The 57,671-nt window shown below is 68.1% G+C and carries 46 protein-coding genes, 3 pseudogenes and 1 riboswitch (1 of these 50 only partly in view); of the genes and pseudogenes, 25 read left to right on the top strand and 24 right to left on the bottom strand.

Annotated features, from left to right (window positions below; genetic code table 11):
- Together ACWA15_RS09545 and ACWA15_RS09540 are read right to left on the bottom strand one after the other, a co-directional pair.
- Window positions 1-1,012 carry the 5' end (the start) of a DUF6493 family protein gene (locus tag ACWA15_RS09545; protein WP_464054837.1) on the bottom strand. Its footprint begins 1,373 nt before the window's first position, so the window shows 1,012 of its 2,385 coding nt (coding positions 1-1,012); it begins with the start codon at window positions 1,010-1,012; the stop codon falls past the left edge of the window.
- The gene (locus tag ACWA15_RS09540; protein ID WP_464054836.1) at window positions 1,009-2,427 is read right to left on the bottom strand and encodes an SWIM zinc finger family protein; all 1,419 of its coding nucleotides are present in this window, start codon (window positions 2,425-2,427) and stop codon (window positions 1,009-1,011) included. The genes ACWA15_RS09545 and ACWA15_RS09540 overlap by 4 nt, the downstream gene beginning before the upstream one ends.
- A 316-nt stretch (window positions 2,428-2,743) precedes the next feature.
- A riboswitch (cyclic di-AMP (ydaO/yuaA leader) is annotated at window positions 2,744-2,916 on the top strand.
- Between ACWA15_RS09540 and ACWA15_RS09535 the strand changes: the two genes are divergently transcribed.
- The 3 genes from ACWA15_RS09535 to ACWA15_RS09525 all read left to right on the top strand — a co-directional run bounded on the left by ACWA15_RS09535 (window position 2,915) and on the right by ACWA15_RS09525 (window position 6,568).
- Window positions 2,915-3,727, top strand: a complete 813-nt coding sequence (locus ACWA15_RS09535) for a C40 family peptidase (protein ID WP_464054835.1) — start codon at window positions 2,915-2,917, stop codon at window positions 3,725-3,727. Its footprint overlaps the riboswitch before it by 2 nt.
- A gap of 269 nt (window positions 3,728-3,996) precedes the next feature.
- Window positions 3,997-5,433, top strand: a complete 1,437-nt coding sequence (locus ACWA15_RS09530) for a multicopper oxidase family protein (protein WP_464054834.1) — start codon at window positions 3,997-3,999, stop codon at window positions 5,431-5,433.
- Between the two features lie 145 nt (window positions 5,434-5,578).
- A complete protein-coding gene (locus ACWA15_RS09525) occupies window positions 5,579-6,568 on the top strand; it encodes a serine hydrolase domain-containing protein (protein ID WP_464054832.1) in 990 nt (329 codons plus the stop codon).
- A gap of 20 nt (window positions 6,569-6,588) precedes the next feature.
- On the opposite strand, the gene ACWA15_RS09520 is transcribed toward ACWA15_RS09525, so the two are convergent.
- The gene (locus ACWA15_RS09520; protein ID WP_464054831.1) at window positions 6,589-7,398 is read right to left on the bottom strand and encodes an alpha/beta fold hydrolase; all 810 of its coding nucleotides are present in this window, start codon (window positions 7,396-7,398) and stop codon (window positions 6,589-6,591) included.
- 156 nt (window positions 7,399-7,554) lie between these two features.
- Between ACWA15_RS09520 and ACWA15_RS09515 the strand changes: the two genes are divergently transcribed.
- The 3 genes from ACWA15_RS09515 (at window position 7,555) to ACWA15_RS09505 (ending at window position 12,499) form a co-directional block, all read left to right on the top strand.
- The gene (locus ACWA15_RS09515; protein WP_464054829.1) at window positions 7,555-10,221 is read left to right on the top strand and encodes a cation-translocating P-type ATPase; all 2,667 of its coding nucleotides are present in this window, start codon (window positions 7,555-7,557) and stop codon (window positions 10,219-10,221) included.
- Between the two features lie 126 nt (window positions 10,222-10,347).
- Entirely contained in the window at window positions 10,348-11,346 is a 999-nt protein-coding gene (locus ACWA15_RS09510) for an FUSC family protein (RefSeq protein ID WP_464054827.1), read from the top strand.
- 214 nt (window positions 11,347-11,560) lie between these two features.
- A complete protein-coding gene (locus ACWA15_RS09505) occupies window positions 11,561-12,499 on the top strand; it encodes an SDR family oxidoreductase (protein ID WP_464054826.1) in 939 nt (312 codons plus the stop codon).
- 33 nt (window positions 12,500-12,532) lie between these two features.
- Here ACWA15_RS09505 and ACWA15_RS09500 read toward each other — a convergent pair whose 3' ends face one another.
- Window positions 12,533-14,101, bottom strand: coding sequence for a CYTH and CHAD domain-containing protein (locus ACWA15_RS09500; protein ID WP_464054825.1), 1,569 nt, complete (start codon window positions 14,099-14,101; stop codon window positions 12,533-12,535).
- A gap of 62 nt (window positions 14,102-14,163) precedes the next feature.
- On the opposite strand from ACWA15_RS09500, the gene ACWA15_RS09495 reads away from it, so the two are divergent.
- Complete coding sequence (locus ACWA15_RS09495) at window positions 14,164-15,237, top strand: DNA polymerase IV (protein WP_464054824.1); 1,074 nt, start codon at window positions 14,164-14,166, stop codon at window positions 15,235-15,237.
- Window positions 15,238-15,285: 48 nt separating this feature from the next.
- On the opposite strand, the gene ACWA15_RS09490 is transcribed toward ACWA15_RS09495, so the two are convergent.
- Window positions 15,286-16,674: an ATP-binding protein gene (locus tag ACWA15_RS09490; protein ID WP_464054822.1), complete on the bottom strand. Its 1,389-nt coding sequence runs from the start codon at window positions 16,672-16,674 to the stop codon at window positions 15,286-15,288.
- 25 nt (window positions 16,675-16,699) lie between these two features.
- Window positions 16,700-17,380, bottom strand: coding sequence for a response regulator transcription factor (locus ACWA15_RS09485; protein ID WP_464054821.1), 681 nt, complete (start codon window positions 17,378-17,380; stop codon window positions 16,700-16,702).
- 111 nt (window positions 17,381-17,491) lie between these two features.
- Here ACWA15_RS09485 and ACWA15_RS09480 point away from each other — a divergent pair, with 111 nt between their 5' ends.
- From ACWA15_RS09480 to ACWA15_RS09445, 8 genes are all read left to right on the top strand, one after another.
- Complete coding sequence (locus ACWA15_RS09480; protein ID WP_464054820.1) at window positions 17,492-17,824, top strand: hypothetical protein; 333 nt, start codon at window positions 17,492-17,494, stop codon at window positions 17,822-17,824.
- Window positions 17,825-17,954: 130 nt separating this feature from the next.
- The gene (locus ACWA15_RS09475) at window positions 17,955-18,107 is read left to right on the top strand and encodes a hypothetical protein (RefSeq protein ID WP_464054818.1); all 153 of its coding nucleotides are present in this window, start codon (window positions 17,955-17,957) and stop codon (window positions 18,105-18,107) included.
- A gap of 1 nt (window position 18,108) precedes the next feature.
- Window positions 18,109-19,074 carry an FAD:protein FMN transferase gene (locus ACWA15_RS09470; RefSeq protein ID WP_464054816.1) on the top strand — a complete coding sequence of 322 codons (966 nt, stop codon included), beginning with the start codon at window positions 18,109-18,111 and terminating at the stop codon, window positions 19,072-19,074.
- On the top strand, window positions 19,071-20,588 hold the full coding sequence (locus ACWA15_RS09465; RefSeq protein WP_464054814.1) for a 2Fe-2S iron-sulfur cluster-binding protein: 1,518 nt from the start codon (window positions 19,071-19,073) through the stop codon (window positions 20,586-20,588). Before ACWA15_RS09470 ends, ACWA15_RS09465 begins: the two co-directional genes overlap by 4 nt.
- A 194-nt stretch (window positions 20,589-20,782) precedes the next feature.
- Entirely contained in the window at window positions 20,783-21,511 is a 729-nt protein-coding gene (locus tag ACWA15_RS09460) for a response regulator (protein WP_464054813.1), read from the top strand.
- The gene (locus ACWA15_RS09455; protein WP_464054812.1) at window positions 21,508-22,629 is read left to right on the top strand and encodes a sensor histidine kinase; all 1,122 of its coding nucleotides are present in this window, start codon (window positions 21,508-21,510) and stop codon (window positions 22,627-22,629) included. The genes ACWA15_RS09460 and ACWA15_RS09455 overlap by 4 nt, the downstream gene beginning before the upstream one ends.
- 121 nt (window positions 22,630-22,750) lie before the next feature.
- On the top strand, window positions 22,751-23,131 hold the full coding sequence (locus ACWA15_RS09450; RefSeq protein ID WP_464054811.1) for a hypothetical protein: 381 nt from the start codon (window positions 22,751-22,753) through the stop codon (window positions 23,129-23,131).
- Between the two features lie 37 nt (window positions 23,132-23,168).
- Window positions 23,169-24,608 (top strand): 4Fe-4S binding protein, encoded by a 1,440-nt coding sequence (locus tag ACWA15_RS09445; protein WP_464054809.1) that lies wholly within the window; start codon window positions 23,169-23,171, stop codon window positions 24,606-24,608.
- Between the two features lie 38 nt (window positions 24,609-24,646).
- On the opposite strand, the pseudogene ACWA15_RS09440 reads toward ACWA15_RS09445, so the two are convergent.
- Together ACWA15_RS09440 and ACWA15_RS09435 are read right to left on the bottom strand one after the other, a co-directional pair.
- Window positions 24,647-26,715 (bottom strand): annotated as a pseudogene (locus tag ACWA15_RS09440) (heavy metal translocating P-type ATPase).
- A gap of 127 nt (window positions 26,716-26,842) precedes the next feature.
- Window positions 26,843-27,451, bottom strand: coding sequence for a DUF305 domain-containing protein (locus ACWA15_RS09435; protein WP_464054808.1), 609 nt, complete (start codon window positions 27,449-27,451; stop codon window positions 26,843-26,845).
- Window positions 27,452-28,132: 681 nt separating this feature from the next.
- Here ACWA15_RS09435 and ACWA15_RS09430 point away from each other — a divergent pair.
- The 5 genes from ACWA15_RS09430 (at window position 28,133) to ACWA15_RS09410 (ending at window position 31,780) form a co-directional block, all read left to right on the top strand.
- Complete coding sequence (locus ACWA15_RS09430; protein WP_464054806.1) at window positions 28,133-29,323, top strand: YncE family protein; 1,191 nt, start codon at window positions 28,133-28,135, stop codon at window positions 29,321-29,323.
- 130 nt (window positions 29,324-29,453) lie between these two features.
- Entirely contained in the window at window positions 29,454-29,531 is a 78-nt protein-coding gene (locus ACWA15_RS09425) for an antitoxin VbhA family protein (RefSeq protein WP_464059472.1), read from the top strand.
- Between the two features lie 117 nt (window positions 29,532-29,648).
- On the top strand, window positions 29,649-30,914 hold the full coding sequence (locus ACWA15_RS09420) for an MFS transporter (protein WP_464054805.1): 1,266 nt from the start codon (window positions 29,649-29,651) through the stop codon (window positions 30,912-30,914).
- Window positions 30,911-31,255, top strand: coding sequence for an ArsR/SmtB family transcription factor (locus tag ACWA15_RS09415; protein ID WP_464054803.1), 345 nt, complete (start codon window positions 30,911-30,913; stop codon window positions 31,253-31,255). Before ACWA15_RS09420 ends, ACWA15_RS09415 begins: the two co-directional genes overlap by 4 nt.
- Window positions 31,256-31,324: 69 nt before the next feature.
- Window positions 31,325-31,780: a hypothetical protein gene (locus tag ACWA15_RS09410; RefSeq protein ID WP_464054802.1), complete on the top strand. Its 456-nt coding sequence runs from the start codon at window positions 31,325-31,327 to the stop codon at window positions 31,778-31,780.
- A 1,240-nt stretch (window positions 31,781-33,020) separates the two neighbouring features.
- Here ACWA15_RS09410 and ACWA15_RS09405 read toward each other — a convergent pair.
- Together ACWA15_RS09405 and ACWA15_RS09400 are read right to left on the bottom strand one after the other, a co-directional pair.
- Window positions 33,021-33,404 (bottom strand): hypothetical protein, encoded by a 384-nt coding sequence (locus tag ACWA15_RS09405; RefSeq protein WP_464054800.1) that lies wholly within the window; start codon window positions 33,402-33,404, stop codon window positions 33,021-33,023.
- 360 nt (window positions 33,405-33,764) lie between these two features.
- Complete coding sequence (locus ACWA15_RS09400) at window positions 33,765-34,136, bottom strand: hypothetical protein (RefSeq protein ID WP_464054798.1); 372 nt, start codon at window positions 34,134-34,136, stop codon at window positions 33,765-33,767.
- Between the two features lie 569 nt (window positions 34,137-34,705).
- Between ACWA15_RS09400 and ACWA15_RS09395 the strand changes: the two genes are divergently transcribed.
- Window positions 34,706-35,242, top strand: a complete 537-nt coding sequence (locus ACWA15_RS09395) for a hypothetical protein (RefSeq protein WP_464054797.1) — start codon at window positions 34,706-34,708, stop codon at window positions 35,240-35,242.
- Window positions 35,243-35,573: 331 nt separating this feature from the next.
- Here the strand turns inward: ACWA15_RS09395 and ACWA15_RS09390 are convergent, their stop codons facing one another.
- From ACWA15_RS09390 to sqr, 3 genes are read right to left on the bottom strand one after another with little or no spacing between them, the layout of a single operon-like run.
- Window positions 35,574-36,155: a DsrE/DsrF/DrsH-like family protein gene (locus tag ACWA15_RS09390; protein ID WP_464054795.1), complete on the bottom strand. Its 582-nt coding sequence runs from the start codon at window positions 36,153-36,155 to the stop codon at window positions 35,574-35,576.
- Window positions 36,156-36,166: 11 nt separating this feature from the next.
- The gene (locus ACWA15_RS09385) at window positions 36,167-36,481 is read right to left on the bottom strand and encodes a TusE/DsrC/DsvC family sulfur relay protein (RefSeq protein WP_464059471.1); all 315 of its coding nucleotides are present in this window, start codon (window positions 36,479-36,481) and stop codon (window positions 36,167-36,169) included.
- Window positions 36,482-36,486: 5 nt separating this feature from the next.
- Window positions 36,487-37,734 carry a type III sulfide quinone reductase, selenoprotein subtype gene (gene sqr / locus ACWA15_RS09380; protein ID WP_464054794.1) on the bottom strand — a complete coding sequence of 416 codons (1,248 nt, stop codon included), beginning with the start codon at window positions 37,732-37,734 and terminating at the stop codon, window positions 36,487-36,489.
- Here sqr and ACWA15_RS09375 point away from each other — a divergent pair.
- Together ACWA15_RS09375 and ACWA15_RS09370 are read left to right on the top strand one after the other, a co-directional pair.
- Complete coding sequence (locus ACWA15_RS09375) at window positions 37,643-38,305, top strand: transposase (RefSeq protein WP_464054793.1); 663 nt, start codon at window positions 37,643-37,645, stop codon at window positions 38,303-38,305. The two genes, sqr and ACWA15_RS09375, sit on opposite strands and share 92 nt — an antisense overlap.
- Before the next feature lie 20 nt (window positions 38,306-38,325).
- Window positions 38,326-38,553, top strand: a pseudogene (locus ACWA15_RS09370) (transposase); the annotation flags it as partial.
- A gap of 199 nt (window positions 38,554-38,752) precedes the next feature.
- Here the strand turns inward: ACWA15_RS09370 and ACWA15_RS09365 are convergent.
- The gene (locus ACWA15_RS09365) at window positions 38,753-39,013 is read right to left on the bottom strand and encodes a hypothetical protein (protein WP_464054792.1); all 261 of its coding nucleotides are present in this window, start codon (window positions 39,011-39,013) and stop codon (window positions 38,753-38,755) included.
- Between the two features lie 279 nt (window positions 39,014-39,292).
- A pseudogene (locus ACWA15_RS09360) lies at window positions 39,293-40,135 on the bottom strand (IS3 family transposase); the annotation flags it as partial.
- Between the two features lie 127 nt (window positions 40,136-40,262).
- Between ACWA15_RS09360 and ACWA15_RS09355 the strand changes: the two are divergent.
- On the top strand, window positions 40,263-40,514 hold the full coding sequence (locus ACWA15_RS09355; protein WP_464054790.1) for a hypothetical protein: 252 nt from the start codon (window positions 40,263-40,265) through the stop codon (window positions 40,512-40,514).
- Here the strand turns inward: ACWA15_RS09355 and ACWA15_RS09350 are convergent.
- The 8 genes from ACWA15_RS09350 to ACWA15_RS09315 form a co-directional block, all read right to left on the bottom strand.
- The gene (locus ACWA15_RS09350; protein ID WP_464054789.1) at window positions 40,498-41,109 is read right to left on the bottom strand and encodes a hypothetical protein; all 612 of its coding nucleotides are present in this window, start codon (window positions 41,107-41,109) and stop codon (window positions 40,498-40,500) included. The genes ACWA15_RS09355 and ACWA15_RS09350 overlap by 17 nt on opposite strands.
- 4 nt (window positions 41,110-41,113) lie before the next feature.
- Window positions 41,114-41,968, bottom strand: a complete 855-nt coding sequence (locus ACWA15_RS09345) for a hypothetical protein (protein WP_464054788.1) — start codon at window positions 41,966-41,968, stop codon at window positions 41,114-41,116.
- Window positions 41,961-43,232 (bottom strand): RHS repeat-associated core domain-containing protein, encoded by a 1,272-nt coding sequence (locus ACWA15_RS09340; protein ID WP_464054787.1) that lies wholly within the window; start codon window positions 43,230-43,232, stop codon window positions 41,961-41,963. Before ACWA15_RS09340 ends, ACWA15_RS09345 begins: the two co-directional genes overlap by 8 nt.
- 183 nt (window positions 43,233-43,415) lie before the next feature.
- Window positions 43,416-44,578, bottom strand: a protein-coding gene (locus ACWA15_RS09335) for an IS3 family transposase (RefSeq protein WP_464054785.1) whose coding sequence is annotated in 2 segments (ribosomal slippage) — window positions 43,416-44,297 and window positions 44,300-44,578 — 1,161 coding nt in all. Because the reading frame shifts where the segments join, the coding sequence is not laid out codon by codon here.
- Between the two features lie 50 nt (window positions 44,579-44,628).
- A complete protein-coding gene (locus tag ACWA15_RS09330) occupies window positions 44,629-49,314 on the bottom strand; it encodes a DUF6531 domain-containing protein (RefSeq protein ID WP_464054784.1) in 4,686 nt (1,561 codons plus the stop codon).
- Window positions 49,311-50,006, bottom strand: coding sequence for a hypothetical protein (locus ACWA15_RS09325; RefSeq protein ID WP_464054783.1), 696 nt, complete (start codon window positions 50,004-50,006; stop codon window positions 49,311-49,313). Before ACWA15_RS09325 ends, ACWA15_RS09330 begins: the two co-directional genes overlap by 4 nt.
- 20 nt (window positions 50,007-50,026) lie before the next feature.
- Window positions 50,027-50,782, bottom strand: coding sequence for a hypothetical protein (locus ACWA15_RS09320; protein ID WP_464054781.1), 756 nt, complete (start codon window positions 50,780-50,782; stop codon window positions 50,027-50,029).
- 409 nt (window positions 50,783-51,191) lie between these two features.
- Complete coding sequence (locus ACWA15_RS09315; RefSeq protein WP_464054780.1) at window positions 51,192-51,635, bottom strand: BTAD domain-containing putative transcriptional regulator; 444 nt, start codon at window positions 51,633-51,635, stop codon at window positions 51,192-51,194.
- A gap of 396 nt (window positions 51,636-52,031) precedes the next feature.
- Between ACWA15_RS09315 and ACWA15_RS09310 the strand changes: the two genes are divergently transcribed.
- Window positions 52,032-53,270: a tyrosine-type recombinase/integrase gene (locus tag ACWA15_RS09310; protein ID WP_464054779.1), complete on the top strand. Its 1,239-nt coding sequence runs from the start codon at window positions 52,032-52,034 to the stop codon at window positions 53,268-53,270.
- Window positions 53,271-53,457: 187 nt separating this feature from the next.
- On the opposite strand, the gene ACWA15_RS09305 is transcribed toward ACWA15_RS09310, so the two are convergent.
- Entirely contained in the window at window positions 53,458-56,799 is a 3,342-nt protein-coding gene (locus ACWA15_RS09305; protein ID WP_464054778.1) for a type ISP restriction/modification enzyme, read from the bottom strand.
- Between the last annotated feature and the right edge of the window lie 872 nt (window positions 56,800-57,671).

Raw genomic sequence — 57,671 nt, 5'->3', positions numbered from 1 at the left:
GGTGCGCGGATTCCGCCTCGGGACGGGCGAGATCGGGGAGACCGTCAGGCGCGTCGACGACCGGGGTGCCGGGAAGCATCTCTGCGGCGACGGCCGGGGCAAGGAGGTCACTCGCACGCCGGGCCCGGTCGTCGCGGCCGAGCGCCACCAGCGCGCCCACGGCGACCCGCTGCACGTCGGGGTGCGCGTTGGCCATCCCCAGCGCGATCGCCTCAGCCGCAGCGCCCGGATCGGTCACCCGGGCCGTGGCGAGTGCAGAGAGGATGCGCACAGTCGTCGTCGCCGAGCCCTTAGCACCGGTCAGGGCCGGCCCGCAGGACCCGACGAAGGCGTCGGCGTCGAGCAGACCCGCCGAGTGGATCGCGGCGAGAGTCTTGACCGCGAGCGACACGCTCGCCGTGACCGTGGACCCGAGGGTCATGAGCAGCAGGTCCTGATCGGCTGCCGCCTCCTCGGGCGTCGGGGCGAGCGCGGCGTAGACGCGGGAGAACCAGCCTGCCCGGTAGGAGGAGAAGTCGCGGTTGAGCGCCTCGAGGCACGAGCGCAGCACCCGGGCCCGATCGAGGGTTCCGTCGGCGGCGAAGGCGACGACCGTCTCGTGCCAGTTGCCGTCCCCGAACCGGTTGATGTTGGTGAGCGAGACCTCCCCGCCGCCCTCGACCTCGAAGACCCGCCAGAAGACCTGCTCACGCAGCTCGTGGTCGTGGCGCAGCAGGTACGCCAGGACGTCATCCATCCGCCACCCCCTGAGCCCCCCGACGAGGGCCAGCACGTAGTCGTCGGAGTGCTCGACCTCGAGCCCACCGAACAGCTCGCTGAGCCGGATGGGCAGGAAGCCCGGAGCCTGCCTCCAGACCGTCGCGAGACGGCGCAGCCCCTCGGGTGAGGCGTCCATCTCTCCCCGGTCCTCGACCGTGAGCATCTCCCCGTAGATCGCCTCCAGGGTTGCGCCGGCCTCGATGAGACCCGGGAGAGCATCGTAGAAGCTGCGGAGATGGGGGTGTCCGGTCATCGACCCGGTCCTTCCGTGCCCCTGCTGGCAGCGCTGATGCGGGCGGCGAGGACGTGCTTGCAGGGGCCGCGGGTGCCGCGGTGCTTGGCGTACCAGAGGCACGTGCACCGGTCCCCCGGTCCGGGGGCGTCGGCCAGGTGCACGTCGTAGTCGGTGCCGCCCGAGCGCACCCGGACGACTCCGGCGCCGGCCGTCGTCACGCCGCCGGCCGCGACGAGCGCGCGCGCGTCGGCCAGGCGCGGGTGCGCAGCCGTGAGGGCGTCTGCGCGGACAGGCAGCGGGCGGTGGAAGTAGGCACCCGACCCGAGGTCGTAGCCGACCTGGCCGGACGAGGCGAGCAGGCTGAGCGCACCCCGCACCCTTGCACTGCTGAGCGCTGCGTCACGGGCCAGCTGCACGACGTCGATCCGCGGATCGAAGCTGAGCAGCGCCGAGACGAGGTCGGCGTCGTCGGACACCTCGGCCCCCGACAGTGCGTGCAGCACGGCGCCCTCGCCGGAGAACCCCCGGGACTTCTCGGGGCTCAGGCCGATGGTGAGCCTGGCGCCAGGAAGGTCGAGCACCCACACGCTCGCCGACGGCGCCGACGCGGCGTCGGTGTCCTGGCCGTAGGCCCGCAGCGTCGTCGCATGGCGCAGCAGCGGCTCGAGGACGCGCAGCCGTTCGGGGCCCGCCACGCAGACAGCGCCACGGCTCGGCCCGGAGGCGAGCCGCAGTGACCGCGCCGTGCGGGTGGCCCACATGACCGTCCTGGTCGACGAGGTGCGAGGGAGGGTCTGGACGAACCGGCGGACGGCCGCGTCGTCGAGCACATGGCGCAGCGCGAGCCCGGCGCTGATCACCTGTGTCTCGGCGAAGCCTGTGAGCCACCGCTGCGGAAGAGGCACCTTCTCTTCGACGATCTGCGTGTCGAGAGTCGACACACGCAGCGCGTCGGCCCCGACGGACAGATGCAGCGGCTGCGAGCCGAGGACCCGGGCGAGGGCCTGTCGCAGCGGCGGGTTGACGTCGACGTTGGTCACACCAGCGGCGGAGAACTCCGTGTCGAGCGTCGCAGCGTCGACGTCGAGGCGGGCGTAGACACCACAGCAGGGGCTGAACGACTCGAAGCGCAGCCCCTCGGGGCTCGAGGTGACCACGGGATCAGCTGCCCGCAGGACCGCGGCGAGGGTGTTCGGCGGAACGTAGAAGCGGGTGCGTGCGACACGGGCGACGACAAGCAGCGCCTGGGCGACGACGTCCGGGTGCTCGACGAAGCCCGCGAAGAAGGAGGGGTTCGTGGCCTCACCCCTCGCCGTCCTCCCGCCGCTCGTGGCGAGGGCGAGATGGTCCCCCGCGTCGTCGGCCGTCAGGGTCGAGGAGGTGCGGTAGACGTACTCGAGCTCTGCGGGTGCGTAGAGTGCTCCGGCGGTCACGGTGGGAGCCTAGCGGAGCATGTCCTCGCCCGAGCGGACTGGTGTGTCCGACGTCACACACCCGCGCGCGCGACCTGGTCGCCGGATGTGCGCTCGCAGATGCGCACCGGTGACCTGCACTCGGATGCGCCACGCACACGTGGTCCACGCTTCCCTCCCATTCCCCCGACACCGTCGTCACCCGGCGGTCACCTCAACCACCACGCTCCACCCTGATCGGCCGTGATCTTTCCGTGACATACCGAGGGCAGGTGTTGTACGTTCGACGGGCTCCACAGAGGCGACAGGCCAGTGAAGCGCTCGAGCGGCACGTCTAGCCCTGCCACCGCCCGAGGTTCCCGAGTACTCGTTGGCAGGGACGGGGGACCCAGATGTGGGCGCTGGATGCAGCGTCCTTGGGGTGAAGTCGCATGGCTCACGGGTCATGCGGCCGGGTGTTCTCCTACCCGAACCCGACAGCTAACCTCGCAGGCGTCATGGAGAGAACATGACCACCACCTCTGCCCGCCACCGCGCGGCCAGGCGCCCCATCACGCCCCTCACCTCGTTCCTGCTCAGCACCTCCTCAGGGGCCACCAGCCTCCGCCGCCGCACAGTGGTCGCCGCGGCCTCATCCGGACTTCTCGTCTCGATGCTCGTCGCAGCCCCCGCCTCCGCAGCCCCCGTCGCCTCCTCGGCGCCGAGCGCCGTGGACGTCGACGCCCTCACCGCCCAGGCCCAGGAAGCACTGGAGGTGGCCCCCGCCGTCACCGTCGCCGCGGACGCCTCGTGGACCGTCGAGCTCACCGCCGTCGCGGTCACGCCCGCCCCCGAGCCGGAGCCGGAACCTGAGCCGGAGCCCGAGCCGGAGCGGTCCGCACCCGCCGCGTCACGGTCGGTCGAGCGCACGTCGACCCGGTCTGTCGCGAGCGAGACTGCGGCTGCACCGGCCGAAGCCCCCGCCACGGCACCGGCCCCCGCCGCAGCCTCCGGGAGCGCCATCATCGATGCGGCCAGCCGGTACGTCGGCGTGCCCTATGTCTGGGGCGGAACCACCCCCAGCGGATTCGACTGCTCCGGCTTCACCTCCTACGTCTACGCCCAGGTCGGCATCTCCATCCCCCGCACCTCCGGGGCCCAGCGAGCAGCCGGAACCGTGGTCTCGCGAGACCAGGCACAGCCCGGAGACCTCATCTTCTCCCCCGGCCACATCGGGATCTACGCGGGCGGCAACACGATGATCGACGCACCCAAGCCCGGGGCGACCATCCAGTTCCGCGACATCTGGCAGTCGAACCCGACGTTCGTCCGCATGGGCTGACGACGGGACCGTGCACCACAAGGAGGCCGCGGCCGTCTGGACTCCAGACGGCCGCGGCCTTCTGGTGTCCCCGCGGGTCTACGCTCGAGGGACACCCCTGCGGGAGGAACTGCGGAATCAGGTCGGGCCGCAGGCGGTCGGACAGGAGCGTGGGACATGGGCACCGACTACGGAATGGACGGCGGCACGGGGTGGGAGCGGTTCTTCGCTCTGGTCGCGATCGCCGCGATCGCCGCGATCGTGCGGCTCGTCATCCAGGCCGGGTAGCCGTGGAACCGATCAGCCGCCGCCAGGCCATCCAGCTCGGGGTGCTGGGCGTGGCCGGGGTCGTCGTCGGCGCCGTCGGGCTCCTCCAGACCCGCACCCCCGCTCCCCCGCAGACCGGCGGACCGGCCTTCGCCGAACCGGCCGTCTTGAGCAGCCGCAACCAGACCCTCCACGTCGAGCTGGAGGCGGCCGAGCGCGAGGTCACCCTGGCCGGGAGACGCGTCACGACCCTGACCTTCAACGGGACGGTGCCCGGGCCGACCCTGCACCTGCACCCTGGCGACCGGCTGCAGATCACCCTGGTCAACCACCTCACCACCCCGACGAACCTGCACGTCCACGGGCTGCACGTGTCCCCCCAGGGTGCGAGCGACAACCCGTTCGTCAGCATCGCCCCGGGCGAGAGGTTCGACTACGACATCCACATCCCGCTCGACCACCCCACGGGGACGTTCTGGTACCACCCGCACCTGCACGGATCGGTCGCGGACCAGGTCTTCGCCGGCCTGTACGGTGCGATCGTCATCACCGGTGAGGCCGAGCCCCGGAGCGCACGCGAACGCCTCCTCATCGTCTCCGACATCACCCTCGACCGATCCGGGCATGTCCTCCCTCCGTCCCGGGCTGCGGTGATGATGGGCCGCGAGGGCGAGCTCGTGCTCGTCAACGGCCAGCTCGACCCGCAGCTGTCGGCACGACCGGGCGAGCGCGAACGGTGGCGGGTGGTGAACGCCTGCACCTCGCGCTTCCTCCGCCTCGACCTGCCAGGACACCAGCTCCAGCTCCTCGGCCTCGACGCAGACGCCGAGGTCCGCCCGCGCGACGTCGACCAGGTTCTGCTCGCGCCGGGGAACCGCGCGGACCTCCTCGTCACCGCGAGCGCCGGCACCAGCGCGTTGCGCACCGTGGCCTACGACCGCGGCTCGCCCGGGATGGGCATGATGGGTGGCTCGTCGCCGTCGTCGGACCCGATCACGCTCGCGACCCTGTCCGTCACCGGCAGCGCGGTCTCGCCCGCACCTGACCTGCCCGATCGACCGCGTCCCCCCGATCTGCGCGGCGGGGAGCCGGCCCAGCGGCGAGAGCTCACCCTCAGCGCAGGGATGGGAATGGGCATGCGGTTCACCATCGACGGCAAGGAGTTCGACCACCAGCGCACGGACCAGGCGGTCCTCGCCGGCGCCGTGGAGGAATGGACCATCCACAACTCCGCGCCGATGGACCACCCCTTCCACCTGCACGTCTGGCCGATGCAGGTGGTCGAGCAGGACGGCGCCCCGCTCACCGAGCCCACCTGGCGCGACGTCGTCAACGTCCCGGCCGGCGGCCGGACCGTCGTGCGCATCGCCTTCGGCGACTTCACCGGGCGCACCGTCTACCACTGTCACATCCTCGACCACGAGGACGCCGGGATGATGGGTGTCGTCGAGGTCACCTGAGGGCACCTGAAGGCACGGCAGGATGCGCCGGAAGGTGGACATCGCCTCTATCACCCCTGGGAGCGCTTCGCTACAGTTGGGGCATGCGTGTACACCTGACGGTCCTTGTCCACGAGGCGCCCTCGCGGCCGGCCGGGTCGCAGCCGTGACCGCCGAGACCAGCGACGCCGCGCTCGCCGCTCGCCTGGACGAGCGGCGGGGCAGAGGGCGCCACGTGATCGCCGCGGCCACCGTGGCGTCCGGCGAGCTCGCGACGGCAACCCTCGGCGCCGATGCCGCTGCGGACTTCGAGATCGGGTCGATCTCGAAGGGCCTCACCGGCCTGCTCTACGTCGACGCCCTCGAGCGGGGCGAGGTCACGGCGTCGTCGACGCTCGGCGACTTCCTGCCCCTGGACCCGTGCCCGGCGGCCACGGTCACATTGAGCGACGTGAGCACCCACACCTCCGGCCTCCCACGGCTCCCGAAGGGCGCCGTGACGCTGCCCGTGATGCGCGACCTGTGGCTCCACGGAACGAACCCGTACGGGGAGGACCTGCCGCAGCTGCTCGCCCAGGCGGCACAGGTGAAGCTCGGCAAGCCACGGTCGGCTTACTCCAACCTCGGCTTCGAGCTGCTCGGGCACGCGGTCGCCGCCGCGGCAGGCACCACCTACCAGGAGCTGGTGGCGGAGCGGCTCGCCCGGCCGCTCTCCCTCGCGAGCGTCTATGCGCCGCGCTCCGCCGACGACCTGCGCCCCACCGCCCTCCTCGGCACGAGCCGGCTCGGCCGACCACAGCAGCCGTGGACCGGTGAGGCCCTCGCACCCGCCGGCGGCATCCGCGCCTCGATCGAGGACATGGGCCGGCTCACCCTCGCCCTCCTCGACGGGACGGCGCCGGGTATCGCCGCGCTGGACCCCGTCGCGAAGGTCGCGGGTGTGGTGCGCATCGGGGCGGCATGGCTCACCCTTGAGCGGCGCGGGCGCCAGGTGACCTGGCACAACGGCGGCACCGGTGGATTCCGCTCATGGATCGGGATCGACCGCGCCGCGGGGACGGGGGTCGTGGTGCTCTCCGCGACCGCACGGTCCGTCGACCGCATGGGGATGTCGATACTCACCGAGCTCACCGAGCGCACCGAGGCCGCGCGCTGATCGGACTCTGTCCGACCTGTTCACTCGCTGTCGAGAAAGCGGAGCACCTCGGTGGTCGTCGTGCGGCCGGTCTGGGTGCCGGCGTGTCCCCTGGTGGGATAGAGCAGGAGCCGCCCGCTCGGGAGCCCGGATGCCGTCTCGCGGAACACGTCCGCGCCGTAGAAGCGGTCCTTCGCGCCACCGACGACCAGGGTCGGTGTCGTGATCCCCCGGAGCTGGTCGGTGAGGTCGAAGGCGTCCTCGGCCTCGATCATCGCCAGCATGTCGGAGAACCCGTCCTCGCTCTTCAGCGAGAGCCCGAGCATCCAGCCGAGCCTCGCCAGCAGCCACCCGCTGAGCTCACCGGCCGCCAGCATGGACATCATCAGGGCGTTCGCCTGCCGGGTACGGCCCTGGCGAAGCAGACGGGCATAGCTGCGCTGGGCGGCGCGGCCCGACTCGCCCAACCGGCATGCCGAGGACAAGAGCACCAGTCGGCGCACGGCCCCGGGATGGTCGGCGGCAAGCTGCAGTGCGACGGATCCTCCGGTCGACGACCCGACGACGTCCACGGGTCCCGCGAACCGGCCGCCCAGCGCTGCGGCGTAGTCGCGGGCGATGTCGGTCATCGTGGTGCCCGGCGCCAGTCCCTCCTTGCGCTGGACCCACCACACCTCACGGTGGCGCGCGAACGGCGTCAGCTGGCTGGCCTGGAACCGGAGGTCCATCCCGTGCGGCGGGCGGTGGTGTGTCGTCAGCCCGGGCAGGTAGATCAAGGGGCGCCCTGCTCCGACCCGGAAGTAGGCGAGACCGTCACCGAGCCGGCCCTGGTCGACGACCTTCGAACTCATCGCAGTGTCCCCTGTCGCTCATGAACGCGAGAGTGCTTCCTGACAGCCGTGGTCGCAGTCAGGCTAGATCCCCGACGCCGGTCACGCACCGCGGCGGGCGCAGGACGGGACCTTCGGCACTGTCGCCCACCGGACCCGCGGCGGTCCCCTGAGAGCATGGGTAACCCTCAGGACCCTCCGGGCTCGGCCCGCAGCCTGCGCCGGGACGTCGGAGCGCCGGGACTGACCAGCGAGCAGGCCGCCCGGGCCCTCGCGGAGCACGGTCCGAACCTCCTCCCCCAGATCAAGGGCCCGTCGGCGCCGCGACGCCTCCTCACCCAGCTGACCAGCGTCTTCGCTGTCGTGCTGTGGTGCGCGGCCGTGCTGGCCGGGCTCGCTGGCATCCCCGAGCTCGCGATCGCCATCGCCGTCGTGATCGTCGTCAACGCGGTCTTCGCCTTCCTCCAGGAGGCACGGGCGGGTCGGGCGGCCGCTCGTCTCCGTGAGCTCCTGCCGACCCAGATCATCGTGCGCCGTGACGGACGCGAGATGACCGTGCCCGCACGGGACGTCGTCGTCGGCGATCTGCTGTGCCTGCGCGCGGGTGACCGGGTGCCCGCGGACTGCGTGGTCCTGGGTCCGTCGCCGTTGCTCGTGGACATGTCGTTGGTGACCGGAGAGAGCGAGCCGGTCACCCGAGCCGCAGACTCCGACGTCGTCGCCGGTTCGTTCGTCGTGGAGGGCGACTCGGACGCCCGCGTCGCCGCGACCGGCGCGGACACCGCGCTCGCCCAGATCTCGCACCTCACCGCGGAGGAGCCCGAGCCCGTCACCCCCCTCGCCCGCGAGCTGCACCGCGCGGTGCGCACCATCGCGCTCGGGGCGCTGGGCGCCGGCGTGTGCTTCGCCCTCGTCTCGGTGGCCCTGGGCACCGCCCTGGAGGACGCCTACGTCCTCGGGATCGGCGTCGTCGTGGCCCTGGTCCCTGAGGGGCTGCTGCCGACGGTCACGCTGGCGCTGGCCTGGGGCGCCGAGCGCATGGCAGGCAGGCAGGTCCTGGTCCGTCATCTCGAGGCGGTCGAGACCCTCGGTTCGGTCACCATCATCTGCACGGACAAGACAGGCACTCTCACGCAGAACGAGATGACCGTTGTCCGGGCCTGGACCCCGGTCGGGGCCGCGACGTGCTCCGCGGCCGGCTACGCGCCCGACGGCCGCGTCAAGTGCTCGCCCGGGTCGCGGGCGGCGGTTCTCACCGCGGTCAGGTCGGCGACGGCGACCTCGACCGGCTTCGCGGAGCTCGCAGAGGGACGGTGGCGGGCCCATGGGGACCGGATCGACGTCGCGGTCGACGTGCTCGCGCGACGCCTCGGCGTCGACGTGGACCAGGACCGCACCGCACGTCAGAACGCCGTCCGCTACCCCTTCGACGCCCGACGGCGGCGCACGTCGGCCTGGGTCGAGGGTCGTGTCTACGTCAAGGGAGCCCCGGAGGCCGTCCTGGCGCTGTGCACGGACTCGGGGGCGACGCTCCGCGCGGCTCATGCCGAGGCCGAGCGAGGCGCGAACGCGGGGCTGCGCGTCCTGGCCGTCGCGTCCCGGGCCGCCGCGGCGCGCCCTGGCGGACCGGCCGACGCCGAGACCGGCCTGACCCTTGAGGGCATCCTCGGGCTCCAGGACCCACCGCGCGAGGACGCCAGGCAGGCGCTCGAGGCGTGCCGGCGAGCGGGCATCAGGGTCGCGATGCTCACCGGAGACCATCCGCAGACGGCGAGGACCATCGCGGACCAGGTCGGCCTGCGTGGGCCCACCGACCCGGTCCTGCTCGGAGCCGACCTTCCCCACGACGAGAGCGCGCTCGCCGCCCTGTTCGACCGGTCCGGTGTGGTCGTGGCCCGGGTGTCCCCCGAGGAGAAGCTGCGTGTGGCCCGTGCGCTGCGCGCCCGGGGCGAGGTCGTCGCGATGACGGGCGACGGCGTCAACGACGCACCGGCTCTCCACGAGGCAGACATCGGCATCTCGATGGGGATCTCCGGGACGGACGTCGCACGCGAGGCCGCTGACGTCGTCCTGCTCGACGACAGGTTCGCCTCGATCGTCGAGGGCATCGAGCAGGGGCGGGCGACGTTCGTCAACATCCGTCGCTTCATCACCTACCACCTCACCGACAACGTGGCCGAGCTCATGCCGTTCGTCGTCTGGGCGCTCAGCGGCGGCCAGTTCCCGCTCGCGCTGGGCATCTTGCAGATCCTCGCGATCGACATCGGGACCGACACCGTGACCGCGGTCGCGCTCGGGGCGGAACCGCCCGCACGCCACCTGCTCACCGACCCGCCCGCAGCAGGGCGGCTGCTGGATCGCGGGGTCGCGCGCCGCGCGTTCGGGCTCCTCGGCCCGGTGTCCGCGCTGGGAGCCATGACCGCCTTCACCGTCTACCTCTGGGCCCACGGGTGGTCCTACCCCGACCCGGTCCCCGCGCACCTTCTCGCCGCGGCGTCGGGCGCAGCGTTCTTGAGCGTGGTGCTCTCACAGGCGGCGAACGCCTTCGCGTGCCGCAGCTCGACCCGCTGGCCCGGCGCGCTCGGCTGGACGACCAACCGGTTGCTCGTCGTCGCGATCCCAATCTCGCTCGCGGTCTCGCTCGCCTTGCTCCTCGTCCCGGCTCTGGCCCAGCTCCTGGGCCAGGCGGCCCCGGGGCCGCTGGGCTGGCTGCTCGCCGTCGCCTCCGCGGTCGTCCTGCTGGCCGTGGACCGCGCCGACAAGGCCTGGCGTGCCCGACGCCGTGCCGCGGCTGGGGAGGCGGCCACCGGACTCCTCCCGGAGGGGGATCTGGGAGAGGGCTAGGTCCCAGACCGGAGGGACTCGTCCTTCCATGGTGGACACTCGACGGACAGGAGGTGACGGATGTCAGAGCATCACTCAGCGGGAGCGCGCCTGCTCCAGTGGGCGTCCAGCAGCGTCGGATTCGCCATGGGCCTTCGTGCAGCGGTGGCCTCCGTCCTGGCGTGGTCGGTGGCGGCTCAGCTGGGCGGAGTTGCGGACGAGTACCTCTACTACGCACCGTTCGGGGCAGTCGTCGCCGTCTCCACGACGGTGATGAGCTCGGTCAAGACGTCGGCCGAGGTCTTCCTCGCGATCGCCCTCGGAGCGGCCGTCGCCGTCGGGGTTCAGGAGCTGGACCTGCCCAGCCCGGCTGGCGTCGGGACCGTCGTGCTGATCGGCACCCTCGTGTCCCGGCTTCGCTGGCTGGGGGCCAGCGGCTCGTGGGTGCCGATCGCAGGTTTGTTCGTGCTCATCCTCGGGCAAGGGCAGGAGGAGGCGTTCGTGCTGGGCTACCTCGGGCTCACCACCCTCGGCGCGGTGGTGGGCACGGCCGTCAACATGGTGTTCCCCCCGTTGCTCCTGGACCAGACCGAGCGAGCGCAAGACGCGCTACGCCGAGCGCTCGTGGGGCAGCTCGAGCAGCTCGCCAGCGACGTGGAGGGAGGCGCCCTCCCGGATCCGGCGGATGCCGGCGCGGTCACTGGGGAGCTGCTCGGGCGCGGCCGGGCGGTGGAGGACCTGGTGGGCCAGGCCCTCGAAGGGCCACCGGTCAACTGGAGGGTGCGCCGGTGGCAGGAGCAGGCCGACCACCTCCGCGAACAGGGTGCAGCCCTGGTCGGTCTCGCGCTGCTGGTCGGGGAGCTTGCCCATACCCTCCGACGGCGGGACGGACCAGACGACGAGGTGGACACGTTGTTCAGGACGGACCTGCACGTGCCGGCGGCCGAGGCGCTGCGGGCCACGGCTCTCGCACTGTCCGCCGAGACCGAACGACCTCAGGAGGCCGTCGCGGCGGCACATCGACGGATCGACGACCTGGCCGACGCCGTACGCCGCACGCGCGAGGAGCAGGGGGATGACCTGTTCGTCGCCGGCGCTCTGGTGCTGGGACTCCGCAGCACCCTGTCGACCGCGCAAGGGGACTAGTCCACGGCCCTGGTACCTGGGTGGGCCCCGCCCGGACGCCCGCACCGGCCTGCTGGACGACCACGGAGGACCAGATGCCCGAGCGAGATCCTGGCCCCAGTGTCAAGACTAGAGAACCGTATGAGGTGCCGGCAGTTCCCGGATGCGCGGCCCGAGAGCTGCAGGCACAGTGGAAGAACCCGCCACACACGACCCCCATGACCAGGAGGCCAACATGACGTCGACCCACGCAGACGACGCAGCCATCACCGAGGCGAGCCGCGCGGACCAGCTCGTCTTCCAGGATCCCGTCTCCCGCTACCCGGCCATCGAGCCGCCCGAGCAGCGCCAGGACGAGCCTGGCCTCGATGCCGACCTGCTCCCCCACGCCGACCTCGGCGAGCATTCCTACCGCGGGACCGGGCGCCTCACCGGCCGCAAGGCCCTCATCACCGGGGGCGACTCCGGCATCGGGGCGGCGGTGGCGATCGCCTTCGCCCGGGAGGGGGCCGACGTCGCGATCTCCTACCTGCCCGCCGAGGAGGAGGACGCCGCCAGGATCATCGCGCTCATCGAGGCCGAAGGGCGCACGGCCGTGCCGCTGCCCGGCGATCTCGCCGACGACACCTTCTCCGCGCACCTGGTCCAGCGCGCCGCCGACGGGCTCGGTGGCCTCGACGTCCTCGTCAACAACGCAGGCAAGCAGATCGCTGTGGAGGCGATCGAGGACCTCACCGACGAGCAGGTGGCCCAGACGTTCAAGGTCAACATCCAGGTGATGTTCCGGCTCAGCCGAGACGCCGTGGGACACATGCCACCGGGATCGACGATCATCAACACGACGTCGATCCAGGCCTACGAGCCGTCCCCGACCCTCCTCGACTACGCCTCGACCAAGGCAGCGATCAACAACTTCACCAAGGGGCTCGCGCAGCAGCTCGCAGCGAAGGGCATCCGGGTGAACGCGGTCGCCCCGGGCCCGATCTGGACCCCACTCCAGCCCTCCGACGGGCAGCTGCCCGAGGACCTCCCCGAGTTCGGTCAGCAGACCCCGCTGGGGCGCGCCGGCCAGCCGACCGAGCTCGCCCCCGCCTACGTCTTTCTCGCCTCGAGCGAGTCCAGCTACGTGCTCGGGGAGACGCTCAACGTCAACGGGGGAACGCCGTCGCCGTGACGCAACGGAGTGGTGATGGCAGATCGCGTCTCCTCAGTGCAGCCACCGGCGCAGGCGCTTCTTGTTCGCCTTGGCCCAGACCGTCGGCAACCGCTCTTCGACATCGCGGGCCCGGACCTCCTCCAGGGCGTGCAGCCGGCCGTAGCTGAACGCGGCGATCGGGTCAGCGGTGCTCTCGGCGAGCTGGCGCAGTCGCTGACGCAGGACGACGGAGTCCTGGTGCTGCCCGAGGAGCTCCTGCACGCTCTCCATCGCGGCGGCGAACGCCCCGGCGTCGGGACCGAACACGTCGGCGGCAAGCTCAGCCGCGTAGCGGGTGCGCTTGGCGGCCTTGCGTGCGTCGTGGAGGAGTTCGTCTCGCCGCACCGGCTCGGTCGCCGCCCCGGCACGCGTCACGAGCCGCCGGACGCGAGCGTACTCCTTCGCCACGCCGCGCTGGAGCGACCTCCCAGCCGGTCGGCCGCCACGCTCGGTGGTCGGTGGAGCGTGCACGAACGCCTCGAGGTCGTCGAGCAGCCGGTCGTACCGCTCCCCCTCGAGCTGGAGAAGTGCTGCCTCGCGCGCTGCTGCGTGCGCGGATCGCAGCTGCGCGTCGGCCTCGGCGGCGACCGGCGAGAGCGCGGAGTGCGTGTCCTCACCCTGCAGGACGCCGAGGACCCGATCGTGCATGACCTCGGCGTCACGGACCGCGCCCAGGACTCCCGCGAGCCACTTGAGCTCCCCGCACAGCGGCCCAACATCGTCCGACACGAAGGACGGACGAAAGGTCGTCAGGGCGCTGCGCAGGCGACGGCTCGCCACGCGCATCATGTGCACGCTCCCGGTCGCGTCGATCCGGACGGGGAGGTCCTGCGCACGGAGCTGCTCTAGCTGGTCACCGATGTAGGCCAGGGCGACCTGGCTCGTCGGGGACTTCGCCGAGGGATGCTTGACCTTCGTGCGACGGTCCGGCTCGGCGTCGTCGTCGAGCTCGAGGACGCGGGCAAGCTTGGAGGAGTGCGGCGCCGGGGCCACTCGGTGCGCGCGCAGTCCGGCGGCGACCGCAGCCAGGAGCGCGCTGTCCCCATCCAGTGCCTCGATCTCGATCTCGCGCCACGCGACCTCCGGGCCGGTCGCCTCATCGGACCCGTCACGGGGAAGGACGCGTCGGGCGACGACCCGGTCGTCGGCGAGCTCGAGCAGACCGTGGTCGGCCGCGTCCAACAGCCGGTGCACCGCCCTGTGCGTCGTGATCTGCGCGACGGGGACGAGCGGCCGCCCCTTGGTGCGGACCCGCACGAGGCGCTGCAGCGCCCCGGGGACCGTGCTGCCCGCACGCCCTGCTGGCAGGCGGATCTCCGAACGCTCCGACCCGCTCGCCGGGACCTTGAGGTGCCAGCCGGCGTCCGTGCCGCCCACGCGTCGACGCAATGTCAGCCCGTGGCGCGCCAGGACCAGGTCTGCGGTGTCGAAGTACGTGGCGCGCAGCACGTGCTGCGTGGGCTCGGCCAGGATCAACGGCTCGCCGTCGTTCCTGGGTCCGGCAAGCTCGGTCAGGCTGGGAACCTCGTAGCCGTCCTCGACGGAGAACTTCATCTCGACCTCTCGGTACACCTCAGCCATTCCCCAGTTCTATCGCAGAAACTGCTGATGCCGTCGCTGGACGGTGAGAACACACTGGAGGAGTGAGCGGAGACCAGTGGGTTCTGCACGTCGATCTCGACCAGTTCATCGCGGCGGTCGAGGTGCTGCGGCGCCCTGACCTTGCGGGCCTGCCGATCATCGTCGGTGGCCGAGGCGACCCCACCGAGCGGGCCGTGGTGTCCACCGCGTCCTACGAAGCCCGTGCGTTCGGTGTGGGTTCGGGTATGCCCCTGCGCATCGCGGCCCGGAAGGTGCCCGACGCCGTGATCCTGCCCGTCGACCACGAGGCCTACCTCGCGGCGTCGGACACGGTGATGGCGACCCTGCGTGCCCAGCCGGGCGCCGTCGTGCAGGTCCTCGGCTGGGACGAGGCGTTTGTCGGCACGCAGACACAGGACCCGGAAGGCTACGCCCGGCAGCTGCAGGCCGCCGTCCTGGAACACACCCAGCTGCACTGCAGCGTGGGCATCGGGGATACCCTCGTCCGCGCCAAGAACGCCACCGATCTCGGCAAACCGGCGGGCGTCTTCCGGCTCACCGCCGCCAACTGGCTCGACGTGATGGGCAGTCGGCCCACCAAGGACCTGTGGGGCATCGGACCGAAGATCTCGGGCCGGCTGGCCACCCTCGGGATCTCCACGGTCGCGGAGCTCGCCGCAGCTGATCCCCAGGACCTGGTCCCGGAGTTCGGTCCCAAGATGGGTCCCTGGTACGCGGAGCTCGGACGCGGGGACGGGGCCACCGTCGTGGACGACACCCCGTGGGTCGCCCGCGGGCACAGCCGGGAGACCACCTACCAGGCCGACCTGACCGAGCAGGCCCAGGTACGCGACGCCGTGCGAGAGCTGACAGCGAGCGTCCTGGAGGATGTGGTGGCGGAAGGACGACCCGTGGTGGGGCTGACGCTCAAGGTTCGGTACGCGCCGTTCACGACGAAGACCCATGCGAGGAAGATCCCCGAGACCTTCGACCGGGACGAGATCCTCGCTCGGGCTCTGGACCTCGCCGGCGCCGTCGAACCCGGCCGTCCGATCCGGCTGCTCGGCATCCGAGCCGACATGGCGATGCCCGACGACGCCCGCAAGGGACACACGCCCACGCGCGGTGGGTGGTGACTTCAGGGGAGCTCATGGCTACGTTGGTGCGCGCCGGAGCTGCGCGCGTCAGCGGGGTGGAGCAGGCAGGGTGAGGGATGCGTCGATCCCGCCGCCGGGGCGAGACTCGAGATGGGCGGACCCGCCGCTCGCCCGGGCGAGCTGAGCCACGATGGCGAGGCCGAGACCACTGCCCTCACCGTGAGAGGAGCCACGCCAGAACCGGTCGAACGCTCGCTGGCGCTGCTCGGCCGAGAGGCCGGGCCCCTCGTCGAGCACGTTCACGACTACCCGAGCGCCTGACTCGACGTGGACGATGATCGCTGATCCCGCGGAGCTCACCTCGAGAGCATTGTCCAGATAGTTGTCGATGATCTGCTCGAGGGCTGTCTCGACCGCCAGCGCCGGTGCGTGGGCCGGGCCCGCGTACCGGATGACAACACCGGCTTCCTGTGCGAGCGGCAGCCATTGCTCGACGCGCTCCCGTGCGATCACGGCCACATCGTGCACGCCGACCGCGGCGGATGTCGCCTCTGCGCGGCTCAGGGTGAGCAGTCCTTCGATGAGGGAGCCCAGACGGTCGAGCTCGGCGTCGGCGGCCCTGAGCCGGTCGGCCGCTGCCTCGGGATCAGAGTCGATGAGCTGACGGGCGCCGTCGAGCCGCAGCCGCAGCGCCGTGAGCGGCGTGCGCAGCTGGTGGGAGGCGTCGGACGCGAACGAGCGTTGCAGTCCGATGAGCGTCGCGAGACGCTCGGCCATGACGTTGAACGAGTGCGCGAGGGAGCGCACCTCCGGCACGCCGGCCCTCTCCTCGGCCCTGGCGGCGAGGTCTCCTCTCGCGAGCCGCTCGGTGGCCGACTGGAGCAGCCGCAGCCGGCGCGTCACCCCAGACGCGAAGACGAACGCGACCAGGCCCGCCAGCACGACCGTGATGGCGGCCACCGCCCCGAGCCCCCTGACCTGTCTCACCGCGGCATCCGTCACCTCCTGAGCCGGGTAGCTCAGCCGTACCGCACCCAGCACGTCCTCGCCGCTGACGACGGGAACGGCCACATAGAGCAGTCTCAGTCCGAGCGTCGCAGAGTCGCGCTCACCCGAGGCGATCCGTCCGGCGAGCGCAGCCTCGAACTCGGGCCGGTTCGCGTACGAGGCGCCGACGCGCGTCTGGTCGGCATCGCTGGTCGCGACCGCGACGCCCTCGGCGTCGACCACGACGACCCGCGCTCCGCTCGTCGCGCTGTACTCGGCGACGACGTCGGTCGCCGTCGGATCGCTCGCCGCAGTGCCCGCCTCAAGCAGATCCTCGAGCCGACCGGCAAGGACGAACGCATCGCGTTCGAGCGTCGTGACCATGCGCTCGCGCTCGACACCGGTGAGGTAGAACGCGAACGGGATATTCTGCACAGCGAGCACCAGCAGCGTGAAGCCGGTCATGGCGAAGATGAGCCGAAGCCTCATGCCGGCCGTCCGTCGCCTGGCGCGATCACTGCGGCTCACCGAACCGGAAGCCCACCCCGCGCACGGCATCGATCCAGGCGGGATCGCCCAGCTTCTTCCGGATCGCAGCCACGTGGGCGTCGAGGGTCTTGGTCGTCCCGTACCAGCTCGTGCCCCACACGTCCCGCAGGATGTCGCCGCGCCGCATGACGGCTCCGGGATCCTCGGTCAGGTACTCGAGCAGCTCGAACTCCTTGGCCGTCAGATGCACGGGTTCGCCGCCGAGGCTCACCCTGCGGCTCCGGGGGTCGACCGTGAGCGGGCCGAACGTGCGAGCGGTCGTCGCCGCGGTCACGGCTGACTCGCCGTGCGACGCGCGGCGGGTGACGGCTCGGATGCGTGCTGCGAGCTCGCGGAACCCGAACGGCTTGACCAGATAGTCGTCGGCCCCCAGCTCGAGCGCCAGCACCCGGTCGAACTCGTCGCCGCGCGCGCTCACGACGATCACGGGAAGCGTGAACGACCCGCAGATCCGGCGGCACACCTCGACACCGTCGATGTCGGGCAACCCGAGATCGAGCAGCACGATGTCGGCCTCCCCGGCCTCGACGGCCGCGAGGCCCGCAGCCCCGGTTGCCGCGTGGGCGGCGTCGAACCCGGACTGACGCAGAGCATCGAGGGTTCCCGCCGCGATCGCGGCGTCGTCTTCGATCAGCAGTACCCGCATGCCAACATTCTCGGCGCGTGCTGTCCGCTCCGCTCGGGTGACGCGGAAAATTGGATGAATCTTGGACGCTCCAGGGGCCGCCCCTTACCGAAGCGTCCGTAGCGTCGAGGCATGAAGACCTCACTCATCACCACCCTCTCCGTTCTGGGCGTGATCGTCGCGGCCTCGGTCGCGATGGCCGCGAACGCCGGGACCCTCGGTCTGCTGGACCCCCAGACAAGCACGACCTCGAACGTGGTCACCCTGACCGGCGACGACACGCCACTCGGCTCGGTGCCGGGCCCGACCGAACCACCCGCGTCGGCGACGCCCACCCCGGGCGTCACCGGAGCCACCGGCGGCCCTGCAGCGGACACCGATGACGACGACATCGACAAGTCCGACTCCGACGACGCATCGACCGGCGCAGCCGACGACCATGACTACGACGACGACGACGACTGACCGCCGGAATCCGGCCCGCGGCGCGCGAACTGTCGTCGGCGCGGCTGCGATCCTCGCCTTCGGCGGCCTTCTCGCAGGTTTCCTTCTGATCCCTCAGCCGTCCGTACCGGTACCCGCTGGAACCGCTCCAGTGCCACCCGTCAACATCTCCCCGGCACCTGCGCCCACAGACACCACCACGGTTCCCGCCCCGGCCGAGCCGAGCGCCGAGCCCGCCCCCGCACCTGACACCGCTCCCCCGGGCACGCCCGTCGACGCCACGACCGGCGGATCAGGAGGCTGACATGGGGTGCTCGATAGCGCAGGACGCCGTGCTGGCCGCGATCGCCGCTCGTGGTGACCGGCCGATGACCGCCACCGCCCGCGCGCACCGCATGGGAAGCCGCTTCTCGATGACCGTGGTGGGCGTCGACGTCGGCGTCGCCTGGTCCGGGCTGACACTCGCCGGTCGCCTCGAGTCACGCTGGAGCCGCTTCCTCGGCGACAGCGACATCACCGCCCTGAATCTGGCCGAGGGCGCCCCACTGCAGGTCCACCCCCACACGGTCCGCCTCGTCCAGGAGATGCTCGACGCCTACCACCGCACCGACGGTGCCTTCGACCCCACGTTGCTGCCGGCACTTGTCGCTGCCGGCTACGCGACGTCACGGGTCGACCCGACGCGAACGACCCGGTTGCCGGCCTCGGCGCGGGCACCCGGCAGCATCGACTCGGTGCGCATCGACGGCGAACGCATCACGCTCGGGCGCGGAACCACGCTCGATCCCGGCGGTATCGGAAAGGGCCTCGCCGCCGACCTGGCGGTGGAGCAGGCTCTCGCCGACGGAGCGCTCGGCGCGATGGCGCAGTTCGGGGGCGACGTGGTCGTCGGAGGGGTCGCCCCCGACGGTGTCGCCTGGCGTATCGGTGTGGAGGACCCGTTCGACCCCGAACGGCAGCGTGCGGTCGTGCGGGTCTCACGCGGTGCCGTGGCGACCTCGAGCCAGCGCAAGCAGCGGTGGAGAGCCCCGGACGGCACCGAGGTCCACCACCTCCTCGACCCGCGAGACGGCCGGACCATCTCGACAACGGTGCAGGCCGTCACCGTCATTGCGGCGACCGGGGCCCGCGCGGAGTCGCTCACCAAGCCGGGCTTCCTGCGCCCGCTCCACGAGTTCCTCGCCTGGCTCCCGAGCCAGGGCGCGGCCGGTCTCGTGATCACGGCCGATGGATCCGAGCACATCTCCGCGAACTGGAGCCGATACCGATGAACGATCCCCAGCTCTGGTGGTACGTCTCGCGGGCGAGCGCGATCGTCGCCTGGACGCTCCTCACGGCAACCGTGCTCTGGGGAGTGCTGCTGTCCACCCGGGTCTTGCGGGCTGCCGACAATCCCGCATGGCTGAAGGATCTGCACCGCTACCTGAGCGGCCTGGCCATCATCATGATCCTGGTGCACGTGGGATCCCTGCTCCTCGACCCCTACCTGCGCGACCAAGCGGGCTTCGGCGTCGTCGCGGTACTCGTGCCGTTCGCGTCCGAGTTCAAGCCTCTGCCCGTAGCGCTCGGCATCGTGGCGCTCTATCTCATGGCCGGTGTCGTCCTCTCGTCGCTCGCGATGCACCGGATACCGCGTCAGGCTTGGAAGGGGCTGCACTACCTGAGCTACGTCGTCGTGGCGCTCGTCGCGTTCCATGCGGCCTTCGCCGGATCGGACACGGGCACCTGGTGGTACACCTCGATCTCGACCGCCCTCATCGTGGTCACCACGCTCGCGGTCATGGTTCGTCAGCTCGTCGGCTCGGTCGCCGTGCAACGGGGGCGTTCGGCCACTCGGGCACGTCACGTGCCAGCCGTGAATCAGCGGCTGCGTATGGTCGTCGCCCGGCGGACGCCGCTCGCCGTCGGCGTCGTCGGCCTGCGCCTGGTGCCGGAGGACGGTCGTCGTCTGCCAGTGTGGACGCCTGGCTCGCACCTCGAACTCCACCTTCCCGGCGGACTCGAACGGCACTACTCGCTCTGCGGAGACCCGGCGGACCGGCTGGGCTACGACATCGCGGTGCGGTTTGTCGAGCACTCCCGGGGCGGCAGCCGATTCATCCATGAATCCCTTGCTGTCGGCGAGATCGTAGAGGTGGCGACGCCCCGCAACCGCTTCGAGCTCCAGCCGGCGACCGACTACCTCTTCATCGCCGGCGGCATCGGCATCACCCCGCTCCTCTCGATGATCACGAGCCTCCCGGCCTCCCGCCGCTGGTCCCTCGTCTACCTCGGCCGCTCGCGGGGCAGCATGCCGTTCGCGGACGACCTGGAGGCTCGCTACCCGGGCCGGGTGACCGTGTACGCCCGCGACGAGCAGGCACGACCGTACCCGGCAGCCGCCGTGGCATCCACCACCACTGCCCAGGTCTACTGCTGCGGCCCCGCACGGCTCATGGACGGGCTGGCCTCCGCCGTCCCGCCGGAGCGTCTGCACCTGGAGCGGTTCGCCGCAGCCGATCGCGCAGCCGGCGCCATCCCTCAGCCGGTCCAGGTCGAGATGCCCGGTTTCGGTTGGTTGACGGTCCCCCCGGGCCGCAGCATCCTCGACGTGCTCGAGGATGCCGGCGCCCCGGTCACCGGATCCTGCCGCACGGGCGTCTGTGGCACGTGCGAGCTCCGGGTCACCGGCGGGACGCCGTTGCACCTCGACTCGGTGGCGAACGACGAGGAGAAGGACGCGGCGGGCGTCATCTACCCGTGCGTCTCCCGCGCCCTGACCACGCGGCTTTCCCTGGATCTCTGACCTGAAGTGCACATCCTCGACCAGCACGAGGGGGTTCATCCCCTGGGCGGTGCTCGGCGACGGGTCGGCGACGGGTCGGCGACCGTCAGGAGAGTCGATCTCGATCCTTCGCACCTCGCGGGGCCTGGGCTGCCAGTGCGGGAAGCCCAGCGCAGGTGGTTCGGACCCCATCCGGAAGCGGACAGAATGGAGGCATGACTACACCCTCGCCCGTGATCGTGGGACAGCGCGCGGTCGTCGTCGATGACGAGCAGGCGTTGAGCCGTGTCGTCGCGGACTACCTCGAGCGAGACGGGTTCGAGACCCACCTGTGCGCCGACGGCACCCACGCCGTCGACCTGATTCGCCAGGTTGACCCCGCTGTCGTCGTCCTGGACCTCGGGCTGCCCGGACTGGACGGGATTGAGGTGTGTCGCCAGCTGCGCACCTTCTCCGACTGCTACGTCATCATGCTGACGGCTCGGGCTGAGGAGATCGACGTCCTCATCGGACTGTCCGTGGGCGCCGACGACTACATGACCAAGCCCTTCAGCCCACGCGAGCTTGTGGCCCGGATCGCGGCGCTGCAGCGCCGACCACGGCACACACCTCCAGCACCCGAGATCCGCACAGCTGCGGACGTCATCGGTATCGGGATGCTGTCGCTCGACGTGGCAGCCCGCGAGGTCCGGGTCGGCGAGCGCCTCATCGACCTGACCCGGACCGAGTTCGATGTCCTGGCCGCGTTGGCCGCACGCCCCGGCATGGTGTTCAGCAGGCGCCTTCTCATCGACACGGTCTGGGGAGATGGCTGGGTCGGCGATGAGCACCTCGTCGACGTCCACATCCTGCACGTGCGCCAGAAGCTCGGTGACAGCGCGGACCGGCAGACGTTCGTCCGGACCGTGCGAGGTGTCGGATACCGCATCGGGCTCGGACGATGACCCACGCTCGCCCGCGCCCCCGGTCGCCGCGGGGCCTGGCCCCGCGGCTCCTCCTCGCCATCATGCTGGTGATGACGACCGCGGCGGTGACGGCACTGGTCGTGGCCTCGATCATCGGGCCGGACCTGTTCCACGAGCACATGCTGCGGGCTGGCCTGAGCGATCACGATGCCGCGGTGCTGCACGCAGAGGAGGCGTTTCGCTCGGCCAGCACCGTGACCATGACCGTCGCGCTGGGCGCCGCAGGCATCGCAGCACTGCTGGTCTCAGCGGCTCTGGCACGGCGGATCTCTCGTTCCTTGGCCGCTTTCTCCTCCGCAGCGGCCGACGTCGGCAACCGAGACTACGCATCCCGCGTCCCGCTGCCGGGGATCGGCAGCGAGTTCGACGAGGTCGCTGCGTCGTTCAACCACATGGCCGAACGCCTGCAAGACAGCGAACGGCTTCGAGGCCGCCTTCTTGCCGACGTGGCACACGAGGTGCGTACGCCGGTAGCAACGATCAGCGCGTATCTGGAAGCACTGGAGGACGGTATACAGATTCTCGACGGGGCCACGACAGCCGTGCTTCGGGAGCAGGCCGCCCGCCTGACACGCCTGTCGCGCGACCTGGCGGCGGTCACCCGCGCGGAGAGCGGAGACTTGACGCTCGAGCTGGAGCCCGTCCACCCCCGCGAGTTGGCGGCTGCGGCCGTCAGCGCGGGTCGTGAGCGCGCAGCAGAGGGGTCCGTCCACCTCACGAGCGACATCGACGCAGACCTGCGGGAGGTCCTCGTCGATCGCCTACGGATGGCGCAGATCCTCGACAACCTCGTCGCCAACGCGATCAGACACACGCCACCAGGCGGGACCGTCACCGTCCACGCCACCCAGGCCCCCGCTGGCCGCATCCGCATCAGCGTGCAGGACACGGGTGAAGGCATCGCCGCCGTCCACCTGCCCCACCTCTTCGAACGCTTCTATCGCGCGGACACAGCACGGGACCGGGCCCACGGCGGATCGGGGATCGGTCTGGCGATCTGCCAGGCGCTCACCACTGCCCACGACGGAACCATCACCGCCGCGAGCGCCGGTCCGGGAACCGGCAGCGAGTTCACCCTCACCCTGCCGACGAGCTGAGCCGCCCCGGTCCCTGCCGGTCGATGAAGGTTCCATGAAGGTTCCGTCCTAGGCCTGGAAGTCCCACGTGAACTGCCTCGAGGGCGGCCACGCTTCTGGGAGCAGACCTAGAGGAGCTCCCATGACCCCCGCTCTCGTCCGACTGTCGGTCGTCGTCGCACTCACCGTGCCGCTGGCCGTCTACCCCGCCCTCGCGATGACCACGCCGCAGCAGCAGGTGACCGTCGTCCTCGCCGCCCAGACGGCAGACCCCACTCCCCCCGTAGACGAACACAGCGAGCACGGCGAACACGGTGGGACCGGGGAGACAAGTGAGACCGGCGAGACTGGCGAGACCACCGGTGACCACACCTCGACCCCGGCACCCGACCGGCCTCGGGTCCTGGTGCTGTCGGCGTTCGGCGGGCTGAACGCCGTCGTGCTCGTCAGTGCCGCCGTCCTGCGTCGACGTGACCTCCAGCGCCCGCGCCACCGGCCCCGTGCCGCCGTCGCCTCCGCCTGACCGCCCGCACCGCTGACCGCCCACGAAGGACGCCACGATGACCACGCCCATGCTCACACCACCCTCCGCGCCGGTCGCGCCAGACATCGATCCAGACGTGACACCGGGTCCGGACCTCACCCCGTCACCGGTAGGTCGCAACCTCATGGCGATCCCGTGGGTCGCCCGCTCGCTGCGGAGCCGCTGGTATCCGAAGATCTTCCAGATCCCGGTCGCGGCGGTCTTCGGGCTCGTCGCGTACCAGCTCCTCGCCGGGCCCGACGTCGCGCACGAGAACGCGGGCACCGCCCTCATGTGGGTCCTGTGGTGGCCGGTCATCCCGATCGTGTTCGTGCTGCTGGGCCGGTTCTGGTGCGCGGTCTGCCCGTTCGGGGCGTTGACGGACGTCGTGCAGCGATGGGTCGGCGTCAACCGCCCGGTGCCTAAGTTCCTCAAGAACTACGGCATCTGGATCATCGACGCCTCGTTCCTCGCGATCACCTGGGCCGACCACGTGTGGGGCGTCGTCGAGTCGCCGTGGGGCTCGGGCGTCCTGCTGCTCCTGCTCACGACCGCGGTGATCGCCTCCGGGGCCTTCTTCCAGCGGCGCACGTTCTGCCGGTACCTGTGCTTCCTCGGCGGACTGTCGGGCAACTACGCACGAGTCGGGATGGTTGAGCTCCGCGCCGACACCGGGATCTGCAAGACCTGCACCGCGAAGGCCGTCTGCTACAACGGCAACGACAAGGTGGCTGGCTGCCCGCTCTTCACGTTCCCGCGCACCATGGAGGACTCCGCGAACTGCAACCTCTGCGCCAACTGCATCAAGTCCTGCCCCAACGACGCCATCCAGGTCCGGCTGCGCAAACCGACGAGCGAACTGTGGTTCATCACCAAGCCGAAGATCGAGCACTCCTACCTTGCCATGGCGATCATGGGCATCGTCCTCATCCAGAACATCACGATGCTCGAGGTCTGGACCGAGGTCCTGGCCTGGATCGAGGTCACCACCGGGGTCACGAGCTACGCCCTGATCTTCACCGTTGCGTTTGTCGTCGCCGTGACAGTCCCCGTGGCGCTGCTCGCCCTGGCCTCCCGCATCGCGGCTGCCGGGAACCTCGAGGGCACCGCGATGAACTTCGCTCGCTTCGGGTATGCGCTCATTCCCCTCGACGTCGCGGCGCACCTGGCGCACAACCTCTTCCACCTGCTGGCCGAGGGCGGCTCTGTCTACACAGCGGTTGTTGCGCTCGTCGGGGTCGACGCCACCGGGGTCAACCCGGCCCTGCTGAGCACGGGCACCATCCAGGTGCTGCAGTTCGCGCTGCTCGCCCTCGGTGTCGCGGGCTCCCTCTACACCGCCCGGCGCATCGCCCACCGCCGCTATCGCACGACTGCCCGACGGCGCGCGACGCTCATCCCGTACGCGGGGATCATCGCGCTGCTCGGCGCGGTGAACGTCTGGATGTTCTTGCTGCCCATGGCGCACCGCATGTGACGTCGGGTACCAGGGGCGGGGAGCACACGAGGATGCGCTCAGCCATGGTTGACCTCGCCTTGGGGCTGGCTGACGTCGGGGCGGAGGTCGAGGCGACGCAGCAGCTGGGCGTTGACTGCGACGACCACGGTCGACAGCGACATCAGCAGCGCTCCGACCGCCATCGGCATGACGAAGCCGATGGGTGCGAGCACCCCTGCGGCCAAGGGGACGGACACGAGGTTGTATCCGGCGGCCCACCACAGGTTCTGCTTCATCTTCCCGTACGACGCGTGCGACAGCTCGATCACGGAGAGCACCGACCGCGGATCGTCGCTCGCCAGGATCACTCCTGCCGATGCGATCGCCACGTCGGTTCCCGCCCCGATCGCTATCCCGACGTCGGCCTGTGCCAAGGCTGGGGCATCGTTGACGCCGTCACCCACCATCGCGACGAGCCTGCCTTCTTGCTGAAGCTCCTGGACGTGACCGCTCTTGTTCTCCGGCCTGACACCGGCGAAGACCTGATCGATGCTCAGGTCAGCAGCGACCGAGCGAGCGACGGGCTCGGCATCGCCGGTGATCATCACGACCTGGATGCCTCGTGCGTGCAGCGCGTCAACCGCCTCGCGCGACTCGGGGCGGACCTCGTCGACAAGCTCGAACGCTCCGGCGACCCGGCCGTCGACGAGGACGTGCAGCACGATGGATCCCTGGTCCGACCACGCCTGGATCTCCGCCAGAGGGCTCAGGTCGTGCGCTTGGAGCATGCGGGGTCCGCCGACGCCGACGGTGTGGCCCGCGACCGTTCCGGTGACCCCGACTGCCGTCGGGGACTGGAGACCTGAGGCGCTGGGAGCCTGGACGCCTCGGGCGACCGCTGCGGCAATCACCGCACGCGCCAAGGGATGTTCACTGTCTCTCTCGACGGCGGCCGACCAGGCAAGGACGTTCTCCGCGCTGTGCTCTCCAGTAGCGAGGACTCGCCGCAGGCCAGGTGTGCCTTTCGTCAGGGTGCCTGTCTTGTCGAAGAGCACCGTCTCGATGGTGCGCATCTGCTCGAGTGCCATGCGGTCCTTGATCAAGATGCCCGCCGCGGCAGCGCGTTCCGTGGCGATCGAGACGACCAGAGGGATCGCCAGGCCCAAGGCGTGCGGGCAGGCAATCGCCAGCACGGTGATCACGCGGATCAGCGCAGTCTCCGGGGAACCGAAGACCAACCACGCCACGAGAGTGACCGCTGCGGAGACGAGCGCGAACCAGAACAACCAGCCGGCTGCTCTGTCCGCCAGGCGCTGGGCATGGGTGGACGACAACTGTGCGTCGGCGACAAGCCGTCGGATCCCAGCCAGGGCCGTGTCCTCCCCCACTGCCGTGACCACGATACGGAGTGCGGAACCCGTGGACACGGTTCCCGCCACCACGAGATCACCGACGGAGCGCGGCACGGCCCGGGACTCACCGGTGACCATGGACGCATCGACGTCGCCCGCACCATCCACGATGCGCCCGTCTGCCGGGATGCGTCCCCCTGGCCGGATCATGACCACGTCACCGAGAAGCAGGTCGCTTGGGCTGACCTGGGTGAGCTGGTCGCCATCGACGCGTTCCGCTGTGTCCGGGAGCAGAGCCGCGAGGACTCCAGAGCCGATGATGTCTGGGCGAGCGATCGCAGCTCGATCCAGTGTCCCAGGAGCATGATCACGACCAACAGCGCCAGCTCCCACCAGAACTCCAGCTCGTGGGAGAAGACCCCGAGGCTCGCGCCCCAGGACGCGACGAAGGCGACGGTGATCGCCATCCCGATCAACAGCATCATCCCTGGTGAACGTTGCTTGATCTCCGACACCGCACCGACGAGGAAGGGACGCCCTCCCCACAGGTAGATCACAGTCCCCAGCACCGGGGAGACCGCGGCCACACCCGCCACCTCGGGCACGGAGTAGCCGAGGATCGAAGCAAACATCGCGCTGAAGTACGCGGTCGGTACCGCCAGCACGAGCATGATCCAGAACAGCCGCCGGAACTGCCCGACGTGGTCTCCGTGACCGCGCTGCGCCCCGCCGGCATGGTCCTGGGCTGAGGCGGGGCCGCGGCCCGGGGCTCGCGGGTGGAGGTGCTCAGGCATGGCGTTCATGGCAACTCCTCGGTGTCGGGTCTCGAGCACCCTTCCACGCTCCCAACAACGCCGGAGACGCGCGACCGGCGAGGTGGCGGGACAGCCGCGACTGTCCCGCCACGGGAGGTGAAACGCGTCAGAGGGTGTCGAGCATGCCCTCCATCTTGGCGATCTCGGACGTCTGGGCGTCGATGATCACCTGGGCGAGGGCCAAGGCATCGGCGTTCGTGCCCGCCTCGAGCTCTGCCTGCGCCATCCCGACGGCGCCTTCGTGGTGGGAGATCATCAGCTCGAGGAACCGCTGGTCGAACTCGGTCCCGGAGAGGGCACCCAGCTCAGTCATGGCCGACTCCTGGTCCATGCCCTCCATCTCCATGTCACCGTGATCCATACCGCCCATGAGATCGTCCGGGGACGTCGGCTCACCCCACGCCTCGAGCCACGACGTCATGGTGTCGATCTCGGGGCCCTGGGCGGACGAGATGTCCGCGGCGAGGTCCTTGACGTCCTGGTTCTCGGCAGTGGTCCCCGCGAGGTCGGCCATCTCGACTGCACCCTCGTGGTGAATGATCATCATCTGCGCAAAATCGGTATCGGCGTCGTTGTGCGCCGCCCCGGCAGAGTCCTCCGCCGCGCCCTGCGTCGTGGGTGATTCCGTCTCGGGTGCGGGATCGCCGCACGCGGTCAGCGCCGCGGCGAGCACGAAGGAAGTAGCAAGGGCGGCAACGCGTGTCTTGGTCGTCATGTGGGCTCCATCGTCTGCCCGTCCGCCACAGCGGGGACGGGATCTGGGGTGTGGACGTCGTGGTTGACCGCGAGGCGGCAACCAGGGAGAGCTCCTACACGCGCAAGACGCACAGAGAGTGCGCCACGATGGGTCGACTGCCGTGACGAAGTCGAGCACCTGCCGCCACACGTACGACCCGGGGATGAGCGCGCATCCGTCTCGGCCGGCACCTGCCGAGGATCCAGCGAGAGACGACGGGGACCAGGATCGCGGCTGCGACCAGTGCGCAGCACATGACGAGAGCGTCGTTCAGCGGGCGCTGCGTCCCCGGGTGGGCGGGCAGCAGGAGCGCGACCGCGGACGCCGGTGGCGTCACCTCCGTCGGACCGGGAAGGTTCGGTTCACCAGACATCGGCGCCGTGTGAGCAGTGTGTCCTCCGGCACCGCCCTCGGATGAACAGTGCACCATGACGCCGGAGAACACCACGAGGAACAGCACAACGGCAGCGCCAACGCGCACGATGCTGCTCAACCAGGCGGTCACCTGTCCCCCAATCCCCACGCAAGCCGGTGCGGTCAGGCTAGCAAGAGCTCCTGAGAGGCTTGGCGAGTCGGGGCGCCACGCGTACTCACTACAGCGAATCTTCATCAGGTCAACACCGTCGGGCCAGGGTGCAGCCCGGAGGGTGGACGTGGGCCGTGTGGCCCGGCTTGCCGATAGTTCGAGGAGGACACATGAGAAGGCCCTTCACCCGCAGGATCGCGATCGGGATGGTCGCAGCGGCGGGATCGGTACTCCTGGCAGCGTGCGGTCAGAGCAGTACCCCACCGGCGGCGACGTCGTCCACAACCCAAGGCGATGCCGAGAGCGTGCAGGGGACGGTGGTGGGCACGGTCTGGGTCGCCAACGAGGACGGTGGAACCCTGAGCGCCATCGACGCCAAGACCAGCCAGGTCGTGGCCACCATCGAGGGTGTGGACAGTCCTCACAACGTGCAGGCTAGTCCGGACGGGTCGATGGTCTGGGCAGTCAGCGGCCACAAGAATGCACTCGTGGCCATCGACACCGCGTCGTTGACGGTGACGGGCACCGCCGCGACCGGATCAGGGCCGGCGCACGTCGTCGTGAGCCCGGACGGGACCCAGACGTATGTGACCAACTCCCGCGAAGACACTCTCAGTGCCTACCGGTCCGCGGACCTCGAACCGCTCGGAAAGACCGCGCTGAGCGCAGGTCCCCACGGGCTCCGGCCCTCTGCAGATGGCACGACGCTGGTGGTCGCGAACACGGCCGAGGGCACCATCGATGTCGTGGACACCGCGACGATGTCGGTTACGGCCACAATCCCGGTCGGCGCTTCTCCCGTGCAGGTGGCTGTCGCTGGCGACGGTCGGTTCGCGTATGTCAGCCTGGCTGGCGACAGCGCCGTCGCCAAGGTCGACCTGGCCAGCCAAGGCGTTGTCGCGACCGTCCAGGTTCCCACCGCTCCCGTGCAGCTGTACCTGACGACCGATGGGACCCAGCTGCTGTCCGCCGACCAGGGCACCGACGATGACCCTGGAGACACGGTCTCGGTGATCAATCCCGCAGACATGACGTTGACGGCGAGCATCGAGACGGGGGCAGGGCCTCACGGAGTGGTGATCGACCCCACCGGCACGGTGGCGTGGGTGACGAACCTCCACGACGACACCGTCTCCGTCCTGAGCCTCACCACCTATGAGACGGTCGCCACCATCCCCGTCGGAGACAAGCCCAACGGGATCTCCTTCAGCCCCTCTGTCCTGGCGTGGCCCGTGCCCACAACAGTCGAGATCACGGTCCCGGACTATGCGAAGGACGACGACACGGTAGATGACCACGGCGATCATGGCGAGGAGCACAACTAGCTCCTGGTCGTCGTGAGGCGGCAGGTCTACGCTCGAGGCATACCCCCTGCGGCATGGACTGCGGTCTCGTCTCGGACCGCCGGAGGTCGGACACGAGTGTGGGACATGGGCTTGAGCACGCCGCCACGTTCTGGCCGAGCGGTACGCCCGCGGGGAGATCGACACAGCCGAGTACCACGAGCGCCTCGAGCACCTTCAGGACGAGTAGCCGCGGACCCGACCAGCCGCCGTCAGGCGATCCGGTTCGGGGCACTGGGCGCGGCCGGGGCGTCGTCGGGCACCACAGCACTTGCGTGTTTGCGCAAATATGCACAATGATGGCTGGGTGATCCGAGCCCTCGCGCACCGTACCTATCGCCGGCTGTTCCTCGCCCAAGTCGTCGCACTGACCGGTACGGGTCTGGCGACGGTCGCCCTTGGCCTGCTGGCCTACGACGTGGCCGGTGCGAGCGCCGGCGGAGTCCTCGGCACGGCATTCGCGGTCAAGATGGTGGCCTATGTGTTCGTCGCACCTCTCGCCGCAGCCGCCGTGGCGCGTCTGCCGCGGCGGGCGGTGATGATCGGCGCAGACGCGGTGCGGGTGGTCGTGGCGCTCTCGCTGCCGTTCGTGGGCGAGATCTGGCAGATCTACGTGCTGATCTTCATCCTCCAGGCAGCCTCGGCCACGTTCACCCCCACCTTCCAGTCCGTCATCCCTGACGTGCTGCCCGACGAGGACGACTACACCGCGGCCCTCTCACTCTCGCGCGTGGCGTACGACCTCGAGGCGGTGCTGTCTCCGATGCTGGCAGCCGCCCTGCTCATCTTCGTCCCGTCCTCGGCGCTGTTCTTCGGCACCGCGGCCGGGTTCGCCGGGTCCGCCGCACTGGTCGCCTCTGTCCTGGTCCCGCGCCGGGCCGGACAGTTCGCCGATGAGGACACCCCCGAGATGCCCTTCGGGCAGCGAGCCCGGCAGGGAACACTGCTCTTCGTGCGGACGCCAGCGCTGCGTCCTGTCCTCGCGCTCAACCTGGCCGTTGCCGCAGCCGGCGCGTTCGTCCTGGTCCAGACCGTCGTGATCGCCAGGACCACGTTCGCCCAAGGAGAGGACATGGTCGCCGTCCTGCTGGCCGCCGTCGGCGCCGGCTCGATGGCAACGGCCGTCGCCCTCCCCTGGGCGCTGCGCCACCTCCCCGAACGGCGCGTCATGCTCGGCGGCGCTGCCCTGCTCACCACCGCCACCGCCCTCGTCCCGCTGGCCCTCCACGTCCCAGATGTCACCTGGGCCCTGGTCACGGTGGCGATCTTGTGGCTTGTGGTCGGGATCGGGTGGTCCTCGGTCGAGACACCGGTCGGTCGCATCATCCGCCGATCGGTCCCGGCGACCGACCTGCCAGCGGCATTCGCCGCGCAGTTCTCCCTCTCCCACGCCTGCTGGCTGCTCACCTACCCCCTGGCCGGTTGGCTCGGTCTCGTCGGCCTCGACCGGGCAGCACTCCTCCTCGCCGTCCTCGCCGCAGCAGCCACCCTCACCGCCACCGCGCTCTGGCCCCACCAGCGTCCCACCTTGATGGCTACCGAACGCCTGAAGAACGCCGGGGTGCCAAGATGAGCCTCGTGGACACCGCCGCCCGTACCACCCCGACCGACGCCGACCTCGACCACGCCGTCGGCGTCCTGCGCCTGCTCGGGGACCGCACCCGGCTGGCGATCCTCGCCATGCTCGACGGCACGGAGATGCCCGTGACCGCCATCGCGGAAGCCCTCGACCGACCAACACCGGCAGTCTCTCAGCACCTGGCCAAGCTCCGCACCGGACGGCTGGTCACCTCTCGCCGCGACGGCACCACGATCTACTACTCCCAGCCCGACGAACACGTCGCCGCCCTCGTCACCAACGTCCTGCACCACACCGAACACACCCTCTACGACGTCCCGCCCCACCACCGCTGACCGAGCCAGCACGGGACCTCCGACGCGGATCGGTCCCTGCAGCCGCGTCGGAGTCTCAGTCACCGTCCGTTGGCGGACACCCGTCGCGCAAAGAGCACAGGCCTCGCGGTCGCAGCACTGGGCATCATCGTCTTCAACGTCTCACCCTTGCTGAACTGGGTGAACCTTGACGACGGCGCGGGCCCCCGCACCGGCCACGAGACCGACTCCCTCATCCCCTTCATCGCCTACCTCGGCATCGGCCTGCTTGTCGCCCTGGTGTACGCCGGAAAGCGTGCACGGCGCGGCCAGCACCGCGGCCTCACGCTGGTCTCCATGGCCGTTGGCATCGCCGCGACGATCCAGTGCCTCGCTCTTGGGCTCAACCCGATGGGCGGCCTTGAGCGCGGTGACGACCTCTCGACCGACATCGGCGTGTGGGTTGGCTTCATCGGCGCAGCGGTCTGGGCCATCGGTTCGTTCCTGCTCGCCAAGGAGATCGAGGGCGACGACGAGCACCACACCACCCGCACGACTCCGAACTGACACCAGTCGCTCCTCCGGCACGTACGCGCGCACGTCGCACCAGAACCCGAGCGGTACGACGGCGCGTCACACGGTGACGAGGCCGACTTCCCCTCAGGGGGCAAGTTGGCCTCTTCTCCCTGTTCCCCGAACTACGCCGTGACGTTCATCGGCGCAGCTGATCGCAGCCCTCTCGACGGCGCCTGACACCTCCAGCTCGAGGAGCCTGTCCGCGACCTCTCGGACCTCGACCTTGGCGAGGCTGGAGTGGTCGCGCGGGACGTCGAAGGCATCCTCGGAGCTCAGCCCGCCGGTGAGGGTGAGAAGTCCACGCGGCGTGAAGGCTGGAGACGTCCAACCTCGTCGCAGACCCGTCGCTGCGTACCGTCGCACTCGACAACGACGCAGCAAGCCTAGGATCGACGAATGATCGTGGCGGTGGAGGGCCCAAGTGCTGCCGGTAAGACGACGTGGTGCCGGGCGGCGGCGACGGAGTTCGTCGCTGAGTACGTTCCCACAGGAACAGAACCGGATGGACACGACCTCGAGATCCAAGCGAACTACTGGACTGGAGTCAACACAGGTCGGTGGTCACAGGCGAACGCCCTCGAGCATCGGGACGGGCTTGCAGTCTGCGACAGCGATCCTCTCAAGCTGCACTACTCGTGGTGCTTGGCACGCGTCGGGGCGGCTCCCGTTTCGCGCTTCTTCCACGAGCTGGCTTCCGTGCGGGAGGCGATGAGTCGGCGGCGGATCGGCTTTGTAGACTCTGTTCTCTTGTCCATTCCCTCTGAGTCGGTCCTACGGCAACGAAAGGCTTCCGATTCGACTCGATCACGCCGGGCCTTCGAACTCCACGTTCAGCTCCGAGAATCCCTCGAGGAGTGGTATCAGGCAGTCGCACACCTACGCCCAGGTACCGTCGTCTGGGAGCTCCCACTCGCTGGCACCGGGGTACTCCCCCCAGCCCCGAGCCTTGACCATCGATATGACGTTCAGGTGCTGGACGCGCTTGTCTCCGCGTTGCCGCTGGCTCGTCGACCGTAACGCCCGCATGCGAGTGCTCGGCAACCCGCTCCGACAAGCTCGCCATCACCTACCCGAACCGCAACAGCGAACCGGTGCCTCACACCTGGAGGCACAGGTGGACCCGGACCCCGCGCGAGCAAGCGACATACGAAGACACCCGACCTCGAGGAGTTCCGAGCAGGCACGGTGGCCCTTCAACCCACACCGCTTCGCACCTCTCAAACCGCAAGGCCTATGTGCCAGTGGTCGTCGACATGACGTAGGACTTAAAGACAGCAAGGGCGGACTGTTCGTGCTCCAGCAACGCAGTCAGGTGTTCACCTCGTTCAACCAGTTCGCGATAGCCCCACAGGGCCACGATCGGGTCTCCCCAGAGATCGCGTCCTGACGCTCGTACACCTGACCGAAGTGCGAAGTGCCAGCCAGGTGGGATCGGAGCGGAGACCAGCTCGAACATCCCCGCCGGCGCGAAGCAAGGGCCGCCCCAGTCATCCTGAACCAAGAAGTCAAAAACGTTCTCGGCGATACCCATCCCAACCACTGAATAGCCCCTACCAACCGTCAACGGATAGGCGCTCTCAAAGGCTGCGGCACGACTACGCTGCTGATCCGCCATCGCCCCTGGGTCATTGCTGGAACAAATGACCTTCACCAGTTCGCCACAATCTCAAGGTTGTCGATTGCGCCTCTTGTGACACCACGAAAATCAAGCACATTCATTCTATTCGCCACTTGTTGCATTTTGACCTAACCCTCCGTGACCAGCCAGCGAGTATCAACAACAGTAAGTCTCGCAGTGCACGTCCTCCCGTGGCAGACCCAGCTTCAGCCGTTGCTAGATCTCGGCCACATTCTCCGCCGCTGACCTGCCTGCAGAGCTGAGACTCACTTCCTTTCGCGACGCGGATCCCCAAGATCGTGGGCCACCTAATGCGAGTGCTGACAGCCATGGCGCTCCAAGACACCGAGACCTGGGTCAAGAGAGGATGCTGCGCCACCACGACTCATCGCGGCCAGCGGTCTCAAACTGATCAATCGTCGAGAGGACGTGCGAAAGAAAGGGCTCCGGCGGCCGGACACCGTGATCAGTCAGATAGTGCGCCAGTCCTTCAGGCCACACGTAGATACCATCGCTCAACTCAAGGCAGCCGTTGTCCTTGCCACAAAGCCGGCATGGCGAGTAGCCCATATAGGCACGGACGACGAAGCCGCGCCCCAAGTAGTCAGCGACGCTGTCACGCTCGAACTCTTCCCAGGCGGGGTCGACAAGATGCGACGGATCGGGCCACACGGCGGCGGAATCTGGGCCGCGCCAGTAGCCGATCAGCTTCAGCTCGGGTCGAACCATCTCCACTCGCCTCCGTCGAAGAATTCGGACGTCTTTCCGCTGCCGCTCGCTCCGATGCCTGTCATCGGGGCTTTGACGCACGTCACGAGGATGTCCGCTAGGTCCGACGACATCGAAGTATCGCACTTCGGGGGTTGCGGGTCGAGTAGGCGAGCGTGTTCTCGGTTGCGCTGTCCTTGATGCCGAACTTGGCTCCCACGTGCGTGGCCCGTAGGTGCACAGGGCGAGGATGGCGATGTCTCTCTCAATGAGCCGGGCATGCGGTGTCGTGAGGATGTCCTCAGCAGAAGACCCGTCCCGTCTCGCGCCAGTCCCCGGAGCCATGGCCAGTTCACCTCCCAAACGATCCCAGCGGCGGGCAGAGGTCACCGTGGCAGGCGTTGCCGACAGCGACCATCGCGTCCCACTCGGCCTTCGCGGAGGCGTACCCGGCGGATTCGTAGCCGTGGGCGCGGCACGCCAGGTGCGCAGAGCTGGGCCCCGGCCGTCCCGAGTTGCCGGGTGAGGTAACCACTCACAGAGTAGATAGATCACCTCATCCGAGACGCCCAGCAGACCAGGAGATTGCAATGTCCTCTCGCAACACGTTCGTCCGAAGCATGCACGATCTCGGTCTCGCCGCATGGTTCGGCGGTTCACTCATGGGAGCCGTCGGGCTCAACGGAGCGGCCGCGGAGGCGAAAGACCCGAGAGAGCGACTGCGACTGTCGTCGGTCGGGTGGGCGCGCTGGACGCCGGTGACGATCGCCGCCGTCGGCGCTCACGCGATCGGGGGCCTGGGACTGATCGTGGGCAACTCCAAGCGGCTCGCCGACCAGGACGAGGCGCGCTCGAACACGACGGTGAAGACCGTACTGACGGTCGCGGCCGCTGGGGTCTCGCTCTACTCGGGAATCCTTGGTGCCAAGATCGCCAAGCACGCGAACGAGGGCGCTCAAGGCGCCACCGAGCCCTCTGTGTCCGCGTCGGACGAGCTGGCGAGCGCGCAGCAACAGCAGAAGGTGCTGCAGTGGGTGATCCCAGGGCTGACGGGCCTTCTCGTCGTCCTTGGCGCCCAGCAGGGCGAGCAGCAGCGCCCGCTGGCCGGCAAGCTCAAGGGCCGCTGAGCGGGCGCCCCCAGACCCGGCACGGGACCTGGCGCGGCACGGGACCTGGCGCCCAGCGCTCATGACGACCCGACCACCTTCGCGCATCGAGGCAGGTTCGTCCAAGCCGTCCAGCCGTGAACGTCAGCTTCAGGACGAGGTCGCCGAGCTGGCCACCGCCCTCGGGGAGGCTGCGGTGGAGATCCGGGTGTGGAAGAAGTGCGTTGAGGGCCGCCCGGGCCCTTCAAGGACTTCGAGGTGATCCGCACCGAAGCGGGATTGTCGACCACGAGTTTCTGCGCCCTGTTCGACATGCCCGAGCGCACCTGAAGACCTTGGCCGTGGCGCGGCCCTAGATGAACAGGAGCTGGGCGCCGGCGGTCTTCTCGATGAAGTCGGCGGCGGAGATGACGCCCTCGATGTCGTCCCGGAAGTCAGACTCATCCAGGTCGTACATGTCCGCTGAGAGCCGACACGCCCACAGGTGCCCGCCGGCCGCCACGATCTGGTCGAGGAACTCCGGTACCTCGGGGACGTCCATCGCGGCCATCTGCTTCTTCATCATCTTCGTCGTCATGGACGAGACGCCGGGCATGGGCGCCAGTGCCTGCGGCATGCGGACCTCCTCGGGCAGGCGGACCCTGCCGAGCACGCCGGGCCGCGGGAGGTCTTTGAGAGGCAGGTGCATGGCGGTGTTGGCGACCGGCGAGAACGCCAGGTCGTTCATGCGGGACTTCATGATCATGTCGAAGCCCCAGAAGGTGAAGAACATGTGCGTCTCCACCCCCTCACCCAGGGCGGCGTTGGCGAGGATGAGCCCCGGGTACGCCATGTCGAGGGTGCCCTTGGAGCAGATGATGGCGAGCTTGCGGTCGGTCTCCTCGTCGTCGAAGTTGGGGACGGGGACCGGTGCGGGGCTCGTGTCGGTGGTCATGTCGGTGCCTCTCAGACGCAGCCGTGCGGCTTGGGGAGGCCGGCGATGTAGGACATCTTCCGGCCCGGCTTCTTGGGGAACAGCGCGAACTGCTCCTTGACAGGGATGCCACCGACGGTGTTGACCCGCCGGGTGGTGGCCGTCACGCCCTGCACCTTGTAGTCCTCCCGCAGGAAGCGGATGACCTTCCAGTGGGCGTCGGTCATCTCGATGCCGATCTGCTGGGCGAGCACGCGGGCGATGTCCTCGTCCCACTCGTCGTACTCGGTGAGGAAGCCCTCGTCGTTAACGTGGACCGGCGTGGCGTTGATCTCGATGACGGGCATGGTGGTCACTTTCCGCTCGCGCCGGCGGTCTCCTTGCCGGCCATGGACATGTGGGATGAGACGGGCATAGGCAGGCCGCGCAGGAGCACGTTCCAATACACGTGGCGGAAGGCAAGCTTCCCCCAGTGGTTGGCGCGGGTCTCCTTGAGCAGGCTCAGCGGGCCGAACCTCGCGTAGGGGTAGACCCCGGGCAGCGGCTCGGTGTCGTAGTTGAAGTCGATGAGCAGGCCCTTGCCGTGCCCGGACTCGATGAAGCAGTTCGCGTGCCCGTCGAACAGGTTGGTCATCGGGCGGCCGTGAATGTGGTTGAGGAAGTTGTCCACGAGGCCGTCGGCCTCGAAGTGCGCGACCGAGCCTGCCTTGGAGGCGGGGATGTCGTTGGCGTCGCCGATGGCGAAGATGTTCTCGTATGCCCGCGAGAGCAGGGTGCCCCTGTCGACGGGGACGTAGTTGAGCTCGTCGCCCAGGCCGGAGCGGGCCAGATAGTCCGCGCCCATGTTCAGCGGGATGGTCACAAGCAGGTCGAAGGGCACTTCGCGCTCGTCCATCGAGACGAGCATCTTGGTGTCCGGGTCGATGTGCTCGACGGCGAAGTCCGGCTCGAGGAGGATGTTCCGCTCCTCGAACATCGACCCCAGGTGCGCGGAGGCGACGGGCTTGGTGAACGGCCCCTCGAGCGGGGTGACGTAGACGATCTCGACCTTGTCCCGCATCCCCTTCTCCTCGAAGAACGCGTCGGCGAGGAACGCGAACTCCAGCGGTGCGACGGGACACTTGATGGGCATCTCGGTGATGTGGACGGCGAGGCGCCCGCCCTCCCACGACGAGAGCTTGTCGCGCAGGGCGACGGCGCCGTCGAGCGTGAAGAAGTCGAAGATGCTGCGCCGCCACTCGCTCTCCGCCATGCCCGGCGTCTCCTCCGGGCGTGGGGAGGTACCGGTGGCGATGACCAGCTGGTCGTAGCCCAGCGTCCGACCGTCCGCCAGGAGCACACGGCTGAGCTCCGGCTCAACGCGGTCGATCTCACCGAGGACCAGGTCGACACCGGAGGGCAGGTACCTATCCCGGGGCTTGATGAGGTCCTTGGGCGCGTAGACACCGAAGGGCAGCAGCAACAGCCCCGGCTGGTAGAGGTGGACGTCGTCGCGATCGACGACGGTGATGCGCCAGTCGTCCCGCCGCAGCTTCCGGCGCAGCTTGTTCGCCACCATGGTCCCGGCCGTGCCGGCCCCCAGGATCACCAGATGCTTCATCGCAGTCTCCGCTCCGTCGCAGTACCTCTCAAGCGTCCTCCCGGACGGGCCGCGGATGACCGGGCCATACGTCCTGCCGCGAGCGGTATCTTCGGACCCGGACGGTGCGAGTTGCGTTGCTCGTGGAGCCGTTGACGCCTGCGCGGTCGGCGCGTTCTGGCCGGTACCCGGCGTCGCGGGTGTGGGTGGCTCCCAGACGCGAAGACTTGGTGTCATAGCCTCGTGGCAACAGTGCTGGTTAGCGAGGGGTACGGGTGTGGGACGCAGGATGATGACGGTGGCGGATCGGGTGGAGATCTCCACGGGCCTGAAGGCGGGGTGGTCGGTGCGCAGGATCGCAGGTCATATCGACCGGGCACCCTCGGTGGTCAGTCGGGAGATTCGGCGTAACTCCACAAAGACTGTGGGGTACCGGTTGGTTGCGGCGGCCTGCCGGGCCGAGCGGAGCCGCAGCCGCCCCCAGGCGGGGAAGATCGCCGGCGACAAGGTCCTCAAGGCCCGGGTCCTGGCGGACCTGAGCCGGTCGCGGGCCCCGCGTCAGATCGCGGGCCGGCCCAGCACGCGGCGTTGACGCTGGCCACGACCATGCCCGTCTACTTCGCCCACCCCAGGTCAACCTGGGAGCGCGGCACGAACGAAAACACGATCGGGCTCATCCGGGAGTACCTGCCCAAGGGCACCGTCATCACCAGCCACCAGCCCTACTCGGGCGCCATAGCCAACGCGCTCAACGACCGGCTCCGAGCCGCCCTCGGCTTCTACACCCCACGAGAGATGTTCGACAAGCTTCTCAACGACAGTGTTGTCTCCACGCCTTGACACCAAGGATTGGCTATCCCCGATTGGTCCAGGCGAAAGTCAAACCTCAAAGACCTTCAGCCACGCGGCACTACGTCGCCAGACCACTGCTCGAGACCGGCAAGTTCTGACTGCTCCTACACTCTGAATTGCAATGAACCACCATCTACTCTTCGTAGCCGACCCCTTGCGACACCCGGCGCAACTCCGATGCACCAAATTAGGCGCTAAAAGTGGCTTCGATACCGTTGATGATCCGATTCACATCAGCAACGTCCCCTGCGGACAACGAACCTCCTTCGGATAGGGCGTTGATGATTTCTAGCTCACCCCACTGACTGCGAAAATGCTGCGCACGTGGGTCATCGGCCGCTTCAGCAGCATCGACCGAACGCTCCAACTCTAGAACGAAACGTGGATACGCACCACGACCTTCTCTAAATCGCTCGACAGTGGAGCGCACGTCCAGCTCGATACTCATTTTGGCCTCAGGTTTCCATAGGAGACAGTTGCGACTCGGCCGCCGGCCCCAGTCACAACACTGATATTGTTATACGGAGCGTAGTAGATCGTAGTCCCCCTCGCCCTGACGCCTGGAGCCCATTTGCGATGGCATCGTCGACAGCACTTGGCGGAATACCTCTTCCTTGCATCCGATCAAATGCGTGACCTGAGTACGGCCGCCCTCCAACGTTACCAGGAACACTTGCACCGGGCTGGATCTCGATCGGAAATCCCTTACGTCTGTCTCGTACCGGGTTTAGTGGAGGCTCAGAACTGACGCTTCGACGGTAGTCGAGGCGGGGTTGTGACGGTAGTGGTTGGTCTCGTGCTCGGCGGGTGGGATCAGGCCGATCTCCCCGTGTAGGCGTCGGTGGTTGAACCAGTCGATGTATTCGGCTGTGGCGATCTCGAGGTCGTCGATGCCTTTCCACGGGCCTTTGTTGCGGACGAGCTCGACTTTGAACAGGGAGTTGAAGGCCTCGGCGAGGGCGTTGTCGTAGGAGTCGCCGGTCGTGCCGACCGATGCGACGGCGCCTGTTTCGGCGAGGCGCTGGGTGTAGCGAACCGCGACATATTGAACGCCTCGATCGCTGTGATGTGTCAGGCCCGACAGGTCGCGGCCTTCGCGTTTGCGGGTCCAGATCCCCATCTCGAGGGCGTCCAGGGCGAGGTCGGTGCGCAGCGACGTCGACAGCTGCCAGCCGACCACCCTGCGGGAGAACACGTCGGTGACGAACGCGGCGTAGACCCACCCGGCGAAGGTTCGGCAGTAGGTGATGTCCGCGACCCACAACTGGTCGGGTGCGGTCGCGGTGAACGCTCGCTTGACCAGGTCAGGGCGGTAGTCAGGGCCGCGGCCAGGGACGGTCGTGCGTGGCCCTTTCGCGCGGCTGATCCCGCGCAACCCCGCTGCCTTCATGAGCCGGCCCACCGTGCAGCGCGCCACCGCATGTCCTTGCCGATGGAGTTCGGCGTGGACTTTGCGGACCCCGTAGACACCGTAGTTGGCCGCGTGGAGGCCCTCGATGACCACGGTCGTAGACATGTCTGAGGCCGAACGCGCCGACGGCGGGCGCGACCTGGCCGCGTAGTACGTGCTCGGGGCGACCTGTCACCTATTCGCGCAGCAGTCCCCTCTCCCCATATGAGGACCCAGATGTCCGGAATCGCCGACACCAACACAATCGATCTTCGCCCAGGAGGCTGACCGCAGCTTCCTGCTTGTCATGGTCGAAGAACGTCCGTGGGGATCCCACTCTGGCCAGGCCGCACAACTGCTGGATAAGGTCAACGTCTACGCCGCATATGTGCTCGACGGGAGCATGACCCGGGACTATCCCGAGACCGCTGGCGCGCCGGTCCGAATCCGACTCGACTGCACCGAGATACCCACCGGCCACTTCGCGCACATCACCGCCCATGCCACGAGCCAGCTCGCGGCGCACGCCATCGACTTCCATGTTAATCCGAGGAGCTGACCGGGAAGCGGGTGCTGAACGCGGCGACGAAGGAACGCAACTCGACCGCGGCCGGATCGTCCCGATGGCCGAGTTCGGCCTCGGCAGCGTCGACCAACCCGGCAGCACGATCGAGGTCACCAGCAAGCATCCAGGCCACGGGCAGCCGGTAGACCAGCTGGTGCTCGAACCCCAGGCCCTCGCTCATCAGCTCGCACAACCCCGTCAGGGTAGAGCCCGAATCCATGAACGGCAGGGCAAACTCCCTGACCGCCGCGACGAGGTCCTCCACGCTTGCGCCCGGGTCATCCACACTCACGATCCAGGCCCGATATCGTGACTCGGGCATCAGATAGCCCAGCGGGCAACTCACCGTCGGCGGCAGATAGCCGTGGGACTTCTCGTTCCGCAGTTCGGCAACCACGCGTTCGACGCCCTGGTGCCGAATCCCGACCACCGGGTTCACCTCGAACTCGCCCGCCGGCCTGTGCTGGCTGGCCCTGTTGAGACCGAGCCAGCCGAGCACATCCTCCGCGACCTCTCGGGTGAAGATCGTGCCCGCGCGCTTCTGGAAGCCCAGCTCCCGCAACGGTGCTGAGAATTCCTGCGACAGCATGCGCTCAATTGTCAAATACGACCCTCGCCCAGTTGACATGAGCACTCCAGCCATCGAGTCCAAAGGCCCAACCAGTGATCAGTCGATGAGTCGCACGCATGTCGGCGACCTCGGTGGCCCAGTGCTCCTCGGGCGCCCCCTCCCTACGCTCGACGAGATAGTGACCACCAACCTGCTTCTGCGCCTGAATATAGGTGTCCCCGCCAGAGTCCGCCATCCTCTCGAGGATCAGGAAGGTCCCTTCTCCTGCCTCAATATCGTCAAGCAGCATGAACAGCAGGTCCTCCGACGGGTCGTCCCAAGTCTCGCCGCTCTCAATCGTGACACGCAAGGCCGGCGCGGCGGAGGTGGCAACAACGACTGGCACCGTGCGTCGCCTATGAATATGTTCCTGTCGCGGCACAGTGATCGACACACCCTCGCCATAGTCGGCGCGCCACACGGACACAAACTGTCGCAATGACTCACGGATCACTGGAAGACTGTCAGAAAGACCTTTACGCTTCGTCCAGACTTCCGCCTCCTCCACTGCCCCCCTAAGAAGTGCAATCATCGTTTCAGGAGCCTCCTCCACAGATACGAGAGGGACGGCGACCTGCATGGCCAGTCGCGCATCCTTCTTACGATACAACCCGATGCGGATACCTTGAAATCCCACTGGTCGATAGACACTTTCGACATGGAACACTACAGTCACTTGAATCGGACTTATCGCATTCAATCCATGTTGGACAGAATTTAATTGACGACTCATGCGGCCGATGACGTCGGCGATATCCCGACTCGCCCGGTCCGAATCGATCACAGACCCAATAGACAGAGCGTACATTTCATCGTTTGTCACCATCTCGTCAGCCACCCCATCTCCCTGCCCAAGGTTCCAGATTTAAGGGTCCTGGGTCGCGTTCTACGATCCATCTTTCAAGTCCCAGCATCTCGGATCTGCGCCCAGTCGTCATTTCGACAAGTCTACGGCCCGCCATCTGTGTAGAAGGATAGCGTGTAGCTGGATTCTGAGAGATGCCCCATTTAAGCAAATTTCCACTGTCGGTTTCGAGTCGATACAAGGTAGCCGATCGCATACTTGAGAGCGAATTGCCGTGAAGAGAAGGGGAGGCGGGGGCCCGCACAGTGTTGGGATTTGCGGCAAATCTACCGTCCGCTGAGCGCAATATGCCATTCGGTCCGGTTCGTGCCGAGTTGGCTGCCGCAGCTTTCGCGGCCGCCGTTTTCGCCGTAGAAGCTGCTTTCGCTGCGGCCGCTTTGGCCGTAGCAGTTTTCGCCGCCGCCGCTTCCGCTTTGACTGCTGCTTTGGCGGCGTTGGCTGCCTTGTGTGCGGCGGTGATCTTGTTGGCGAGGTTCGTCACGCCTCTGGTGATTCCTGCGCCGACACCTCCGGTCAATCCCCCGACGACGGTTCCGAAGGCGAGGCTTGTTGCAAAGCCCTTCAGACTGTAGGAGCCTTGGCCGTCATCGCCGGTGAAGGCGTAGCCTGCCACTGCGCTCGCGGCTCCGGCGATGGCGAAGGTGGTCGCGGATGCCGCGATTCCGCCGGCGGCGGTGGCCGCTCCCACGCTGACGAGGACGCCGGCGCAGATTCCGGCGGTTGCCACGATGCACGCGGTTACCCCGATCCCGACCACGATCGCGGCGGTGACGCCGGCGTAGGTCCGCCAGTTGTCCTTGACGTGCTTGCCGACAGTGGAAGCGGTGTCTTTGACCCAGCTGCCGGCTTTCTCGGCCCAGTCTGGCCAGTAGCCCAGGACGTCGGTGGTGGTGAGGGGGTCGCCCAGGACGTAGGCGTAGCGGTGCAGGGTCTGGGGTTCGCGCAGCAGTCCGCCCCAGGCGTCGGGGGTGGTGAAGGTGGCGGTGGTGGGGTCGTAGCTACGGGCGTAGAAGTTGACCAGGCCCAGGCCGGGGTCGGTCTGTTCGCCGGTGTATCCGACCCGAGTGTCCCACCCGGTGGTGTGGAAGGCCTGCTGACCCCACGGGTCCCAGCTGGTCGTCTCGGTGATCGCCCCGCCCGCGCTGACCTGGGCGAGGGTGGAGCCGAGGGCGTCGCCCAGCAGCCAGGTCCCGCCACCGGTGGTGGCGGTGCCGGTCTGGGTAGTGATGGTGCCCATCGGGTCGTAGGTGTAGGCGGTGGAGCCGTGGTCAGGGTCGGTACGCCCGGACAGGGTCAGCCCGTCCCAGGTCTGGGTGATCTCCCTGTCGGATAGGGCCGTGACGAGGTGTTCGCTGACCTGGCGTCCCAGGGCGTCTCGGGAGTAGGTGGGGACTGCTGCACGAATAGGGGACAGTTCGTCTCAGGCGGCGAGTGCGACCTGAGTGGTCATGATGGCTTCGTATTCGATGGGGGTCAACCGGCCGAGACGGGCTTGCCTGCGGCGGCGGTGGTAGGTGCGTTCGATCCAGGTGATGATCGCCAGTCGCAGCTCGGTCCGGGTGGTCCAGCGGTGCCGGTCCAGGACGTTCTTCTGCAGCAAGGCGAAGAAGGATTCCATGGCTGCGTTGTCACCGGCTGAGGCAACCTGACCCATGGATCCGATGAGGTGGTGGCGGGTGAGTTCGCGCAGGAACTTCCGGGATCGGAACTGGCTACCGCGGTCGCTGTGGACCACGCAGCCGGCCACGTCACCGCCCCGACGCTGGACCGCGGAGCGCAGGGCATTGACCGCGAGAGAGGCTTCCATGCGGTCGCTGATGGAGTAACCCACGATCCGGTTCGAGTAGACGTCCTTGATCGCGCAGAGGTAGACCTTGCCCTCACCGGTGGCGTGCTCGGTGATATCAGTCAGCCACAGCTCGTTCGGGGCGTTGGCGGTGAACTTGCGCTCGACGAGGTCGTCGTGGGCTGGTGGGCCCGGCTTCTTGCCGTTCTTTCCGCGCTTCTTCCCGAACGCGCTCCACCAGCCGTTGGCTGAGCAGATCGCCCACACCGTCCGGTCGCAGGCCCTGTGGCCCACGGCGCCTGCTTCGTCGGCCAGGAGGCGGTGCCCGAACTCCGGGTCGTCGCGGTGGGCGTCGAAGAGGGCGTTCGCCAGGTGCGCTTGACGCAGTTCCAGGGTGGTCACCGGGTCAGCGAGCCAGCGGTAGTAGGGCGCTCTGGAGAGCTTGAGAACCCGGCAAGTCACCGTGACGGGGATCCCGTCAGCGGCAAGGTCACGGACCAGCGGGTAGCTCATTTTCCCGGCAGGTGCGCCTGGGCGAAGTACGCCGCTGCACGGCGCAGTACCTCGTTCTCCTGCTCGAGCAGCCGAACGCGCTTCTTGGCTTCACGCAGCTCGGCCGACTCCGACGCCGTCACGCCGGGACGTTTGCCGTCCTCGACATCCGCGGCTTGGAGCCAGTTGCGCAGGCACGAGTCGGAGATCCCGAAGTCCTTGGCGATCTGGGCAATCGGAGCCTCGCCGCGCCGGGCGATCGCCACGACGTCGTCGCGGAACTCCTTGGGGTGAGCTTTAGGCATGGTCAACATCCTCCCAGCAGTGCCCACAGGCACCACAAGTGGGGTGTCACCTATTCGTGCAGCAGTCCCGTGACGTCTATCTCGGGTGCGTCGATCGTCAGCGGCGCCCCGGCGCTGTCGTAGCTGGTGGTCGTGGTGGCGGGCTGCGCCCCGGGGGTGGTGAGGTCGAGGGTGTTTTCGGTGGTGCGGTTGCCGGCCTGGTCGTAGGTGTAGGCCGTCTCGGCCACAGGTGTCTGGCCGGTGGTGGTGGTCGCCGCGGTGATCTGGTTGGCGGCGCTGAACGTCGCCGCGATGCTTGTGGTCACCCCGCCGGTGGCGGTGGTGGTGGCGACGCGGTTCCCGGCCGCGTCCCAGGTGTAGGACTCCTCGGTCGTGGTGGTTGTGGTCTCCAGGCCTGGTGCGGTGTACCCGGTCCCGGCGATCAGCGCGCATCCCTGCGCCCCGGGCAGGGCCGCCGGTCCGGCCGAGCGCGCGGTGGCCTGGGTGGGGGTCAGCTGCCCGACGGCGGTATTGGTGGCGGTCAACCGGCCCAGCCCGTCGTACGTCGCGGTCAGCGCCTGGGAGAAGACCGTCCCCGCGCTTCCGGTGTCGGTGCGGGTGCTGGTGGCGACCTGGCCGCCGGGTGTGTAGGCGTACGTCAACGCGATGGCGTCGATCCCAGTACCCTGCCCGGTCCCGGGTAGAGTCCGCCCGGCGAGGTAGTCCGCGGCCGGCAGGCACGAGACGGCCGTGTCACCGGTCAGGCTGGTGCTGGGCGACGCTGCAGCGAACGGAAAGTCGGGTGCGGTGGTGTGGGTGATCGCCGTCGGGCGCCCGAGCCCGTCGCGTTCATAGGTCGTGATGACGTCCGCGGCGCCGGTGGTGGCGCGGGTGATCGACGCCAGCTGGGCGGCAGGGTCCAGGACGTAGCTCTCCACGCCCAGCGCCGTCGTGGTCGAGGCCGGGTACCCGGCCTCGTCGTAGGCGTAGGTGGACTTGGTCCCGTCGGCGAGGGTCTTGGCCGCGATCCGCCCTGCTGCGGTGTACCCGGTGGTGATCGTGCCCGCACGGGTGCGTTCACCGGTCACCTGACCCACCGCGTCGTAGGTCCATCCCGTCTCACCCGAAGGGTCGATCGTGGAGATGAGGTTCCCGACGCCGTCGTAGGCGAAGTCTTCGACCCGCTCGGGCACACCGGGCGCGGTGTAGGTGCGCCGGGACAGTTGCCCGGTCGGGGTGTACTCCACCGCCGTGGTGCGCCCGTCGGGGTCCACCGTGCCGGACAGCTGGCCGGTCTCGTTGTAGGTGTAGGACTCCACCGCTCCCAAGGCGTTCGTGGCCGAGACCAGACGCCCACCCGGGGTGAAGGCCGCCGCGGTGACCTGCTCGAGGGGGTCGATCGTCTTGATGAGATCCCCGGTGGGTGAATAGGAGTACGTGGTGACCACGTTGGTGTCCGGGGACGGCGCGGCGCCGCCAACGGCGTTGGCGACGACCTCGACGAGCTGGCCCGCCGGGTCGTAGCCGTAGCTGGTCACCGTCCCGGACGGGGCCCCGGTGGCGACCTGGCGTCCTGCGCCATCCCAGGTGTACGTCGTCGTCTCACCCAGGGCGTTGGTGACGGTGACCGGGTTGGAGACACCGTCGTAGGTGACCGCGGCGACCTGCCCGAGCGGGTTGGTCTCGGTGACTACCCGGCCCGCCAGGTCATAGCTGGTCGTCCACGCGGCCCCGCGGGTATCGGTCTCACGGGTGGTCCGCCCGGCCCAGTCCACGACCAGGTCGGTGCGCACGGCGTCGGCGTCGCTGGCAGCGACGACGTACCCGTCCTCGTTGTAGGAGTACGTCGTCGCCGCGCCCGAGGGGTCCAGGGTCTGCAGCAGCTGGCCGGCACGGTCGTAGGTGTAGGCGGTGGTGTTCCCGGCAGCGTCGGTCGCACCGATCAAACGCCCGGCCCCGTCCCACGTGAACACCGTGGTGGCGCCGGCCGCGTCGGTGGAGGAGATCAGCTGGGACAGCTCGTCATAGACGAGGGCGGTCGCGTTGCCCTGCCCGTCCCTGACACCGGTGACGTTCCCGGCGCCGTCGTAGGAGTACTGGGTGGACACGCCGTCGGCGTCGATGGCCGTGACCACGCGCCCGGCGTCGTCATAGGTGTAGGTGGTGAACCCACCGGCGGGGTCGGCCTGGTCGAGCACCCGCCCCACCGGGTCCAAGGTGGTGCTCCACTGTCCCCCGAGGGGGTCTGTGACTCCCACGGCCCGGTGCGCGGCGTCCAAGGTGTACGCGGTGACCGCCCCCAGCGGGTCGGTCTGGGACGTCAGGGCGTCTTCGCGGTTGTACGTCAGGTGCTCGGTGGCGCCTTCGGCGTCGGTGACGCTGATCAGATGCGCGAGGCTGTCCCACTCCATCGTCGTCACCCCGCCCAGGGGGTCGGTGACGGTTGTGGTCAGGTCCAGGGCGTTGTACCCGTAGGCCGTCACCCCGCCGTCCGGGGCCGTCTGGGTGATCAGGCGTCCGGCCGCATCGTAGGCGAAGGTCGTCTTCGCACCCGCCGGGGTGAGCGTGGACGCCAGGCGGTTACCCGCGTCGTAGGCATGCGTGGTGAGCCGGTCCAACGGGTCGGTCTCGGTCAGCAGGTTCCCGCGGGAGTCCCAGGTGAACGTGGTCACCGCACCGGCCGGGTCGGTCGCTGAGGTGAGGTTCCCGCTCGGGTCGTAGGCGAAGGTCGACTTCGCCTGGGCCCCGACCTGGGTCGCGACGACGCGCCCTGCGCTGTCGCGTTCCACCGTCGTGGTCACCGCACCTCCGGGTGCGGGCTCGCGGACCTGGACGAGGCGCCCGACTGGGTCGTACGTCATCACCGTCACGGCGCCATCGGGGCCGGTGACCTCCACCGGGCGACCGGCCGCGTCCAGGACCAGAGCGGTGGTGGCCCTGTCCGGATCGGTCACCGCCGTCACCGCGTCCAGGGCACCGAACGTGAACGTCGTGGTCGCACCGAGGGGGTCGGTGGAGCTGGTGATCCGCGACCGCCCGTCCACCCCATACGTCCATGCCGACCCTTCAGCGTCGGTGTAGACCGTGGACCCCGGTGTGTACGCCAGCGTGCGGACGTTGCCCTGGGCGTCGGACTGGGCACTCACCCGGCCCTGGGCGTCGTAGGTGTTGACCTGATACGTCACGCCCGACTCGTCCACGCCGGTGAGGATCTTGCCCTCGCCGTCGTAGCCGAAGGACCGGGTGCGCCCGTCCGGGCCGGTGACGGTCGTCAGGTTCCACGCGCCGTCATAGGCGAGAGTCCAGCTGCGCGAATCCGGGGTGCTCAACCCGGTGACCAGGCCTTGAGCGTTGGTCACCACGGTGATCACCTGGTTGCCCGGGAGGGTCACCTGCGTCAGGGCGCGGAACAGCGGATCCCCGGTCAACGGCGCGTACGTCAAGGTGGTGACCGCGCCATCGGCGGCGCGGATCTCGACGAGGTCGCCGACTCCTTCGGGGTGGGAGGCGTCGAACACCCACACCTCGCCGTCGTCGATGGCCAGCTCCAGGCGCCCCCCTCCGGCGTCGTGCAGGCGGGCGCCGTTGTTGGCGTCGGCCGCGAAACCGCCCACCCCGTCGGGGGTGAAGGTGTAGGACGCGCCGTCGCCGCGGACCACCATGACCGAGCCGTCGTCGAAGCGTTGCGCCCGCGCCGACCATGTGCTGGTCCACCCGCGCCCGAACCGGGACACCCGATCGTCCTGGCCGTTGTGCACCAGCGCGGTCTGGGAGGACTGACCGCCCGGCCCCGAGGTGGTGAACAGGTCGAGCAGGGTGACCAGGTTCCCGGTTGCGAAGTTCACCGGGTCCGCGCCGTAGGCGGCGTAGTTCTTGAAGCCCAACTGCATCCACGCCGACATCTGCGCGGACGTGGGAGGCGCGGGCCACCCGCCCCCGCGGTCAGGGTTGGTGCAGTCGAACCCCTGGGTCTCCAGGTAGCGTCCCATCGAGACGAACACACCGTCCACGACCGAGGTGAACCCGGCGTCGATGACGGGACGGTCGAAGTTGTGGTCGATGTACAAGGTCTCCAGGTGCATCAACGCACCCGGCACTCCCGCGAAGTCGTCATAGGGCAGGTTCGCGCGCGAGGTCGGGTTCGCCGGGCGCCCCGTGTACACCGGGAGGGTGTCCAACGTGGCACCGGCCAGGCCCACGTCCGCAGGCCCCCCGCGCGAGTAGATCTTCGACCCGCCGTTGCCGACGTTCCCCCACGGTTTCCCCAGCGCAGCGTCGAAGGCCAACGTCGTGGTCAGCACCGGGTCGTGCGCCAGCGCCATTCCCGCGCGCACGCTCTGATCCACCATCGGCGCGGACGTATCGGTGCGGGTGACGACCACGTCGGCCAGGCACTGCTGGGTCAGCTTCGCCGCGACCTGGTTCGCCAGCGCGACGTTGTACGCCAGCTCGGTGGCCGGCCCGCCCGGCCCGGTGGTGTGGGCGATGTCGTTGTCGGGGTCGAGCACGATCCGGGGACCGGTCGCCGCGACGTCCCTGTCGCCGATGACCACGAACTGGGACAGGTGGTCCACGTGCGCCACGACCACCCCGCGCCCGGCGTCCAGGTAGGACGGCAGCAAGGTCCAGGCCGCGCTGGCGTCTTCGCGTGTGGCCACCCGCACCGAGCCTGCATCCACTCCCGCCAGGTCGCCGGCGGGCACCGTGATCTCCACCACGACGCCCGGGGTGATGGCCTCCTCCACCAGCGGGGTCACTGTGGCCGGGATCGTGTCCCAGCCTGAGCCGTCGGCGGCCGGCGTCGTCCCGATCGGGGCGCCGTCGATGCCCTCCCGGGGGCCGGCCAGTCGGTGCTGGCCGCCGGGGCGGCGCTGCGCGCCAGGAGCGTCGAGGTCGAGTCCGGTCCGCCCAGGACCTGGCTGCCGGTCCCTCCGCTTGCCGCGGTGGCGCTGTCTGAGCCTGCGGCGTCGGGCGCGGTGACGGTGCCGGTGCCGGGGAACACGGTGACGTCGGTCCCGTCGGCTGCGGCGGCGTCCACGTCGAAGACCGACCCGATCGCGACGCCGCCCATCACGAGTGCGGCCTCCTCGGCCGCGCCGGCCGGGAGGCGGTCGACCGTGACGTCGAGAGTGTCCTGGATCTGCGCGCCGGAGAACGTCACGGTGATCTCCGGGGAGACCACCACGCTCTCCTGCCCGGGGGCGATCTCACCCGTCGCGACCTGATCCGATGCCGCAGCGGGCGCGTCAGGCGTGGCGGTCGGGGTCGGCGCCGGGATCGTGGTGGCCACCTGGGCCTGGGACTGCGCCCACGCTGCCGCGCTGGTGACCGCAGGCGTCGCGCTCAGTTCCGCGGCCTGCACGGGGACGGGAACACCGAACCCGGTGACCACCACCGCCGCGGCCAGCACCCCCGCCACGACCGCGCGAGACGGCCCCACCCAACGCATGCCTCGTGCGGTCCTGACGATCACAGTGCTGCTCCCCCTGCGCGTGAATCCATCCGGGCACGAACCGCACCCTGTGTTGTGACACCCAGACCGACCAGGGCCACCGCGGCGAACAGCCACAGCCCCACGCTCGCGCCCGTGGACGCCAGCTGCTGGTCCCTCACCGGCTTCTCCAGGCACCGCGCCAGCTCCACGGCGTCCGGGACCCCGTTGGCGTTGAAGTCTTCCGTCCCGGTCGCTGCGACCGCATCGCCCAGGATCACCGCCTCGATCCAGTTCGCGACCCCGTCGCCATCCACATCACCGGCCAGCGTCTGCGCCGGGCAGCCCGCCTCACCGCACAGCACCCAGCCGACGAAGTCCGGGATCCCATCCCGGTCAGTGTCCTGATTACCGCGGGCGCACGTGGCGTCCCCGCAGGCCAGCACCTCGACCCAGTCGGCGATGCCGTCCCCATCGACGTCATCCCACGGCTGCGCGCAGCTCACACTCCCGCAGATCGCGTCCTCGACCACATCGGCGACGCCATCACCGTCCACGTCCCCCCACCCGCGGCGATCAACGAGACCCGTGCCCACGAAAGGCACACTCGGATCCACCGCACCGGCGGTGAACGTCCTCGCCGACACCTCCATCGAGGCCATCACCCGAGCCACCTCGCCCGCCGGCCCCTCGACCCCTGCGGCCTGCGCCGGCCAGGACACGACCACACCCACCAGCCCCATCACCAAGACGACAAGACCAGCACCAACACGCCAACGTGCAACCGCGACCACGAGAAGCCCCCTGCTTCTTGACCGCGACGAACTCACGGCAACGCCCGCAAACTAGCACAACGACCCATTTCTCCAGCAACGGTCTTCTCACCCCGCAGGACCTGCCCGGTGCTCCACGGGATCACTGAGCGACAACTCCACCGAAGACGGCCACAACAGGGCAGGCCTGCTACGCGGCCGCGGTCCGAGCCGATGCCCCGGACCCAGAACCCGGCTCTGACCTGCACCGATAGGCGCCTGCTCACCTCGTCACGCACACCCCAGGTGGCGATGCTCAAGGCGCCTCCGGCCCGCCGCGCCGTGGCGACCCCGCCGGACCACCAGGGCAATGTCGGTCCGCTGCGCATGGCCCGAACTTCACCCACACGGCCCCTCATACCCGCCGGTCGCCAACCGATGCGCGCCGCTGTCAGCGCACTCGATCGAACCGCAGGTTCTCATCGATCTCCTGCCGCGTGCATTCAGGGTCGAGTTGGTGAAGGCGTTCGTACAGCGCGTCGGCTAGTTCCCCTGCTCGAGCGCTGTCTCCGTCGGCGAGGAGCGCTTGGACGGCATCTCGGTGCAGAGTCTCTGAGCAGGGTTCGGCGCGGATCCCGATCATGGCGGTCTCGACCGCGGCCCGGTTCTGACCTCTGCGAAGTTGGACTCCGGTAAGGAGGTGGGCGGTGTAGGCGATGAGTCCGATCATGGTCTGGATCTCGGTCTCGGCCCAGATGAACACCGTCCCCCCGATTCCAAGGAACGGGCGGTCTCGTACGAGGCGAAGTGCCGCAGCAAGGTCGGTTGATCCATCCGCACCTGCGGCAAGGCCGCGACGGGCGTAGTCCTGGAAGTCGGTCCAGTCGCAGGTCACATCGTCGCCCAGGCGGTACGAACCGTCGTCCCCGACGTCAGTTCAGACACCCCGACGACAACGTCGTCAAATCGTGTCCACGCTCGCCTACGGAAGTCCTTGGGTCCCCAAGTGGGTCCTACCGGGAACGAAACGGAAAAAAGGCCACCACCGCTCTCGCGGTGATGGCCTCCGACCTGCGTAAACGCTGGTCGGGATGACAGGATTTGAACCTGCGACCCCTTGACCCCCAGGGACCAAGGTGGCGCGAGTCTCTGCGAGTTCCCACGCACGTCATCGCAGGTCAGCGCCTACGTTTTGTCCACCAGCGTCTACTCATGGCTACCTCGATCCACCCCCTTCCCGGGGACTTAGGCCCCCAGTTAGGCTCCACAAAACAGGGGCGTCTGATGGCTCGTGGAGGAGCTGGTCGACATGGCACGAGAACGGCGCGAGCGCGGCGAAGGTGGCATCTACTACGACGCTCCACGTCGGCGATGGAGGGCCCAGTACGATGCCGGCCTCACCGCCAACGGGACACGTCGCCGAGCAAAGCTTTCGGGCAGGACCCGGACGGAGGTCAAGCAAAAGCTCGCCGACGCCCTGCAGGCCGTCGCACTTGGCCAAGACCTTGATCAACGGTCGATGACGTTCAATGAACTCGTCGAGCTCTGGCTCAAGCGCGGGTTGCCACACTCACTCTCTGAGAACACGCGGGTCAACTACGCTCGGCAACTTCACGGCCATGTAGCACCCCTCCTAGGAAAGAAGCGGCTCGAAGACCTCCGCCACCGCGACATCGAAGCAGTACTCGACCGCATGGTCGAGAAGGACCTGTCCGCGAGCACCACCCGACTGGCCCTCACCCTCATGCGCCGAGTCCTCCGCTTCGCCGAACGACGCGACCTCGTCACACGCAACGTCGCCAACGTCGTCGAAGCCCCAGCTGGCAAGACCAAGACCAGAAGCGGCATCACCCCCGACGAAGCCCGCCGCCTCCTGCAGGCGGCGAACTCCCACCGGCTCGGACCGTTGATTACGCTCTCCCTCTACCTCGGGCTACGCCCCGGCGAAGCAGCGGGACTCACGTGGGGCGCCATCGACCTCGACTCCACTCCCCCAGTCGTTCACATCACGCACAGCCTGCAGCGCATCGCCGAGCAGATGGTCCTCGGCCCAGTGAAAACGCCGACCAGCAACCGGACCATCGCCCTGCCGCCGGCCTGCGTCACGGCGCTGGAGCGCCAGATCGAACTCCAGGCCCTCGAGCGGTACAAGAATCGCGAGGAATGGAAGAACTCACTCGATCTCGTGTTTACCACGGAGGTTGGGACGCCCCTCAATCCGTCGAACGTACGTCGAGGCGTTCAGGCCGTCGCCACCCGCGCAGGGCTTGGGCACTTCCACCCCCATCTTCTGCGCCACGCAGCGGCGAGCCTCATGTCCGCAGCTGGTATGCGGATTGAAGACATCGCCGACACACTCGGGCACCGATCGATTATCGTCACCGCTGAGATCTACAGGCACCCGGTAGCCATCACGAGAGACCGCCACCTTGGAGCAATTGAGAGGCTTCTGGGATCTTCAACGGAAACGCACCAGGCTCGCGCGCAGCCAGACGGCGACCTGCCTACCCAGACCTACCTCGTGACCTGAGCGCCCTGGAAGGACTCCCAGCCAGGAACTGAGACTTCGATCACGAGTCGACCTCGCCCTACCGACAAGCGATGCGCCCACCAGACTCAACCCGCGCTACACCCTCGATTGCGATGAGCCACCTAAGCTCATCGCAATCCAGAGTGTAGGAGCGATTTGAATCCGCCAGTCGCCAGGAGTGATCACATCACACCAAGTCCAATGCCCCCTGCATACCATCTACATCAACAGCCACATTTAAAGCGCGCCTTGGCTTGCGATCACCTGGGGTTTCGGGCCAAAGCACGTCATTCTTCGAGAGGTTTGCCTTGGATAGAAGAGGACCGCCGACAATACGAGCCAGGAGAGCAGTTTGGTCGTCTTCCAGTTCGCTAAGGCGTGTCAATACGGTGAGGAGATCAATGAACTCCACCGTCCAACCATGATCCCAAGCCTCCACATGGACGTTGTCGAGAGGTGAAGTCTTTTTACCGCCCGGTGCGCTCTTGCGGTAATTGACCCACGAGCTGATGACATTTTTGCCACCAACGGTGTAGTCCCATGCGGCCTGGCTCACCGGACCAAATTCGCCCGTACCCAAAATCACAACTCCGCGACCAGCATCGTACCTGACCCCGTCTGGCATCGACGTAATTGCTGTACGCGCCAGGGGTTGCGCTGGGTGGCCAGACGGGTACCGGATATTGTTTGCGAGTCGGTTCCCACTGGCATAGACAGCCCCGTACGTTTGGGCCCACAACACGTTTTCGCCGAGCATGACCGCCTCATCGAAAAGTTGGGCACTACTTGTTACTGGGACACGAATACCAGGCGTGGAAAGGTCAGCAGCAAACGTCTCGATATACGCGGGATGCGCAACGACGCCCGCCACGTAAGCGAGCAAGTCCCCCTCTGTCACCGGTCGGCCAAAGACTCCAGTAAGAGCCTCCGCAAGGCCAGGAGTCACGTTCGCGCTTTTATCAGCGTGATAGAGGGGAAGCGTGCGCCCGCCCTCAGACCCCTTGAAATAATGTAGGTCGGGCACTAAAGCACTGAATACGATTCCGGGGCCTTTCATCGGCTTACGTGCATGCATTTCAATGACAAATACTTGACCCGGGACGTTCCGCGCGGCCCACAATGTAGGGCGCGGCATGTCGAGAACTCGACTATCGGGAAGCACCCATTGCCGATCGAACGAGCGGTACCCAATCCGTTCTGGGGGCACCATCGCTGCTCGGTCGTTCGCCAGTGGTTTTCTTGCAGGGCAGGTCACGCCAGGCAGAGGTGTAGGAAGCTTCGCGAGGGTCCGGTCACGCGTCTCCTTGAATAGTTCGGTTCGCGCTACAGGGTCTTGTTCACCCTGCAGAACATCCCATCTCTTCTCCAGGATCCCGCTGGATGGTGCAAAAGGCCATCGTCGGTTACCTGTCACGCCAGGCGAAGCCCAGGGGAAAATGTCATCCATCGCAGGGAACGTGTCCCACGCTCCGGTGGGAGCTGGGGTGAAGGATGCCTTCCAGTCGGTCCGCGTGTCTTGCCAGTCGTTCCCAGACAAGCGCAGCCCGGCCAATCCTATGAACTTATCAGCCTGACGCCCATGGAGAGCTCGGTAGTGGATCGTTGCTGGAACGTCACGAGAGGTGCCAGTTTTACGAATGAACAAACCGATCGCCAGCGGCTGTCGTACGCCGGGGAAAATGCGTGTCGGGACGTCGGGCGTTTGCCCTTCGGGCGTCAGGTCGATGATCCAACCTTCGCTGGCGTATTGACGCATATACTCACGCATGCCAGTAAACCCAGGGCCGGCCAGGTACCCCGACGGGGTAATGAAGCACACGATTCCTGCGTCACCATCGCCTGCGGCGTTTTTGGTGGACTCCCATGTCTTCCATGTTGCCCAACGCCAGAAGTACACGTAGAGATTGTGCAAATTATGCAGGTGGCGACCCACTTCCGGATCAAAGAAGTCATCGAGAATTCCACGTGAGTTTGCACCATTGGCACCGCTGCCTGCCGTCACCCATCCGCCAATTGCGTCTGCGTGTTCACGGTATGGGGGGTTGCCAATGACGACAGTTACATTTTTCCTTGCTTTGATCTTGTTGGCTCTGCGTCGCGACTGGGCGATGACTTGCAACCCGGAGCCAAGTTGAGCTTCTGCTGCGTGAGGGTCGTCAAGGGTGTCTGTAACGTACAGACGCATCCCTCCAGGCGGTGCGGTTGCGCCGTAGGATTTCAGGAGGTCGGAGGTGCGAAGTTCGGCGACGGCATATGGGCCCATCTGGAGTTCGAATCCTGCCAAGCGCTCTGCGGCCTGTGTGACTTCCCCACCTTCAGCGCCGTCGCCGTTCTCGTGGCGCGCTCGCTCGGCTACGCGATGGAGGATCGTATGCAGATAGGTTCCAGTGCCCATCGCGGGGTCCACCGTGAACACGTCCGGATCACGGAATCCCAACGGCTTGTCGAGTTTCGTTTCCAACGCCTCTTCAGTCAGGCGCACCATCTCTTCGACTACCTGGCGAGGCGTGTAGTACGAACCAGAGGCTTTACGCAGGTCATTGTCGTAGAGTTCAAGGAAGTGCTCATAGAGATGCAAGTAAGTGTCAGAGCGGCCGTCGCGCACGCGGGACCATTCGACAGCACTGACAACTCGAACGAGTAGATCCAGGCCGACCTTGAAGTCAGCGGCCACGTCTGCCGTCAATAGTTGCAGCGCTTTGCCCATCAAAGAGTGCTCCGCGCCCAAAGCCGCTCCAACAGAATTTAGCGACCGACCAGTAATATCAATTCCCTCGGTCCGAGCAAGGAGCAGCGCAAACGTCACCGCTTGGGCATAGCCGTCTGCAAACGTCTGGTCATCAGCGGTCGGGAAGAGGATAGCTCGCCAGTCTTCAGCGAGACCACTGAACGGCTGAATATCTGGGTCGCGACCAGCAGCTTCGGAGACAGCCAACGCCACTTTTTCTAACGCGAGTTGGTCTAGGACTTCGCCTCGAAGCAATCGCGTTAGCGGCGCAATCGCCCGCACCAAGGCCGACACCGACGTAATAGGCGCCGGTTTCCACTGTAAGAAGTTTGTCAGGAGCCCTTCAAACTCTTCGGGGGCGCATAACTTGGCGCCAGCCGAGGCTAAATCGCCCCCAGTGAAGCGCACCGGCTCACCGACAAGATCTCCATCACGGTATAGGCGCCAGTCAGTGCCGTTCGTGTATACAAGGTTGGGTAGGTCACGCTGACGCTCCCACTGAACCTCGTCATGCCCGGTAAACCCCTTAGGGTCTATACCGCGCCCAGGTGCTTTCACCTCGATGTACCCGACGATCGCACCGCCAACGCTGACGCCATAGTCGGGGCGCACGCGCCGACTTGTCTCACGCACTTCGTCGTGGAAGACCGCAGAGACGCCCAGCGCTGTGCCGGCAGCGGTGAGGAGCGCCTCGAGCGGAGCACGGATCGCCGCCTCTCGTTCGCCTGGCCCGGCTAACTTCGTCTTGCAATGGATGCCGAATGCCTGTACTGCAGCGGCGCGCCAAATGGGTGCTGTCATCCCAGCATCCTAGTCTCGGACTTCTATAGTGGAGTGGCCTGAGACTCGTGTCGTGGCACACGATGTCGTTCGCGTCTGCTTCGCCGCTCCGCTCTAGCGAGATGGCCCAGCCAAGGCCTTGGTGCGTCTTTGGTCAGGCCGCAGGGTGAATCGAGATCCGCCCGGTCGGCTTCTATGCGCTTCGTTGGAGCCCTCTTGCTGCGCTTCGATACGTTGTAGCGGTGAGGTCTCGTCAGCGAGTTCCGCGCCGGAGAAGCGCAACCGGTTGTTTGAGCAGGAGAACGAGGTGCTGCGCCGAGCTGCGGCCACTTCGCCCAGTCGGGTCCTCCGGAGAAATGAGCCACCCGCTCGTGAAAGAGGTCGCCGTTGGCGGGTTCCCCATGGCGTTGAGGTGTCGGGTTCTCCAACTCGCAAGGTAGCCATACTCCCGAGCGATGCCCCCCGTCACCGCTCTGGCACTGCGTCACGCATACCTGGCCAGTTCGCTCTTCGACCCCAAGGCAACGACCCGGAGTTCTGTCACCGGCTCCCGGCCGACGAGACGGGTCAGATCGGGGTCAGGCGGCTGACCGGAACATCTGGGCGACTTCCTCAGCCAACGGCTGGAGGACGCAGTCGTAAGACGTGGAAGAAACCGTGTCCACAGGCGCATGACCTCCTGGTTGAACATGACTTCATAGCCAGTACCCCGAACAAGTTGTGGCTGACCAACACCACCGAGCACACCACCGATGAGGGCAAGTTCTACCTCTGCGCGGAGCTCAGACGCGGCTCCAACCGGGCCGATCGACGCTCAAGCCCAAGGCCCATTCCCCGATCGAGGTAAACAAGACTGCAGGGAGTCCCTGCAGGACGCGCAGGGAGCGGGGTAA

It is taken from the genome of Sanguibacter sp. TS_SC_8 (assembly GCF_055361235.1).
The sequence above is the reverse complement of the archived record's forward strand: the minus strand, read 5'-3'. Positions and strand labels throughout refer to the sequence as shown.

Coding starts and splice junctions, on each gene's coding strand:
- ACWA15_RS09390 (WP_464054795.1), bottom strand. CDS start 36,155: ATGACCACCGACACGAGCCCCGCACCGGTCCCCGTCCCCAACTTCGAC.
- ACWA15_RS09500 (WP_464054825.1), bottom strand. CDS start 14,101: ATGGCTGAGGTGTACCGAGAGGTCGAGATGAAGTTCTCCGTCGAGGAC.
- ACWA15_RS09305 (WP_464054778.1), bottom strand. CDS start 56,799: ATGACAGCACCCATTTGGCGCGCCGCTGCAGTACAGGCATTCGGCATC.
- ACWA15_RS09365 (WP_464054792.1), bottom strand. CDS start 39,013: ATGAGTATCGAGCTGGACGTGCGCTCCACTGTCGAGCGATTTAGAGAA.
- ACWA15_RS09480 (WP_464054820.1), top strand. CDS start 17,492: ATGAAGACCTCACTCATCACCACCCTCTCCGTTCTGGGCGTGATCGTC.
- ACWA15_RS09355 (WP_464054790.1), top strand. CDS start 40,263: ATGGTCGAAGAACGTCCGTGGGGATCCCACTCTGGCCAGGCCGCACAA.
- sqr (WP_464054794.1), bottom strand. CDS start 37,734: ATGAAGCATCTGGTGATCCTGGGGGCCGGCACGGCCGGGACCATGGTG.
- ACWA15_RS09485 (WP_464054821.1), bottom strand. CDS start 17,380: ATGCGGGTACTGCTGATCGAAGACGACGCCGCGATCGCGGCGGGAACC.
- ACWA15_RS09520 (WP_464054831.1), bottom strand. CDS start 7,398: ATGAGTTCGAAGGTCGTCGACCAGGGCCGGCTCGGTGACGGTCTCGCC.
- ACWA15_RS09340 (WP_464054787.1), bottom strand. CDS start 43,232: ATGGGCACCATCACTACCCAGACCGGCACCGCCACCACCGGTGGCGGG.
- ACWA15_RS09515 (WP_464054829.1), top strand. CDS start 7,555: ATGGGTAACCCTCAGGACCCTCCGGGCTCGGCCCGCAGCCTGCGCCGG.
- ACWA15_RS09385 (WP_464059471.1), bottom strand. CDS start 36,481: ATGCCCGTCATCGAGATCAACGCCACGCCGGTCCACGTTAACGACGAG.
- ACWA15_RS09405 (WP_464054800.1), bottom strand. CDS start 33,404: ATGGCGGATCAGCAGCGTAGTCGTGCCGCAGCCTTTGAGAGCGCCTAT.
- ACWA15_RS09535 (WP_464054835.1), top strand. CDS start 2,915: ATGACCACCACCTCTGCCCGCCACCGCGCGGCCAGGCGCCCCATCACG.
- ACWA15_RS09470 (WP_464054816.1), top strand. CDS start 18,109: ATGGGGTGCTCGATAGCGCAGGACGCCGTGCTGGCCGCGATCGCCGCT.
- ACWA15_RS09455 (WP_464054812.1), top strand. CDS start 21,508: ATGACCCACGCTCGCCCGCGCCCCCGGTCGCCGCGGGGCCTGGCCCCG.
- ACWA15_RS09445 (WP_464054809.1), top strand. CDS start 23,169: ATGACCACGCCCATGCTCACACCACCCTCCGCGCCGGTCGCGCCAGAC.
- ACWA15_RS09505 (WP_464054826.1), top strand. CDS start 11,561: ATGACGTCGACCCACGCAGACGACGCAGCCATCACCGAGGCGAGCCGC.
- ACWA15_RS09450 (WP_464054811.1), top strand. CDS start 22,751: ATGACCCCCGCTCTCGTCCGACTGTCGGTCGTCGTCGCACTCACCGTG.
- ACWA15_RS09490 (WP_464054822.1), bottom strand. CDS start 16,674: ATGAGGCTTCGGCTCATCTTCGCCATGACCGGCTTCACGCTGCTGGTG.
- ACWA15_RS09400 (WP_464054798.1), bottom strand. CDS start 34,136: ATGGTTCGACCCGAGCTGAAGCTGATCGGCTACTGGCGCGGCCCAGAT.
- ACWA15_RS09465 (WP_464054814.1), top strand. CDS start 19,071: ATGAACGATCCCCAGCTCTGGTGGTACGTCTCGCGGGCGAGCGCGATC.
- ACWA15_RS09415 (WP_464054803.1), top strand. CDS start 30,911: ATGAGCCTCGTGGACACCGCCGCCCGTACCACCCCGACCGACGCCGAC.
- ACWA15_RS09375 (WP_464054793.1), top strand. CDS start 37,643: ATGCGCCAGTCGTCCCGCCGCAGCTTCCGGCGCAGCTTGTTCGCCACC.
- ACWA15_RS09435 (WP_464054808.1), bottom strand. CDS start 27,451: ATGACGACCAAGACACGCGTTGCCGCCCTTGCTACTTCCTTCGTGCTC.
- ACWA15_RS09510 (WP_464054827.1), top strand. CDS start 10,348: ATGGGCCTTCGTGCAGCGGTGGCCTCCGTCCTGGCGTGGTCGGTGGCG.
- ACWA15_RS09460 (WP_464054813.1), top strand. CDS start 20,783: ATGACTACACCCTCGCCCGTGATCGTGGGACAGCGCGCGGTCGTCGTC.
- ACWA15_RS09325 (WP_464054783.1), bottom strand. CDS start 50,006: ATGCGTTGGGTGGGGCCGTCTCGCGCGGTCGTGGCGGGGGTGCTGGCC.
- ACWA15_RS09350 (WP_464054789.1), bottom strand. CDS start 41,109: ATGCTGTCGCAGGAATTCTCAGCACCGTTGCGGGAGCTGGGCTTCCAG.
- ACWA15_RS09395 (WP_464054797.1), top strand. CDS start 34,706: ATGTCCTCTCGCAACACGTTCGTCCGAAGCATGCACGATCTCGGTCTC.